This is a genomic window from Acerihabitans sp. TG2, assembly GCF_035013185.1.
Lineage (GTDB): Bacteria > Pseudomonadota > Gammaproteobacteria > Enterobacterales > Enterobacteriaceae > Acerihabitans.
Map to the genome: position 1 here is coordinate 57,672 of NZ_JAYGJO010000015.1, position 57,349 is coordinate 115,020.

General features: G+C 52.0%; 56 protein-coding genes, 1 other RNA gene and 2 pseudogenes (2 of these 59 only partly in view). 34 read left to right on the plus strand and 25 right to left on the minus strand.

All coding sequences use genetic code 11. From position 1 onward, the window contains the following. Both SJI19_RS14355 and metK read right to left on the minus strand, forming a co-directional pair. Nucleotides 1-211: the 5' end (the start) of a sugar porter family MFS transporter gene (locus SJI19_RS14355; protein WP_416347550.1), read on the minus strand. The gene continues 1,202 nt to the left of window position 1, outside the view; only the first 211 of its 1,413 coding nucleotides appear in the window; it begins with the start codon at nucleotides 209-211; its stop codon lies off the left edge, out of view. Nucleotides 212-601: 390 nt separating this feature from the next. Further along, a complete protein-coding gene (gene metK, locus SJI19_RS14360; RefSeq protein ID WP_323478946.1) occupies nucleotides 602-1,756 on the minus strand; it encodes a methionine adenosyltransferase in 1,155 nt (384 codons plus the stop codon). Nucleotides 1,757-2,177: 421 nt separating this feature from the next. Between metK and SJI19_RS14365 the strand changes: the two genes are divergently transcribed. The 10 genes from SJI19_RS14365 to SJI19_RS14410 all read left to right on the plus strand — a co-directional run bounded on the left by SJI19_RS14365 (nucleotide 2,178) and on the right by SJI19_RS14410 (nucleotide 14,222). Continuing rightward, nucleotides 2,178-2,408: a hypothetical protein gene (locus tag SJI19_RS14365; protein WP_323478947.1), complete on the plus strand. Its 231-nt coding sequence runs from the start codon at nucleotides 2,178-2,180 to the stop codon at nucleotides 2,406-2,408. A 74-nt stretch (nucleotides 2,409-2,482) separates the two neighbouring features. Continuing rightward, a complete protein-coding gene (locus SJI19_RS14370) occupies nucleotides 2,483-2,659 on the plus strand; it encodes a hypothetical protein (RefSeq protein WP_323478948.1) in 177 nt (58 codons plus the stop codon). Beyond that, nucleotides 2,652-4,628, plus strand: a complete 1,977-nt coding sequence (speA, locus tag SJI19_RS14375; RefSeq protein WP_323478949.1) for a biosynthetic arginine decarboxylase — start codon at nucleotides 2,652-2,654, stop codon at nucleotides 4,626-4,628. The genes SJI19_RS14370 and speA overlap by 8 nt, the downstream gene beginning before the upstream one ends. Nucleotides 4,629-4,641: 13 nt before the next feature. After that, nucleotides 4,642-5,562 (plus strand): agmatinase, encoded by a 921-nt coding sequence (speB, locus tag SJI19_RS14380; RefSeq protein WP_323478950.1) that lies wholly within the window; start codon nucleotides 4,642-4,644, stop codon nucleotides 5,560-5,562. Nucleotides 5,563-6,122: 560 nt separating this feature from the next. After that, nucleotides 6,123-8,117 (plus strand): transketolase, encoded by a 1,995-nt coding sequence (tkt, locus tag SJI19_RS14385; protein WP_323478951.1) that lies wholly within the window; start codon nucleotides 6,123-6,125, stop codon nucleotides 8,115-8,117. A 758-nt stretch (nucleotides 8,118-8,875) separates the two neighbouring features. Continuing rightward, on the plus strand, nucleotides 8,876-10,039 hold the full coding sequence (gene pgk, locus SJI19_RS14390; protein WP_323478952.1) for a phosphoglycerate kinase: 1,164 nt from the start codon (nucleotides 8,876-8,878) through the stop codon (nucleotides 10,037-10,039). Nucleotides 10,040-10,156: 117 nt separating this feature from the next. Then, nucleotides 10,157-11,233: a class II fructose-bisphosphate aldolase gene (gene fbaA / locus SJI19_RS14395; protein ID WP_323478953.1), complete on the plus strand. Its 1,077-nt coding sequence runs from the start codon at nucleotides 10,157-10,159 to the stop codon at nucleotides 11,231-11,233. Between the two features lie 225 nt (nucleotides 11,234-11,458). After that, a complete protein-coding gene (gene mscS / locus SJI19_RS14400) occupies nucleotides 11,459-12,367 on the plus strand; it encodes a small-conductance mechanosensitive channel MscS (RefSeq protein ID WP_323478954.1) in 909 nt (302 codons plus the stop codon). 190 nt (nucleotides 12,368-12,557) lie between these two features. Continuing rightward, the gene (locus SJI19_RS14405; RefSeq protein ID WP_416347551.1) at nucleotides 12,558-13,190 is read left to right on the plus strand and encodes a LysE family transporter; all 633 of its coding nucleotides are present in this window, start codon (nucleotides 12,558-12,560) and stop codon (nucleotides 13,188-13,190) included. Nucleotides 13,191-13,496: 306 nt separating this feature from the next. Further along, entirely contained in the window at nucleotides 13,497-14,222 is a 726-nt protein-coding gene (locus SJI19_RS14410; RefSeq protein WP_323479011.1) for an oxidative stress defense protein, read from the plus strand. A gap of 606 nt (nucleotides 14,223-14,828) precedes the next feature. Here the strand turns inward: SJI19_RS14410 and SJI19_RS14415 are convergent. Beyond that, entirely contained in the window at nucleotides 14,829-15,200 is a 372-nt protein-coding gene (locus SJI19_RS14415; RefSeq protein ID WP_323478956.1) for a hypothetical protein, read from the minus strand. 202 nt (nucleotides 15,201-15,402) lie between these two features. On the opposite strand from SJI19_RS14415, the pseudogene SJI19_RS14420 reads away from it, so the two are divergent. The 4 genes and pseudogenes from SJI19_RS14420 to SJI19_RS14435 form a co-directional block, all read left to right on the plus strand. Then, nucleotides 15,403-15,573: pseudogene (locus tag SJI19_RS14420) on the plus strand (helix-turn-helix domain-containing protein); the annotation flags it as partial. 85 nt (nucleotides 15,574-15,658) lie between these two features. Then, nucleotides 15,659-16,123, plus strand: coding sequence for an STM2901 family protein (locus SJI19_RS14425; RefSeq protein WP_323478957.1), 465 nt, complete (start codon nucleotides 15,659-15,661; stop codon nucleotides 16,121-16,123). Continuing rightward, nucleotides 16,117-16,443 (plus strand): DUF1493 family protein, encoded by a 327-nt coding sequence (locus SJI19_RS14430; RefSeq protein WP_323478958.1) that lies wholly within the window; start codon nucleotides 16,117-16,119, stop codon nucleotides 16,441-16,443. The genes SJI19_RS14425 and SJI19_RS14430 overlap by 7 nt, the downstream gene beginning before the upstream one ends. A 21-nt stretch (nucleotides 16,444-16,464) precedes the next feature. Beyond that, nucleotides 16,465-16,950, plus strand: coding sequence for an Hcp family type VI secretion system effector (locus tag SJI19_RS14435; protein WP_323478959.1), 486 nt, complete (start codon nucleotides 16,465-16,467; stop codon nucleotides 16,948-16,950). 44 nt (nucleotides 16,951-16,994) lie between these two features. Here the strand turns inward: SJI19_RS14435 and SJI19_RS14440 are convergent, their stop codons facing one another. From SJI19_RS14440 to SJI19_RS14460, 5 genes are all read right to left on the minus strand, one after another. Next, the gene (locus SJI19_RS14440; protein ID WP_323478960.1) at nucleotides 16,995-17,279 is read right to left on the minus strand and encodes a type II toxin-antitoxin system RelE/ParE family toxin; all 285 of its coding nucleotides are present in this window, start codon (nucleotides 17,277-17,279) and stop codon (nucleotides 16,995-16,997) included. Further along, nucleotides 17,272-17,520, minus strand: a complete 249-nt coding sequence (locus SJI19_RS14445) for a type II toxin-antitoxin system ParD family antitoxin (RefSeq protein WP_323478961.1) — start codon at nucleotides 17,518-17,520, stop codon at nucleotides 17,272-17,274. The genes SJI19_RS14440 and SJI19_RS14445 overlap by 8 nt, the downstream gene beginning before the upstream one ends. Before the next feature lie 293 nt (nucleotides 17,521-17,813). Next, a complete protein-coding gene (locus SJI19_RS14450; protein ID WP_323478962.1) occupies nucleotides 17,814-18,128 on the minus strand; it encodes a helix-turn-helix domain-containing protein in 315 nt (104 codons plus the stop codon). After that, complete coding sequence (locus SJI19_RS14455; RefSeq protein WP_323478963.1) at nucleotides 18,125-18,466, minus strand: toxin; 342 nt, start codon at nucleotides 18,464-18,466, stop codon at nucleotides 18,125-18,127. Before SJI19_RS14455 ends, SJI19_RS14450 begins: the two co-directional genes overlap by 4 nt. A 74-nt stretch (nucleotides 18,467-18,540) precedes the next feature. After that, nucleotides 18,541-19,434, minus strand: coding sequence for a LysR family transcriptional regulator ArgP (locus SJI19_RS14460; protein ID WP_323478964.1), 894 nt, complete (start codon nucleotides 19,432-19,434; stop codon nucleotides 18,541-18,543). Between the two features lie 236 nt (nucleotides 19,435-19,670). On the opposite strand from SJI19_RS14460, the gene rpiA reads away from it, so the two are divergent. Both rpiA and serA read left to right on the plus strand, forming a co-directional pair. Then, nucleotides 19,671-20,327 (plus strand): ribose-5-phosphate isomerase RpiA, encoded by a 657-nt coding sequence (rpiA, locus tag SJI19_RS14465; protein WP_323478965.1) that lies wholly within the window; start codon nucleotides 19,671-19,673, stop codon nucleotides 20,325-20,327. 305 nt (nucleotides 20,328-20,632) lie between these two features. Next, entirely contained in the window at nucleotides 20,633-21,865 is a 1,233-nt protein-coding gene (gene serA, locus SJI19_RS14470; RefSeq protein ID WP_323478966.1) for a phosphoglycerate dehydrogenase, read from the plus strand. Between the two features lie 105 nt (nucleotides 21,866-21,970). Here serA and SJI19_RS14475 read toward each other — a convergent pair whose 3' ends face one another. The 3 genes from SJI19_RS14475 to zapA form a co-directional block, all read right to left on the minus strand. Continuing rightward, complete coding sequence (locus SJI19_RS14475) at nucleotides 21,971-22,570, minus strand: 5-formyltetrahydrofolate cyclo-ligase (protein WP_323478967.1); 600 nt, start codon at nucleotides 22,568-22,570, stop codon at nucleotides 21,971-21,973. Between the two features lie 114 nt (nucleotides 22,571-22,684). Then, nucleotides 22,685-22,868, minus strand: a non-coding RNA gene (gene ssrS, locus SJI19_RS14480) — 6S RNA. Nucleotides 22,869-22,928: 60 nt separating this feature from the next. Further along, complete coding sequence (zapA, locus tag SJI19_RS14485) at nucleotides 22,929-23,258, minus strand: cell division protein ZapA (RefSeq protein WP_323478968.1); 330 nt, start codon at nucleotides 23,256-23,258, stop codon at nucleotides 22,929-22,931. A 143-nt stretch (nucleotides 23,259-23,401) separates the two neighbouring features. Between zapA and SJI19_RS14490 the strand changes: the two genes are divergently transcribed. The 8 genes from SJI19_RS14490 to eptB all read left to right on the plus strand — a co-directional run bounded on the left by SJI19_RS14490 (nucleotide 23,402) and on the right by eptB (nucleotide 34,471). Beyond that, the gene (locus SJI19_RS14490; protein WP_323478969.1) at nucleotides 23,402-23,983 is read left to right on the plus strand and encodes a YecA family protein; all 582 of its coding nucleotides are present in this window, start codon (nucleotides 23,402-23,404) and stop codon (nucleotides 23,981-23,983) included. A 47-nt stretch (nucleotides 23,984-24,030) separates the two neighbouring features. Next, a complete protein-coding gene (gene pepP / locus SJI19_RS14495; RefSeq protein WP_323478970.1) occupies nucleotides 24,031-25,344 on the plus strand; it encodes a Xaa-Pro aminopeptidase in 1,314 nt (437 codons plus the stop codon). Nucleotides 25,345-25,346: 2 nt separating this feature from the next. Further along, a complete protein-coding gene (gene ubiH, locus SJI19_RS14500; RefSeq protein WP_323478971.1) occupies nucleotides 25,347-26,525 on the plus strand; it encodes a 2-octaprenyl-6-methoxyphenyl hydroxylase in 1,179 nt (392 codons plus the stop codon). 30 nt (nucleotides 26,526-26,555) lie between these two features. Beyond that, a complete protein-coding gene (gene ubiI, locus SJI19_RS14505) occupies nucleotides 26,556-27,758 on the plus strand; it encodes an FAD-dependent 2-octaprenylphenol hydroxylase (protein WP_323478972.1) in 1,203 nt (400 codons plus the stop codon). Between the two features lie 367 nt (nucleotides 27,759-28,125). Beyond that, nucleotides 28,126-29,223, plus strand: a complete 1,098-nt coding sequence (gene gcvT, locus SJI19_RS14510; protein WP_323478973.1) for a glycine cleavage system aminomethyltransferase GcvT — start codon at nucleotides 28,126-28,128, stop codon at nucleotides 29,221-29,223. A gap of 26 nt (nucleotides 29,224-29,249) precedes the next feature. Next, nucleotides 29,250-29,642: a glycine cleavage system protein GcvH gene (gene gcvH, locus SJI19_RS14515; protein ID WP_323478974.1), complete on the plus strand. Its 393-nt coding sequence runs from the start codon at nucleotides 29,250-29,252 to the stop codon at nucleotides 29,640-29,642. A gap of 78 nt (nucleotides 29,643-29,720) precedes the next feature. Then, nucleotides 29,721-32,585 carry an aminomethyl-transferring glycine dehydrogenase gene (gene gcvP / locus SJI19_RS14520; protein WP_323478975.1) on the plus strand — a complete coding sequence of 955 codons (2,865 nt, stop codon included), beginning with the start codon at nucleotides 29,721-29,723 and terminating at the stop codon, nucleotides 32,583-32,585. A 233-nt stretch (nucleotides 32,586-32,818) separates the two neighbouring features. Beyond that, nucleotides 32,819-34,471, plus strand: coding sequence for a kdo(2)-lipid A phosphoethanolamine 7''-transferase (eptB, locus tag SJI19_RS14525; protein ID WP_323478976.1), 1,653 nt, complete (start codon nucleotides 32,819-32,821; stop codon nucleotides 34,469-34,471). A 55-nt stretch (nucleotides 34,472-34,526) separates the two neighbouring features. Here the strand turns inward: eptB and SJI19_RS14530 are convergent, their stop codons facing one another. Beyond that, nucleotides 34,527-35,579, minus strand: a complete 1,053-nt coding sequence (locus tag SJI19_RS14530) for a LacI family DNA-binding transcriptional regulator (RefSeq protein ID WP_323478977.1) — start codon at nucleotides 35,577-35,579, stop codon at nucleotides 34,527-34,529. A 277-nt stretch (nucleotides 35,580-35,856) separates the two neighbouring features. On the opposite strand from SJI19_RS14530, the gene SJI19_RS14535 reads away from it, so the two are divergent. Both SJI19_RS14535 and SJI19_RS14540 read left to right on the plus strand, forming a co-directional pair. Continuing rightward, complete coding sequence (locus SJI19_RS14535) at nucleotides 35,857-37,896, plus strand: glycoside hydrolase family 31 protein (RefSeq protein ID WP_323478978.1); 2,040 nt, start codon at nucleotides 35,857-35,859, stop codon at nucleotides 37,894-37,896. Nucleotides 37,897-37,953: 57 nt separating this feature from the next. Then, nucleotides 37,954-39,333 carry an MFS transporter gene (locus SJI19_RS14540; RefSeq protein WP_323478979.1) on the plus strand — a complete coding sequence of 460 codons (1,380 nt, stop codon included), beginning with the start codon at nucleotides 37,954-37,956 and terminating at the stop codon, nucleotides 39,331-39,333. A 32-nt stretch (nucleotides 39,334-39,365) separates the two neighbouring features. Here the strand turns inward: SJI19_RS14540 and SJI19_RS14545 are convergent, their stop codons facing one another. Genes SJI19_RS14545 through SJI19_RS14560 form a run of 4 tightly spaced genes read right to left on the minus strand, consistent with a single transcriptional unit; the run spans nucleotide 39,366 to nucleotide 42,860 of the window. Further along, nucleotides 39,366-40,208 carry a metal ABC transporter permease gene (locus SJI19_RS14545; protein WP_323478980.1) on the minus strand — a complete coding sequence of 281 codons (843 nt, stop codon included), beginning with the start codon at nucleotides 40,206-40,208 and terminating at the stop codon, nucleotides 39,366-39,368. Continuing rightward, entirely contained in the window at nucleotides 40,208-41,065 is an 858-nt protein-coding gene (locus SJI19_RS14550) for a metal ABC transporter permease (protein WP_323478981.1), read from the minus strand. The genes SJI19_RS14545 and SJI19_RS14550 overlap by 1 nt, the downstream gene beginning before the upstream one ends. Further along, the gene (locus SJI19_RS14555; RefSeq protein ID WP_323478982.1) at nucleotides 41,065-41,940 is read right to left on the minus strand and encodes a metal ABC transporter ATP-binding protein; all 876 of its coding nucleotides are present in this window, start codon (nucleotides 41,938-41,940) and stop codon (nucleotides 41,065-41,067) included. The genes SJI19_RS14550 and SJI19_RS14555 overlap by 1 nt, the downstream gene beginning before the upstream one ends. Continuing rightward, nucleotides 41,937-42,860, minus strand: coding sequence for a metal ABC transporter substrate-binding protein (locus SJI19_RS14560; RefSeq protein ID WP_323478983.1), 924 nt, complete (start codon nucleotides 42,858-42,860; stop codon nucleotides 41,937-41,939). Before SJI19_RS14560 ends, SJI19_RS14555 begins: the two co-directional genes overlap by 4 nt. Nucleotides 42,861-43,116: 256 nt before the next feature. Between SJI19_RS14560 and mntR the strand changes: the two genes are divergently transcribed. Both mntR and SJI19_RS14570 read left to right on the plus strand, forming a co-directional pair. After that, the gene (mntR, locus tag SJI19_RS14565; protein ID WP_323478984.1) at nucleotides 43,117-43,587 is read left to right on the plus strand and encodes a manganese-binding transcriptional regulator MntR; all 471 of its coding nucleotides are present in this window, start codon (nucleotides 43,117-43,119) and stop codon (nucleotides 43,585-43,587) included. A 75-nt stretch (nucleotides 43,588-43,662) separates the two neighbouring features. Further along, nucleotides 43,663-45,813, plus strand: a pseudogene (locus SJI19_RS14570) (YgiQ family radical SAM protein); the annotation flags it as partial. A 326-nt stretch (nucleotides 45,814-46,139) separates the two neighbouring features. Here the strand turns inward: SJI19_RS14570 and SJI19_RS14575 are convergent. Further along, nucleotides 46,140-46,748 (minus strand): HD domain-containing protein, encoded by a 609-nt coding sequence (locus SJI19_RS14575; protein WP_323478985.1) that lies wholly within the window; start codon nucleotides 46,746-46,748, stop codon nucleotides 46,140-46,142. 174 nt (nucleotides 46,749-46,922) lie between these two features. On the opposite strand from SJI19_RS14575, the gene trhA reads away from it, so the two are divergent. Beyond that, nucleotides 46,923-47,570 (plus strand): PAQR family membrane homeostasis protein TrhA, encoded by a 648-nt coding sequence (gene trhA, locus SJI19_RS14580; protein ID WP_323478986.1) that lies wholly within the window; start codon nucleotides 46,923-46,925, stop codon nucleotides 47,568-47,570. 30 nt (nucleotides 47,571-47,600) lie between these two features. Here the strand turns inward: trhA and ygfZ are convergent, their stop codons facing one another. Then, entirely contained in the window at nucleotides 47,601-48,590 is a 990-nt protein-coding gene (gene ygfZ, locus SJI19_RS14585; RefSeq protein ID WP_323478987.1) for a tRNA-modifying protein YgfZ, read from the minus strand. A gap of 339 nt (nucleotides 48,591-48,929) precedes the next feature. Here ygfZ and sdhE point away from each other — a divergent pair, with 339 nt between their 5' ends. Next, a complete protein-coding gene (sdhE, locus tag SJI19_RS14590) occupies nucleotides 48,930-49,196 on the plus strand; it encodes an FAD assembly factor SdhE (protein ID WP_323478988.1) in 267 nt (88 codons plus the stop codon). Further along, a complete protein-coding gene (locus SJI19_RS14595) occupies nucleotides 49,177-49,599 on the plus strand; it encodes a protein YgfX (RefSeq protein WP_323478989.1) in 423 nt (140 codons plus the stop codon). Before sdhE ends, SJI19_RS14595 begins: the two co-directional genes overlap by 20 nt. Before the next feature lie 175 nt (nucleotides 49,600-49,774). Here the strand turns inward: SJI19_RS14595 and SJI19_RS14600 are convergent, their stop codons facing one another. The 7 genes from SJI19_RS14600 to fldB all read right to left on the minus strand — a co-directional run bounded on the left by SJI19_RS14600 (nucleotide 49,775) and on the right by fldB (nucleotide 54,389). After that, complete coding sequence (locus tag SJI19_RS14600) at nucleotides 49,775-50,203, minus strand: hypothetical protein (RefSeq protein WP_323478990.1); 429 nt, start codon at nucleotides 50,201-50,203, stop codon at nucleotides 49,775-49,777. Next, nucleotides 50,203-50,856, minus strand: a complete 654-nt coding sequence (locus SJI19_RS14605) for a hypothetical protein (RefSeq protein WP_323478991.1) — start codon at nucleotides 50,854-50,856, stop codon at nucleotides 50,203-50,205. Before SJI19_RS14605 ends, SJI19_RS14600 begins: the two co-directional genes overlap by 1 nt. Before the next feature lie 25 nt (nucleotides 50,857-50,881). Further along, the gene (locus tag SJI19_RS14610; RefSeq protein WP_323478992.1) at nucleotides 50,882-51,325 is read right to left on the minus strand and encodes a hypothetical protein; all 444 of its coding nucleotides are present in this window, start codon (nucleotides 51,323-51,325) and stop codon (nucleotides 50,882-50,884) included. Between the two features lie 66 nt (nucleotides 51,326-51,391). Continuing rightward, entirely contained in the window at nucleotides 51,392-51,832 is a 441-nt protein-coding gene (locus tag SJI19_RS14615) for a hypothetical protein (protein WP_323478993.1), read from the minus strand. Further along, a complete protein-coding gene (locus SJI19_RS14620) occupies nucleotides 51,832-53,124 on the minus strand; it encodes a PAAR domain-containing protein (RefSeq protein WP_323478994.1) in 1,293 nt (430 codons plus the stop codon). The genes SJI19_RS14615 and SJI19_RS14620 overlap by 1 nt, the downstream gene beginning before the upstream one ends. After that, a complete protein-coding gene (locus tag SJI19_RS14625) occupies nucleotides 53,124-53,306 on the minus strand; it encodes a hypothetical protein (RefSeq protein WP_323478995.1) in 183 nt (60 codons plus the stop codon). Before SJI19_RS14625 ends, SJI19_RS14620 begins: the two co-directional genes overlap by 1 nt. Nucleotides 53,307-53,870: 564 nt before the next feature. Next, nucleotides 53,871-54,389 (minus strand): flavodoxin FldB, encoded by a 519-nt coding sequence (fldB, locus tag SJI19_RS14630; protein WP_323478996.1) that lies wholly within the window; start codon nucleotides 54,387-54,389, stop codon nucleotides 53,871-53,873. Nucleotides 54,390-54,492: 103 nt separating this feature from the next. On the opposite strand from fldB, the gene xerD reads away from it, so the two are divergent. The 3 genes from xerD to recJ form a co-directional block, all read left to right on the plus strand. Beyond that, entirely contained in the window at nucleotides 54,493-55,392 is a 900-nt protein-coding gene (xerD, locus tag SJI19_RS14635; RefSeq protein ID WP_323478997.1) for a site-specific tyrosine recombinase XerD, read from the plus strand. Nucleotides 55,393-55,468: 76 nt separating this feature from the next. Next, nucleotides 55,469-56,185: a bifunctional protein-disulfide isomerase/oxidoreductase DsbC gene (dsbC, locus tag SJI19_RS14640; RefSeq protein ID WP_323478998.1), complete on the plus strand. Its 717-nt coding sequence runs from the start codon at nucleotides 55,469-55,471 to the stop codon at nucleotides 56,183-56,185. A 7-nt stretch (nucleotides 56,186-56,192) separates the two neighbouring features. Beyond that, nucleotides 56,193-57,349, plus strand: partial view of a single-stranded-DNA-specific exonuclease RecJ gene (gene recJ / locus SJI19_RS14645; protein WP_323478999.1) — the 5' portion only. It continues 580 nt past the right edge of the window; the window shows 1,157 of its 1,737 coding nt (coding positions 1-1,157); its start codon is at nucleotides 56,193-56,195; its stop codon lies off the right edge, out of view.

Sequence of the window (57,349 nt, forward strand, 5' to 3'; positions counted from 1 at the left end):
CGCCAAACATCATGGAACTGACCACCCATTCTTGCTGATGAGCGGTGATTTGAAAATCATCAGCTAGAAACGGCAGCGCCCCCGCGATGACACCAATATCCAAGCCAAACAGCAGACCGGCAAGCGCGGCCATAAAACAAACAAAAAAGGTGATACGCGCATTGGAATGACGTGACCTTGGTTGGCTTGTACTCACATTGGCAGTACTCATAGTACCTCTCTAAAAACCCGTAATTATTACGTAATTATTAATTGTGTATGTTATGTAAACGCATAGGGGCAAAATGTGCTCCAGATCACATCTGTGTAATCGCTTACACAGACTTATGCCAATTTTTCAGAATTAATGACCGCGTGAATGTGCATTGTTAAGCTAAAACGGTGTTTTAGATTAAATGTACGTGACACTGAAGAGGTCTATATAACATACGACTGAAAACGAAACGTTATGAGGTTTCTCTTCAATAAATGACACTCTCTAAATGTATGATATTTAATGATATATTTACATGTAATCGTTTTCAATATAGCTAAAAAAAGCGGTGATCATAATGATCACCGCTAATATAGTGTAGACGAACTATTAAGTTTGGTAGTGGTGTTATTTTAAACCGGCGGCGTCGCGCAGCAGTTCGGCTTTATCGGTTTTTTCCCACGGGAAATGCTCACGACCGAAATGGCCATAAGCTGCAGTTTGCAGATAAATGGGCTGCAGTAGATCCAACATGGTGATCAGGCCATAGGGGCGCAGGTCGAAAAACTCACGTACCAGTTGGGCCAGCTTGTCTGTGGACACGTTGCCGGTACCGAAGGTTTCGATGCTGATGGATGTGGGTTCCGCGATACCAATGGCATAAGATACCTGGATTTCACAGCGATCGGCCAATCCTGCGGCAACGATGTTTTTAGCAACGTACCGCGCGGCATAAGCAGCGGAGCGATCCACTTTAGACGGATCCTTGCCAGAAAATGCACCGCCGCCGTGACGGGCCATACCGCCGTAGGTGTCGACGATAATCTTACGTCCGGTCAGACCGCAGTCGCCCATCGGCCCGCCGATGACAAACCGGCCGGTTGGGTTGATAAAATACTTGGTGGACGCGGTGAGCCACTCTGCGGGCAGGACCGGTTTGATGATTTCGTCCATGACCGCTTCTTGCAGATCGCGCTGCGACACATCCTCTGAATGCTGAGTGGATAATACCACCGCGTCGATGCCGACAATTTTGTTATCGTCGTAAGCAAAGGTGACCTGGCTTTTCGCGTCAGGGCGTAGCCAGGGCAGGGTGCCGTTTTTACGTACCTGCGACTGCCGCGCCACCAGGCGATGGGCGTAAGTGATCGGTGCGGGCATCAATACTTCGGTCTCGTTGGTGGCATAACCGAACATCAGGCCCTGATCACCGGCACCCTGCTCAAGCGGGTCACTGCGATCCACGCCCTGGTTGATGTCGGGCGACTGTTTACCGATGGCGCTGAGTACGGCGCACGAGTTGGCGTCGAACCCCATATCTGAATTGATATAACCAATATCGCGGATAGTGCGACGCGTTAATTCTTCAATATCTACCCAGGCGGTGGTGGTGATTTCGCCGCCAACCAAGACCATTCCGGTTTTTACAAATGTTTCACAGGCCACGCGTGCTTTGGGATCCTGTATCAGGATCGCATCAAGTACAGCATCGGAGATCTGATCCGCAATTTTATCAGGATGCCCTTCTGAAACGGATTCGGATGTAAATAGGTGTTTAGCCATCGGTCTCTTTACCTTAAAATACGGGTTAGAAATGACTGCGTAGCGGTGATTCCAGCCACCAGGGAAAGCGATTTCCTGATAATGGCGTTACGCGTCCTGCAGTCCCGCGGATATGCCGCTGGTGAGCAGTAAATAAATTCATTAGGCCATCCGATTTAGATGGATTAACTTCTGGATGGCTATTCTAGGACACCCCCTTGTGGAATTACCAGTAATTTTTTGGCTTAGCCACTGAACATGCTCACGCGAGCGGGGGGAAATCGGTCAAAGTGAAATTATTTTTTGCTTTTTATCGGGGTTGGCGGTATAAATTCGCGCGCATGAACAACGTAATGTAAATGTCTTTCATTTACATTTGGTAACTTTTTTCCGGACTAACATGTCCGTCAAGGCCGGTTGGTATTGGGAGGTGGCACCGTTAATGATGTGTAATTCTCCGATCGTCGTCGATCGCCTCTCTATCTTTGCCATTCTCCGGGCTACCGCCAGCGGGTCCTTAGTGAATCACGATTCGGCACGTCCAACAGACGCTATTCTCGCTGCGCACTCTTCACTGTCATGGCGGTTTTACCAGCAATATCATCGATATTGCCATCGGCACCAGGGCATGACCCAAGATTCCAGGGCCGGCGAACCCTCTCCCAGGAATTAATCCAGGGCCATCAGGCCATTCACACGACCCATTTCAGTGGGTAACTACCATCCCGTCTCACGGAGTTCATCAAGGTGTTTTACAATTACTGTACTGATGTACCGGATGCCCAGTACGCCCGGCGGCGTTTGTTACCGTCGGCGAGCGGCTCGCACAAGTATAACCACGCAATCAACGGTGGTTTCCACGCGGTAAAATCGGTGAACGGGATCGGCAACGAACACCGTAAGGGAGAAGCAGGCCATGTCTGATGATCAAAAGCAACAGGGTTCGTATCTGATGGGGCCACATGAAAATTTGCGTTCGATGCAGGAGGTCGCTATGAATGACAGCGACGCCAGCAGGATGATGCGGACATATAATGTCGCCTATTGGGGAAATAACTACTTTGACGTTAATGAATTAGGCCATATCAGCGTTTGCCCGGATCCTGATTTCCCCGAGGCACGGGTCGATCTGGCTGAACTGGTTAAAGAGCGGCAAAAGGACGGTCAGCGGCTGCCTGCACTGTTTTGCTTTCCGCAAATCCTGCAGCACCGACTGCGTTCCATCAACGGTGCCTTTAAGCGCGCCCGGGAATCGTTTGGTTATCAGGGCGACTATTTTCTGGTTTATCCCATCAAGGTTAACCAGCACCGGCGAGTGATCGAGTCGTTAATTAACTCAGGTGAACCCCTGGGACTGGAAGCCGGTTCCAAGGCCGAGCTTATGGCGGTACTGGCCCATGCCGGCATGACCCGCACCGTCATCGTCTGCAATGGCTATAAGGATCGTGAATACATTCGCCTGGCGCTGATCGGCGAGAAGTTGGGGCACAAAGTGTACCTGGTGATTGAGAAACTCACCGAAATCAAACTGGTACTGGAAGAAGCCGAGCGTTTAAATGTCGTACCTCGGTTGGGTGTCCGTGCGCGTCTGGCGTCCCAAGGTTCCGGTAAGTGGCAGTCCAGCGGCGGTGAGAAGTCCAAATTCGGCCTGGCGGCGATACAAGTGCTGCAACTGGTGGAACTGTTGCGCAGCAAAGGTCGTCTCGAGAGTCTGCAACTGCTGCATTTCCATTTAGGCTCCCAGTTGTCCAATATTCGTGACATCGCCTCCGGCGTGCGCGAATCGGCACGTTTCTATGTCGAACTACACCGTCTGGGCGTGAATATTGAATGCTTTGACGTTGGTGGCGGTTTGGGTGTGGATTACGAGGGTACCCGCTCGCAGTCCGACTGCTCCGCCAACTATGGCCTGAATGAATACGCTAACAACGTGATTTGGGGCATTGGTGATGCGTGCAATGAGCACGGATTGCCTCATCCCACCGTGATTACCGAATCGGGCCGCGCCGTCACCGCCCACCATACGGTGCTGGTCTCCAACGTCATCGGCGTAGAACGCAATGAGTTCTGCGAACCGCTGGCGCCAGACGAGGATGCTCCGCGTGCGTTAGAAAGCATGTGGCAGACCTGGCAGGAGATGCAGGAACCGAAAAACCGCCGTTCGCTGCGCGAGTGGCTGCATGATAGCCAGATGGACTTGCATGATGTTCATACCCAGTATACCCATGGCATACTCGATCTGACCCAGCGCGCCTGGGCTGAGCAGCTTTATCTGAATATCTGCCGTATGATCCAGACCCAGTTGGACCCGAGCAACCGCGCACACCGGCCGATTATCGATGAACTGCAAGAGCGCATGGCGGATAAGCTCTACGTCAATTTTTCACTGTTCCAATCCATGCCGGACGCCTGGGGTATCGATCAGCTATTTCCGGTGCTGCCGCTCGAAGGGCTGGATAAACCGCCGGAAGGTCGCGCAGTACTGTTGGATATCACCTGTGATTCCGACGGTACCATCGACCATTACATCGACGGCGACGGTATCGCTACCACCATGCCGATGCCGCCTTACGATGTAGATAACCCGCCGCTGTTGGGCTTTTTCATGGTTGGGGCTTACCAGGAAATCCTGGGTAATATGCACAATTTGTTCGGTGATACCGCCGCCGTAGACGTGTTTGTCTTCAAAGACGGCAGCGTAGAGCTCAATGAATCCGACGAAGGCGATTCGGTGGCCGACATGCTGCAATACGTGCAACTGGATCCGGCGGTATTACTCACCCGTTTCCGCGATCAAGTGAAAGAGACCGATCTTGACAGCAGCCTGCAAGCTGAATTCCTCGAAGAGTTTGAAGCGGGTCTGTACGGTTACACTTACCTTGAAGATGAATAAGAAAGGAAAGACTATGAGCACCCTGGGCCATCAATATGACAACTCCCTGGTGTCAAACGCCTTTGGCTTTTTGCGTTTGCCCTTGGAATTCAACCCCTACGACAGCGACGCCGATTGGGTCATCACCGGCATTCCATTTGATATGGCGACATCCGGTCGCTCCGGCAGCCGTCACGGGCCGGGGGCCATCCGCCAGGTTTCCACCAACCTGGCCTGGGAAGGCTGCCGCTGGCCGTGGGATTTTGATGTACGCGAGCGTTTAAATATCGTCGACTGCGGCGACGTGGTTTTTGATTTCGGCGATGCGCAGGACCTGAGCGACAAGTTGCAGTCCCATGCCGAACGGCTACTGGCGGCAGGTAAACGCCTGCTCTGCTTCGGCGGCGATCACTACGTCACTCTGCCGCTGTTGCGCGCCCATGCCAAACATTTTGGCAAAATGGCGCTGGTGCATTTCGATGCCCATACCGATACTTACAGCAATGGCAGCAAGTTCGATCACGGCACCATGTTTTATCATGCACCAAAAGAAGGCTTGATCGACCCGACTCGTTCGGTGCAGATCGGCATTCGTACCGAACACGATAAAAATAACGGCTTTACCGTGTTGGATGCGGCGCAGGTAAACGATCGTGGCGTAGATGACATCCTGGCCCAGATCACACAGATCGTCGGCGACATGCCGGTTTATCTGACCTTTGATATTGATTGCCTCGATCCCGCCAGCGCACCGGGTACCGGCACGCCAGTGATCGGCGGACTCACCACCGATCGCGCACTCAAACTCGTGCGTGGTTTGCAATCGCTTAATATCGTCGGTATGGATCTGGTCGAAGTTGCTCCGGCCTACGATCAGGCGCAAATCACCGCGCTGGCGGCGGCTACCTTGGCGCTGGAGATGCTGTATATCCAGGCGGCGAAAAAAGCCGAGTGAGTAGGGGGCGGGTGCTCCCCCTAGGGGCACCCGTCATCTTTCACGCCGCAGGTGCGTTGGCTGCATTCATTCACCCGAATCACTTACTTATGTAAGCTCATCGGGTTCTTTTGTTTGCCGTCTGCCTGCGGCGCGAAATCTCTAGGGTGGCACCCGTCATCTTTCACGCCGCAGGTGCGTTGGCTGCATTCATTCACCCGAATCACTTACTTATGTAAGCTCATCGGGTTCTTTTGTTTGCCGTCTGCCTGCGGCGCGAAATCTCTAGGGTGGCACCCGTCATCTTTCACGCCGCAGAAACTGACGTTTTTTTTGAAATTTTAAATATTTTGTGATGGACTTAACACACTTTATATTTTGAGATTGATTGTGCTACCCGCCTATCGCTTGTCCAAGCAAAGACAGGGAATTATCACCTATTTATCGCTCGTTCCTGCATATACAATTAGCCCTAATTTAAGGTACATTTAGCGATATTCACCACAGTCTCTAAAGTTAAGTGATTGATTTTATAATGGCTTGGTCAACGAGACAATATTCAATCCGCAACGGAGCAATTCATGACATCCCGAAAAGTACTGGCGAACGCCATCCGCGCCTTAAGCATGGACGCGGTCCAGCAGGCTAAATCTGGCCATCCCGGTGCCCCCATGGGCATGGCGGATATCGCCGAAGTCCTCTGGCGTGATTACCTTAACCACAACCCGGCCAACCCAAAATGGGCTGACCGCGACCGTTTTATCCTCTCCAACGGTCATGGTTCAATGTTGCTATACAGCTTGTTGCACCTCACCGGTTACAACCTACCGATGTCCGAGCTGAAAAACTTCCGCCAACTGCACTCCAAAACGCCGGGCCATCCGGAGTACGGTTATACCGACGGTGTGGAAACCACCACGGGTCCGCTGGGTCAGGGCGTTGCCAACGCTGTGGGCATGGCGATTGCCGAACGCACCCTGGCGGCGCAGTTTAACCGTCCAGGCCATGACATCGTTGATCACCGCACTTACGTATTTCTGGGCGATGGCTGCATGATGGAAGGCATCTCCCACGAGGTCTGCTCCCTGGCCGGCACCATGAAACTCGGCAAGCTGACGGCGTTTTATGACGACAACGGTATCTCCATCGACGGCCATGTTGACGGCTGGTTCACTGACGACACCGCCAAACGGTTTGAAGCCTATGGCTGGCACGTGGTGCGCGGCGTAGACGGCCATGACAGCGCCGCGATTCAGGCCGCCATTGAAGAGTCCCACAAGGTGACTGACCGACCGTCGCTGCTGATGTGCAAAACGGTGATAGGATTCGGTTCGCCGAACAAGGCCGGCTCCCATGAAGCCCACGGTGCTCCGCTGGGCGAGGCCGAAGTGGCTGCCACCCGCAAAGCGCTGGGCTGGACCGAAGCACCCTTTGTTATTCCACAGGATATTTACCAGGCCTGGGATGCCAAAGCGGCCGGCGCGGCACGCGAAGCCACGTGGAACGACAAGTTCACCGCGTATGCGCACGCGTTCCCTGAACTGGCGGCTGAATTCACCCGCCGCACCGAAGGCCAACTGCCCGCCGATTGGGCGACGTCGAGCCACGCTTATATTGAACACCTGCAGGCTAATCCAGCCAATATTGCCAGCCGCAAAGCGTCACAAAACGCCCTGGACGCCTTTGGCCCGGTTCTGCCGGAACTGCTGGGTGGCTCTGCCGACCTGGCGCCGAGCAACCTGACCATATGGAAACAGTCGGTATCCCTCGGGGACAACCTGGCAGGTAACTATATCCATTATGGCGTGCGCGAATTCGGCATGACCGCCATTGCCAACGGACTCGCGGTACACGGCGGTTTTGTGCCTTATACCGCCACGTTCCTTATGTTCGTAGAATACGCCCGCAACGCGGTGCGCATGGCGGCGCTGATGAAAATCCGCTCCATCTACGTCTATACCCACGATTCCATTGGCCTTGGCGAAGATGGCCCAACGCACCAGCCGGTAGAACAACTGGCCAGCCTGCGACTCACGCCAAACATGCGTACCTGGCGCCCATGCGATCAGGTGGAATCGGCAGTGGCCTGGCAGCAGGCTATCGAGCATGCTACCGGTCCTAGCACCCTGGTATTCTCACGCCAGAACCTGGTGCAGCAGGCGCGCACACCACTGCAACTGGCCAACGTAGCCCGCGGCGGTTATGTGCTCAAAGACAGCGACGGCAAACCTGAACTGATCATCATCGCCACCGGTTCGGAAGTGTCGCTGGCAGTGGCGGCCTGGGAACAGCTAAGCGGTGAAGGTCGTCGGGTCCGGGTGGTGTCAATGCCATCGCCGGAAGTGTTCGACCTGCAGGACGCGGCCTACCGTGACGCAGTACTGCCCAAAGACGTCAGTGCACGACTGGCCATCGAGGCGGGCATCGCCGACTACTGGTACAAATATGTCGGCCTCAACGGCGCCATCGTCGGCATGACCACCTTTGGCGAATCGGCACCCGCGGAGCAACTGTTTGAACTGTTTGGGTTTACCTCCAGCAACGTACTGGACAAAGCGCATTCTTTGCTAGGCTAAATCCAGACCTGCGCGCCCAGAACCTACCGCAGACAGTGTAAAAGGGAGAGCGTACCAAGTGGGGTGAATTGGCCGTGGTTATCTCGGCCAAACGAAACCGCCTGGTGCGCTCAGCCCGTGATCACCGAACCCTGCCACCGACTCGGTCAACGGGCCAACATTCAACGGTGTGCATTACCCGATCGCCTACACCCATATTCCGCAAATTATTTGATAAAATGTGCAAAAAAACATCAATCCATACCGTTTAAATGGACTTACATCACAAAATCAGCAAAATTATTCCGCTAATGATATTTTTTGATTATTCTAGCTGAACCGTTTCAGTTGGGTTTTTAGCGGATGCTCCACCCGGTTAATCCAGCACAATAAAATCCTACCACCGTCGTGTCATCGGCCTGCAATGCAGCAATCGAGATGGCCATTAATCACGACGGCAACGGCCACTATGCTCGCTGGCGCTTATCGCAAAAAGCAGCATAGAATGCATTTCGTGATATAGTTGACTGTATAGAATGAACATAAGTTAGCAGTGGATTGTATCTACCACATACTGCCCAAAATGGATGGCGGCGCGGCGCAGACCCGTATAGCACGGTGGGCAACGCCCCGCAGCGGTGGATATGTTAGCAATACACCTCGCCCATCGCTGGCGATCCTTCACGATGGCGTGGGTCTATACGGCTTCTAGGCCGGCGGGTGCAAACGCGTCTCCCGCCGTTCAGGCAATTTTACGAGAATCAATAAGAGGGTTCACCATGGCTGTAATTAAGATGACCGATCTGGATCTGGCGGGTAAACGTGTCCTTATCCGTTCCGATCTGAACGTTCCGGTTAAAGACGGTAAAGTGACGTCCGATGCACGCATCCGTGCTTCCTTGCCCACCATTGAAGCCGCGCTAAAGCAAGGCGCACGCGTTATGGTGACGTCCCATCTTGGTCGTCCGACCGAAGGTGAGTACAACGAAGAGTTCTCCCTGCTGCCGGTAGTCAATTACCTGAAAGAACACTTGTCCTCGCCGGTACGTCTGGAAAAAGACTACCTGGATGGTCTGGACATCGCGCCAGGTGAACTGGTGGTGCTGGAAAACGTTCGCTTTAATAAAGGCGAAAAGAAAGACGATGAAACCCTGGCTAAACGTTATGCCGCCTTATGCGACATCTATGTCATGGATGCTTTTGGTACCGCCCACCGTGCTCAGGCGTCCACTCACGGCGTAGGAAAGTTTGCTCCCATCGCTTGTGCCGGTCCGTTGCTGTTTAACGAACTTGACGCGCTGGGTAAAGCCCTGGGTAATCCGGCGCGGCCGATGGTTGCCATCGTCGGCGGCTCCAAGGTCTCCACCAAACTGACCGTACTGGACTCGTTGTCCAAAATTGCCGACCAGCTGATTGTCGGTGGCGGCATCGCCAATACCTTCATCGCGGCCCAAGGTCACAATGTCGGCAAATCGCTCTACGAAGCCGACCTTATCCCAGAAGCAAAACGTCTGCTGCAAACCTGTCACATCCCGGTTCCTACTGATGTGCGGGTGGCAACCGAGTTTTCTGAAACCGCAACTGCCACGCTCAAATCAGCCAGCGAGATCCAAGATAACGAACAGGTTTTAGATTTGGGCGACGTATCAGCCCAGCAACTGGCCGATATTTTGTTAAAAGCCAAGACCATTTTGTGGAATGGTCCGGTAGGGGTGTTCGAATTCCCTAACTTCCGTAAAGGCACCGAAATTGTCGCTAATGCTATCGCTAATAGCGAAGCCTTCTCCATTGCCGGCGGCGGCGATACGTTGGCGGCGATCGATCTGTTTGGCATTGCCGATAAAATTTCTTATATTTCCACTGGTGGCGGCGCTTTCCTGGAGTTTGTGGAAGGCAAAAAATTGCCGGCCGTGGTGATGCTTGAAGAGCGCGCCAAACAGTAATTAATCTGCGAGCCGGGCGTGAGGTACTGACGCCCGCAACGTCCGTTGTCCATGAAGGCTAGGTCGACGGACGTTGCTTACACTCCATCAATGGCCTACAAAACAGGACAAAGCAATATGTCTAAGATTTTCGATTTTGTAAAACCAGGTGTTATCACCGGTGACGACGTACAAAAAGTATTTGCCGTGGCGAAAGAAAACCACTTTGCTCTGCCTGCCGCAAACTGTGTAGGTACTGACTCCATTAATGCCGTAATGGAAGCTGCCGCGAAAATGCGTGCGCCGGTTATCGTTCAGTTCTCCAATGGCGGTGCAGCGTTTATTGCCGGTAAAGGCCTTAAGGCTGAAGGCCAGACTGCGTCGATCCTGGGCGCCATCTCCGGTGCGCTGCATGTGCATCATATGGCTGAACATTACGGCGTGCCGGTTATCCTGCATACCGACCATTGCGCGAAAAAATTACTTCCTTGGCTTGACGGTCTATTGGACGCAGGTGAAAAACATTTCGCCGCGACCGGCAAACCGTTGTTCTCTTCGCATATGATTGACTTGTCTGAGCAATCCCTGGAAGAAAACATCGAAATTTGCAGCAAATATCTGACCCGTATGGCCAAACTCAACATGACCCTGGAAATCGAACTGGGTTGCACCGGCGGTGAAGAAGATGGCGTGGACAATAGCCATCTGGATAACTCATCCTTGTATACCCAGCCGGAAGATGTGGCCTACGCGTACGAAAAATTGCACGCCATCAGCCCGCGTTTCACCATTGCCGCCGCGTTTGGTAATGTGCATGGTGTTTACAAGCCAGGTAACGTTAAACTCACACCTAAAATTCTGGACAACTCCCAGAAATATGTTTCAGAAAAATTCGGTCTGCCGGCCAATTCCCTTGATCTGGTGTTCCATGGCGGTTCGGGCTCCACTGCTGAGGAAATCAAAGAAGCAGTCGGTTACGGTGTGGTAAAAATGAATATTGATACCGATACCCAATGGGCTACATGGGAAGGTATCCTCAAGTATTACCACAAAAACGCCGGTTATCTGGAAAGCCAGTTGGGCAATCCGGACGGCGATGACAAACCCAACAAGAAATTTTATGACCCGCGTGCCTGGTTACGCGCTGGACAGGCTTCCATGGCTGAGCGTCTTGAATTAGCATTCAAGGAATTGAATGCGGTAGACGTGCTGTAACGGCCCTGCCACCTCCCTGAATCCTGCTGAGCTAAACAGATTCAGTCTCCTAAAGGCCTCCAATGCGGAGGCCTTTTACATAAAAAAATGCCGCATTTTCCTTACGCCGATCGTTTATTCTCGTTGGCATGAAAAACAATTATTGATTACTCTTAACGGGCTTCGTTATTGCCGGCGACTCTGCTCGGCTGTTTTTTTGCAATACACCAGAGTGGGAATCTCTAAATGGACGATCTTAACGTAGTCGATAAAATTAACGATGTCGGCAGTTGGCTGGTGAACAATGAGAAACTGTTGTTCAGCTACGCGGTGAATATTGTTGCTGCCATTGTTATCCTGGTGGCGGGTATGATCATCGCCCGGGTGGTTTCGGGCACAGTCAATAAAATTATGAAAGCTCGCCATATTGATATCACTGTGGCGGATTTTATTTCGGCAATTATCCGCTATGCGGTGATCATCTTTACCATCATTGCCGCATTGGGGCGCATTGGTGTACAAACTGCATCGCTGATTGCGGTGATCGGTGCCGCCGGCCTGGCGGTGGGTCTGGCCTTGCAGGGCTCATTGTCCAATTTTGCTGCCGGGGTGCTGCTGGTCACGTTTCGTCATTTTCGCGCTGGTGAATATGTGGATTTTTCTGGCACCGCCGGTACGGTATTGGTGGTGCAGATTTTTTCCACAACCCTACGTACCTTCGATGGCAAAATGGTGGTGGTGCCCAACAGTAAGATCCTGTCGGACAATATCACCAATTTTTCCCGCGAACCCGATCGGCTGATCGATTTGATCGTAGGTGTGAGCTACGATGCTGATATCGAACAGGTGAAAACCATCATCACCGATATCATCGTGGCCGATAGCCGTGTACTGCAGGATAAAGGCATTACCGTTCGACTGAAAAATCTGGGCGCCTCGTCCCTGGATTTTATGGTGCGTGCTTGGGTGCCGCGTGAAGTGCTACTCATCGCGACCTTTGACCTGCTGGAAAACGTTAAACGCGCGTTGGATCTGCACGGGATCGGCATTCCTTATCCGCAAATGGACGTTCATCTGTATCGGACGGCCAAACAGCAGCCCGTACCGGTGCAAATCACACCCGCACCGACGGAGTCACCTCACGAGCCTTCCTGATGCTGGCTAATGGATGATATTAACCTGTCCATGCGGTGGCTTTTTTAGCCGACTCATAGGCAATATCTACTACTGCATTAGTACGTCTAATGGAAGATTAGTTTATTGAATTTCAACGGGTACCGGTTTGTGATTACACTCGTTGCATGCGCTAACAAACGAGTAGGTATCCGGTGTGTGGTTGATTTTAATGCAGGGGTTTGCGTTGGGTATGGCAACCATCGTGCCGATTGGGCCGCAAAATGTATTGGTCATGAATCAGGGCATCCAGCGACAGTATCCTTTACTGATTGCCACGTTATGCCTGCTGAGCGACATGGTACTGATCGCCGTCGGCATGTTTGGCGGTGGGGCACTGTTATCGGCCTCGCCGGTGCTACTGCGGGTGATCACTGTGGGCGGTGTCGCTTTTTTGACGATGTATGGGTTTAGCGCGTTAAGGCTTGCCTGGCGTGGTGGTATGCTGAACACCAAGGTTGACGCGGGTGATAAGTGCGCTAAGTCTCAGTCGCGTTGGCGCGTGGTGATCACCATGCTGGCGGTGACGTGGCTTAATCCGCACGTTTATCTGGATACGCTGGTGGTGTTGGGCAGTATTGGCGGGCAACTGGAGTGGGTCTCCAGGCGTTGGTTTGCTGTGGGCGCGATGCTGGCGTCTCTGGTGTGGTTTTACGGCTTGGCCATACTGTCGGCGCGTCTGGCGCCCTGGCTTAACCAGGAGCGGATACAGCGGGGAATTCAACTGTTCGTTGGTGTGGTGATGTGGCTGGTGGCGGCGCAGTTAGCTCGGCAGGCATGGGATCTTTTCATTCCGGGTGTTTGACCACTGGTTTTAGCGTTACCACTGTCGGTTTGCATCACAATGTGATCTGTGGTGTAGGCATGTTGATGGCGCAGTAGCAGAATGGGCATTTTTCCTATAGGTTAACTCACCGGCAACGCTTATCCTAGCAACCAGGTTAACCCTCATCTTACCCGTTGCGGGTACGTTGGCGGCAATTCAAACGTCATTGGGTGTTAATGCATGACGCATAACGATAACCAAGCGCCAACAGCATTATTTTCAGCGAAAATTCCACCAGGATATACGCTGGTGTTACGCACGACCATTCGCCGTATAGGAGACGCCATGAAGGCCACTGCATTATTATTTACCACCGTTATGGGATTGGGAATATTCAGCACCCAGACGCTGGCCGCCGAGCTGCCCAATGGGCCGCATGTGATCACTTCCGGTACCGCCAGTGTTGAAGCCACGCCGGATATTGCCACGTTGATCATTGAAGTATCGATTTCGTCGAAGAATGCGGCTGACGCCAAAAAACAAGTGGACGCACGAGTCGCGCAATACTTTGATTTTTTAAATAAAAACGGTATCAAAAACCAAGATATCGACGCCGCTAATTTACGTACTCAACCTGAATACGATTTTCTGAAAACCGGTGAGTCAGTATTAAAAGGGTATAAAGCCGTACGCCAGGTGCAGGTCACGCTGCGCCAGCTCGATAAACTGAATGGGCTGTTGGATGGTGCGCTTAAATCAGGCCTGAATGAAATCAGGTCGGTAGAGTTAGGGGTGGCAGACCCGGCTACCTATCGCGATCGGGCACGTACTCAGGCCATAAACAATGCCACATCTCAGGCCCGTTCGCTGGCCCAGGGGTTTAACGCCACATTAGGGCCAATTTATAGCATCCGTTATCATATGGCCAACTACCAGCCAATGCCGGTGGCGCGCATGTTTAAGGCCAATGAAGCCATGTCGCAAACTGACGCCGCTCAAACCTATGTGCAGCAGGCTATCCACTTTGACGACCAGGTGGATGTGGTGTTTGAGCTGCAGCATCAGCCGTAGGAGGGCGTAGAATAAAAGCCTAACGGCGCCATCTGCGCCGTTAGGGCGGATTATTCTTTGATCTGTTGAATCCAGCACTCCTTTTTCTCTCAAATTTTCCCTCGTTGTTTTTATTTTTTTTACGATGGCTATTTGTTCTTTATCATAAACGATATCGATCGCCATAAATAATTTTGATGGAATTCTCAACCTTGTAATGATTGTTGTAAATGTATTGCCACTGATATTCAGTTGAATCAATATTTTTTTATAAAAAAACTGACTAACAAGATAAAAATCATTCTTAGGTATAAGAGAAAATACTTTTTACGAACGTCACCAAAAGGAACTGTGTCTTCCAAACTATCATCAATATAAAAGTTAGACACATCACTGGCAAACTTCATCTTTTTATTTACCAGATCAATTTCTTCTGTTATTCGTTGTTTTGCCGAAACAACTGATACTTCGCTGTGCCTTTTTATAAAATAGCTGAACGCTGTAATTATCTTGTCATTAATGTAACGATATCTGAAGTATAAATAACAGTGTAAATAAAATATCCCCTGCCAATTAGAATATTGCTTAAGCGTTAAACGCTGTATTGTGTTTTACGATAGTTGCATATTAATTAATATTCCCTTGTGAAATACCAAGTGATTTTATTATCTCTTTTACTTCATAATAAATATCACCAATAGAATTATGGGTACATAGCTCTCTGTCTATCTCTGACGGTGAAAAATTTTTTGCACTCGCACTATACCCTCGAATTTCATTTAGTTTCCCATCATCATGTAACACTGAATTAATTTCTTTCGTAGTAAAATCAGTTATCTTATTTGAAAGGATATTTATAATACGGTGCCTTTCTGCATTCAATGCTTCAGAAATCAAATCCTGATCAATGCTGTAACAGGGCAAGCCAATTCTGTTTTGTCCAAGGAACGCCAGTAGTTCATCAAAGATATATTTATGGTGCATACATATAGTTGCCACATATTTTAATCTTATTATTAACTCATTTTTCAGTTATGGCATTAATAGCCTGAAGCTAAGAATTGAAAGCATACTGCTAGTTAATCGTGATTTTGTCCTTTTCGTAATATTTAAACTGATCTCATGGTTGATTTTTGGGTAGTAATGTTGAATGATATGCTTAATGTTATTTTTATAGTTTTGCTCTGTAAGTTCAGGAATAGGTATCCGGTTTGGCCGCAGGCGCACGGTGGACAGCGAACCTGTACTGGCACTATATCAGGAAGGCACCGGCGCAACGGAAATTGCCCGGAGGCTCAGTATTGCCCGCTCAACGGTCTATAAAATTATCGGAGAAGCCAGTATTCGCAGTGTAGGACCAAATTTGGGTTAAGAATAGCATCTGACGCTGGTCTTGCCCAAATAACGCACGTGACGTTATTATCGGCTCAACATAAGCTCAAAAAATAGGGAAATCAATGGATACCGTCGAAGAACTAAATGGAACATACTTCTATGCGGGAAAATCAAATATAACCGCCGCTGAGCTTCTATTCATGATTTTTTGTGAGAATACAGCAAGTCAATTTGGTATCGGTGTAGCTGATTTTGGTGTTGTTGTCGCCATTGTCTCAGGGAGAAACAACTTAGGCACAAGAGGCAAATTCGCTAATGCCACCAAAGGCACGTCTTACGCTTCTAAAGGAGCAAGGGCTGTATTCGGGAAAACAAAATTTCCCTTTGGTGTCTCGTTACCTACCTGGCTTGGCGGCTACACACCGTGGACGGCACGCCGTGTCATGGTTCGCAACATTGCGCCGTTTGTTGGTCGCTCAATCCCCTTGATCGGCGTGATTATTCTTGCTTCTGATGTAACACAAATTACCTATCGCACCATACGCGACTACAACACCATAGCACGAAGCAACGATAAGTTATGGTAGACAGTATCGAGCAGAGAGTTTATGAGCTTGTCCGGCCTTATGCGGGCACCTATCTGTTAAACATAAAGAAGGTGGCGTTAACGCCTGAAACTGACCTGGATACTGATCTGGGCATTGATGAGCTTGAAGTTGAAGATCTGATGAATGACTTCTTCGAAAAATTCAATGTTGGACGGGGTAATTTCAAGATTGAAACTTACTATCCTGCCGAACCTTTCTCATGGAATCCCTTCAAAAAATTCCCGCCCATATCTGTACCTGATTTCACTATCAATATGCTGATCGAATCAGCAAAAGCCGGGCGCTGGTTATACGACTAAACACAAGCAAGGAGCTTTTAAATGGCTGTACCTGTTCACTTATTTTTGACCGATGACGGCGGCGCAGTGATCCGTGGTTCTTCCGATGTACAAGACCGTGAAGGAAGCGTGGAGCTTAGAGGATTGCACCATAGCTTAACGATCCCAACAGACCCTATGACAGGGAATGTTACGGGAACTCGTCAACATTCACCTTTCCAGTTCACCAAAGAACTTGATAGTTCGTCTCCGTATCTCTTTAAGGCTGCGGCGACAGGCCAGACGCTCAAATCCGCTGAATTTCGCTTCTACCAGATCAGCGATGCCGGGCAGGAAGTGGAGTATTACCGGATCACGCTGGAAAATGTGAAAGTGATTTCTGTCAGTCCGGTAATGCACGACACGCGGGGCTGTCCGGGTACTGGCCACATGGAAGAAGTCGCACTGAACTACGAGAAAATAACTCACCTGTATAAAGACGGCAATTTGCTCGCGCATGACGCATGGAATGAGCGCCCCACCGCGTAGAAAAAAAGCCCTCCGGGGCTTTTTTTGGTTCAGCCCGTTGGCCTCTATAGGCATTGGCCGGGGTGGTTCATCTGTGGGTGCAGAATCCGCGCTATCAGTATGTCAGTATCACGGATGGTATAAAAAATGGTGTGCTGCTGAAATTCAATGCGCATTACACCTGTCACCACGGGATAATCCCGACCTATATCTGGCATCTCGGCCAGTGTTTCAAAAAATGCTTCCAGCGCGTCTGTATAAAGATCTGCCTGAGTTTCGCCAAAGTTGAGGTGCGTATAGTCATAAATGCCGGCGAAATCGTCCGCAGCGCGTTCTGTGAGCTTATACACGGTGTCTCAACGTTAACTTTCTTTGCGCTGCAATATCCCGCAGTGATAACGCGCTTTCACCACTTTCCAGGCCGGCAATAACGGCCTGGCGGGCAGCTTCATCATGGGTTTCCTGTTGCTCCAGCAACCGCAATGCAGACCGCATAACTTCACTTGTAGAACCGTAACGGCCACTGTCAATGAGTCGACTGATAAAAACATCAAGTTGTTCGCCAATTGTCACACTGGTTGTTCTTGCCATAACGCCCCCTGTGTTAATTATAAACACAATAATAAAACAATTATCCCTGGAGTCAATGAGAGACAGGAGCAAGTGGCTCCTCGGTATGACCGACACCGAGAACCAGCTTGTTAGCGGGCGTGGCGCGTGGCACCACCGGGCGTTTATCTTCGACAACCTGGCCTTCATCATCGCGCCAACGACGCAATGTCCGCGTGAGGAACCGAGGAGATAAGCGGCCTTGTAACGAGAAGCACCTTGCCTCACGGTACCGCTTAACGTGAGTTTTCGTTCCATTGAGCGTCAAGCCCCAGTTACAGCGCGGCCAGTGTCGCCAGCGTCGCGGGGTGTTGTTCGACCATTCTGATCAACAGCACCGCCTGCGGATTGGGTTTTGCTCTTCCCTGTTCCCAATTTTGGTAGGTGGTTAACGCAGTATGCAGATACAGGGCAAAAACGGCTTGAGATAAGTGTAGCTTTTCCCGCACGGCTCTGAGCTCCACAGGAGATAAAAGAGCGTTTTTTTTCAGTGCGACCCGATGGGTTTTAAGTGTGGTTTTACCGGCGTTTAGGTCACTCCATGCCGACATTCCCTCGACCAGTTCATCAAAAATATGACGCTCGCTCATAGCGTTCCGCCTCCTTTGAGGATATTGAGCATCGCCCGCAGCATAGTGCGTTGCTGTGGCGAGAGATCGGCTGCTTCATTTTTATCGTATAAGGTAAACAGCAGAAAGTGGGCGTGTTCCGTCCACCAATAATAAATCACCCGAATCCCACCACGTTTACCTTTGCCGCGTCGGGCATCGGCAAAGCGAACCTTTCTTAACCCACCGGTGTGCTGGATCACATCCCCACAGGCCGGGTTAGCCAACAACAATTGCTGGAGTTGACTAAATTCTTCATCGGTTAAATACTCCGCGCGATGATTTTGAAAGGGTGGAAGTTCTATAAAAACAGCATCCATTGTCGCTATTCACATCATCCGTCCTGAATAGCCGTCATTCTATCCCCAAGTTGAGTATAGTTCAACGTTAATTCTCAGGCCTGGCGCAATACCTGCCGGCCATAGGAGAGCAGGGCATCGGTGACTTTGCGCATCATGCGGCTCTCTGGGGCGAAACGATGCCAGAACAGCATCCGGCGCTGGTAAAGTCCCGGGGTCAGGTCAATGAGTTCACCTGCCGCCAGCTCGGGTTCGATTTGCAAATGCGGGATCATGCAACAGGTAGTACCCTGGCGCGCCAACTGCACAAATGCCTCAGACGAGTTGACGATGTGGCAAGGGACGCTGCCGGGCGTTAAATCAAAATTTTGCTGCAAAAATGCCTGATGCATATCATCAAGATGATCGAATGCCACTGCCGGGGCTTTTAGCAATGCACTGCGGGTTACGCCGTTGGGAAAATAACGTTCGGCAAACGGTTTGGATGCGACGAACAGATAATCCAGGGCGCCTAACTGATCCACCAAGCAGCTGGGCAACGGCTGGGGATGAATACTGACCGCACCGACGACTTCCCCGCGCCGCAGTCGTTCCTGGGTGCGGGTTTCATCCTCAACCTGGAGGTTTAAGCGGATAGGCGAGTCGGTCAATACCGGTTTTAACGCCGGCAGCAGCCAGGTGGCCAGGCTATCGGCGTTGACCGCCAGCGACAGCAGTAGCGGCGCATCACTGCCGCTATCGGTGCCCAACCACTCATCTTCCAGCAGTTCTACCTGATGCAGTAGCGCCAGCAGCTTTTGGCCTTGCTCTGTGGGCCGTGGTGGAATGGTGCGCACCAATAAAGGTTGTCCAAACAGGTTCTCCAACTGTTTTATGCGCTGTGATACCGCCGATTGCGTTATACATAATTTTTGCGCGGCACGTTCAAAACCTCGTTCACGTATCACGGCGTCGAGCGCCTGCAGCGTTCGATAGTCCGGGCGTTTCATTTGTTATCCTCTGCGTGGTTGGTTTTTGCATGCCGTTAGCGTGTTGTTTTACGCTGTTTGCCACTGTGTCCCACTATGCCATAGTTATCTCATCATAAGCTGCCCTTTTTGGGGCGTGAAATTTAAGCACCGAATGCGCCGAGGCTTTTTTGCCGCCGGCTGTGGCGCAAATCGCGCCAATTGGCCGGTTCTGCTTTATAATGTGACCAACTCTCTTCTAAAAGGTTAAACCTAACATGACACAGGATGAACTGAAAAAGGCGGTTGGCTGGTCGGCACTGCAGTATGTTAAACCTGGCATGGTTGTCGGGGTGGGTACCGGCTCCACGGCAGCGCATTTTATTGATGCACTGGGCAGCATCAAGCAGCAAATCGTCGGGGCGGTGTCCAGCTCCGACGCGTCGTCGGCAAAATTACAGGCGCTGGGTATTCCACTGCTGGATCTCAACAATATTGATGTGCTGGATATTTACGTCGATGGCGCTGATGAAATCAATGCGCATATGCAGATGATCAAAGGTGGCGGTGCCGCGCTGACCCGCGAAAAAATCATCGCTGCGGTGGCGCGTAAATTTATTTGTATTGTCGATGCCTCCAAACAGGTGGACGTGCTGGGGAATTTTCCGTTGCCGGTGGAGGTGATCCCGATGGCGCGCTCCTTTGTTGCCCGTGAACTGGTGAAATTGGGCGGGGCGCCTGAATATCGCCAGGGCGTACTGACGGATAACGGTAATATCATCCTCGACGTGCGCAACCTGCGCATCATTGACGCCATCGCGCTGGAAGATAAAATCAACAGCCTGCCCGGTGTGGTAACCGTTGGATTATTTGCCCGGCGCGGGGCCAATGTCGCGCTGATTGGCACTGCCGAGGGAGTCAAGATTATTGAGTAGCACACCGTTTACAGCATTGTCGCCGGTCCGTCGTTTTATCGGCGGCGGATGTTAATTTTTTTTACATAGCATTTTTTATTTCACTTATTAAAATTCAGTGATAAATATCACATTTTAGTCTTTTGCCTACTGTATATATGACACCTTGGACGCTGGCTAGAGGATTTATCCATATCAATCGCTTATGTCTGCGTCTTATGCTGTTGTGCAGTGCTTTGGTCGTATTGCCGTGACGGCAATATTTGTTATTTTGTCTGGGTGCTGTGTATTGCAGCCGCATCTGATGTTTCATAAAGGGTCGGGAAATGGCAAAAGTATCGCTGGAAAAAGACAAAATCAAGTTTCTGCTGGTTGAAGGTGTCCACCCGTCTGCGCTGGATAACCTCAAACGCGCCGGTTATACCAATATTGAGTATCATAAAGGCGCAATGGATATCGATACACTCAAGGCATCCATCCGCGATGCACATTTTGTCGGTATTCGATCCCGTACCAGTCTTACCGAAGAGGTGTTTGCCGCTGCAGAGAAATTGGTTGCCGTCGGCTGTTTCTGTATCGGTACCAACCAGGTCGATCTTAACGCCGCAATGAAACGGGGTATCCCGGTATTTAATGCGCCTTTTTCCAATACCCGTTCCGTGGCTGAAATGGTGCTGGGCGAAATGTTATTGATGATCCGCGGCATTCCTGAGGCCAACGCTAAAGCTCACCGTGGACAATGGAACAAGCTGGCGGCGGGAAGTTACGAAGCCCGCGGTAAAAAATTAGGCATCATCGGCTACGGCCATATCGGTACTCAATTGGGGATACTGGCTGAAGGCCTGGGAATGCAGGTATTTTTCTATGACATTGAGAGCAAGCTGCCACTGGGTAACGCCCAACAGGTGAACTCCATGCAAGAACTGCTTAATCTCAGCGATGTGGTGACGCTGCATGTGCCCGATAACCAGTCCACCCGCAATATGATGGGCGAAGCCGAATTTTCCCAGATGAAACCCGGTGCGCTGTTTATCAATGCCGCGCGCGGTACGGTGGTGGATATTCCGGCATTATGCGCGGCTCTGGCCAGCAAACATCTGGCCGGTGCCGGTGTGGATGTTTTCCCGCAAGAACCTGCGTCCAATAGCGATCCGTTTAATTCACCGTTGTGTGAATTCGACAATGTGATCTTGACGCCGCACATTGGCGGATCAACCCAGGAAGCCCAGGAAAACATCGGGGTAGAGGTGGCCGGAAAATTAGCCAAATATTCTGATAACGGTTCCACACTTTCTGCGGTTAACTTCCCTGAAGTGTCACTGCCGGAGCATGGCGAACGTGTGAGTCGGTTGCTGCACATCCATGAAAATCGCCCGGGCATCCTGACCCGTATCAATCAGATTTTCGCCGAGCAAAGCATCAATATTGCCGCCCAGTATCTGCAAACCACCGCGGAGATTGGTTATGTGGTGATTGATGTTGAAACCGATGCTGAAAATGCTGCACTGCAGTTATTAAAGGCAATTCCCGGCACTATCCGCGCCCGCTTGCTGTACTGATATTCCGCACCACGTCCCAAACATCGGGGCGTGGTGTTTCCCCCGCGACCCCACCATGAACCCTGCCCGACCTTGTCATATCCCTGGGTGCTTGCCACCCGTGAACTACCAGCGCCAGTGTCGCGACGGTGTGACGATTTCCGGCAGCGGAACGTCCCAAGGTTCGTCGGGTACGGCCGCGACCTGCTGGCAGTCATGGGCCAGTCCGATAGGGTAGAATCCGGCATCGCGGCGCCAATGGCGCAATGTACGATCGTAAAATCCGCCGCCCATCCCCAGTCGCTGTCCTCGTTCATCAAATGCCACCAGTGGGGTAAACAGGATCTGCAACCGGGCGACGGGCAACAACTGGGTGACATCGAGTTTGGGTTCGTCGATACGCAGCCGGTTTTTAAGCAGTGGTGTGTTGGCATCGTAGCGCTGGAACAATAAATGTCCCGGGCAAAACGGGTGGAGCACCGGCAGATAGACCTGCTTGCCAAGCTGCCAAAATACCTCGATCAGCGGGCGGGTATCGAGCTCGCCGTCAAACGATAAAAACAGGGCCAGATGGCTGGCGGCGGCGATACGGGCATCGGCCAGCAGCCGGTTCATCAATGACGATGCCGCCTGGGTTTGCTGCAATGCGGTTAATTGCCGTCGTTGGGTGCGGATATGGTTGCGGATTGACTGGCGCTGGAGTGAGAGTGGTGTTGATGGGATCATGGGAGTTCTGCGTATGGCTAGTGTAGGTTATAAGTACCAGGTAATAAGTAACTCACAATGAACACCAAGCAATAAAAGCCAAGTAATAAACGCTAGGTAAAGAACCCGAGGAAAGGGATCTCCGAGATGCCGCCGTAGGCTGTAACCCTTGAACCCATGGTTCAAGTTGAACACAGCGTTACAACCTTAAGGCTTCTCGGACGAACCGAGCTTGCGCACCAGTCATAGATCGCCACATTCTTGTGGTAAAAATTATCGGCTCAGGGGACGGGCCCACTGGCAAACATCTCAGAGAAATTCAATAAGAGATACTATACATTATTTCTTCATCATTCGCGAGTCTCGCTCAGCGATGATGTTATTCGAACTGGGTGCCCGGACGTTCGGAAATCCGACCTTGTTCCACCAGCGCTTGTTCGATCGTCTGCTGTAATAGGCGGATCCGTTGCTCCATGTTGGCGGCGTAATCACGGGTCTTTACCCTTTCTTGCGTTAACTCGTGGCAAATGTTTAACGCCGCGATGAAAACGAGCTGTTCTGTATTGGTGACTCTAGTGCGTACTTTAAGATCTTGCAACCGTTGATTGAGATCTTCTGCCGCCTGGTTCAACGCATCTTGCTGCTCTGGCGGGCAATTCACCCTTAGGGTACGGCCAAAAATCTGAATATCTACTGGTTGTGCGGACATACCACCTTCCTGCTTTGTTACCGCGCCTGCGCTGGCAAATCCCGCTTCATCATCACGGGAACACCGAGCGGACGCCACTATACCCTATCTGACCTTGGTGGTAGCATAACACGAACTTATCCTGCCAACGATGATGATAGCGCATGTCTATACAAAATACCTTTCCGAACTACGAGAAGCTCGACCAAATGCTCAATCAACAAGCGGTAGCGCTGACAGCAGCCGAGATGCATGGACTGATAAGCGGCCTGCTGTGCGGCGGCAATGAGGACCACAGCTGGCAGACCATGGTGCATGAGCTGACCAACGAAGGACTTGCCTTTTCGCAAACCCTGGCCGATCCACTGCGTCAGTTGCATGAGGCTACCGCGCACTCCCTCGCTGACGGGGAATTCATGTTCCAGATGTTGTTGCCGGATGACGACAACGCGACGGTATTTGCCCGGGTTGATGCCCTGGCGGGTTGGGTAAACCATTTTTTGCTGGGGCTGGGAATGGTCCAACCCAAGTTGGATAAGGTCAAGGGCGAATTAAAAGAAGCCATTGACGACCTACGGAATATTGGCCGCTTGGGCTACGATGAGGATGAGGATCAAGAAGAACTGGCCCAGTCATTGGAAGAAGTCGGCGAATACGTCCGTATGGCGGCCATCCTTTGCCATAACAGTTTTACCCATCCCGAGCAGACTGATGTGCCGGACAATTCCCGACCGACGCTACACTAAGCGCTATCTATACCTGTAAATTTTTCCTTACCGTAAGAGAGAGAGTGATGACACAACAAGAATATTTACGCCGTCGTCAGGCATTGTTGGCAAAAATGGCCCCGGCCAGCGCGGCCGTTATTTTTGCTGCCCCGGTGGCGACGCGTAATGCCGACAGTGAATATCCTTATCGTCAAAACAGCGATTTTTGGTATTTTACCGGCTTCAATGAGCCGGAAGCGGCCTTGATACTGATAAAAAGCGACGAAAGTCATCACCATAGCGTGCTGTTTAATCGGGTGCGCGATCTCAGCGCCGAAACCTGGTTTGGCCGCCGGTTGGGGCAGGAGGCGGCCCCAGCCGCATTGGGCGTGGATCGCTCACTGCCATGGGCGGAGATGGCTCAACAGTTGCACCTGCTGCTCAACGGGCTGGATGTGGTTTATCACGCGCAAGGCGAATACGACTTTGCCGATACGCTGGTGTTTAACGCGCTCGATACCCTGCGCAGCGGTTACCGTCAGCAGCTGAGTGCACCCGCCGCGATGATTGACTGGCGCCCTTGGGTACATGAACTGCGGTTGTTTAAGTCTGACGAGGAACTGGCTATCATGCGCCGTGCCGGCGAAATTAGCGCGCTGGGACATACCCGGGCCATGCAATATTGCCTACCTGGCCAGTATGAATATCAGTTGGAAGGGGAGATCTTGCATGAGTTCACTCGGCATGGCGCGCGTTTTCCCTCATACAACACGATTGTCGGTAGCGGCGAAAACGGCTGTATTCTGCATTACACGGAAAATGAGACACCAATGCGCGACGGTGATCTGGTGTTGATTGACGCCGGGTGTGAACTTGAAGGTTATGCCGGCGACATTACGCGAACCTTCCCGGTAAATGGCAAATTCACCGTCGCTCAGCGGGCGATTTATACGCTTGTGCTGGCGATGCTGGAACATTCACTGCAACAGTTCAGGCCTGGCGTCAGTATTCGCGAGGTGAACGAACAGGCGGTCCGTATCATGGTGAGCGGACTGGTGAAACTGGGTGTCATGCAAGGTGAGGTCGACGCGCTGATCGCCGCCCAGGCACACCGGCAATTTTTCATGCACGGTTTAAGCCACTGGCTGGGGTTGGATGTTCATGATGTGGGGGATTACGGCACTCCTGAACGGGGGCGGATCCTGGCACCCGGCATGGTGCTGACCATTGAGCCGGGTATCTACATCCCGCTCAATGCCGATGTGCCCGAGCAATATCGTGGTATCGGCATCCGCATCGAAGACAATATTGTCATTACAGAACAAGGCAATAGTAATTTGACGGATTCAGTGGTGAAAGACCCTGACGCGATTGAAGCGTTGATGGCAGCGGCGCGCTAACGATGTCGGTAATCATTATTGGTGGTGGCATGACCGGCGCCACGTTGGCGTTAGCCTTATCCCATATGACCGGCGGCAGGCTGGCCATTGATCTGGTGGAAGCCGCTGCGCCGGAAAGCCGGGCGCATCCGGGTTTTGACTCCCGCGCTATCGCGTTGGCCCAAGGAACCTGCCAGCAGCTTACCGACATCGGCGTGTGGCCATCGTTGCAATCCTGCGCCACGCCCATTACCCAGGTGCAGGTGACCGATCGCGGCCATCTTGGCCAGGTACAGTTGTCGGCGCAAGATTATCGTCTGCCGGCCTTGGGTTATGTGGTGGAATTGCACGATGTGGGACAGCGGCTGTTTGCGCTGTTACGCCAGGCGCCAGGGGTCAGATTGCATTGTCCTGCCCTCCTGACGGGCATTGACCGGCAGCGGGACCGGTTGTTGGCAACGCTCAATACCGGTGAGCAACTTACCGGACAATTGCTGGTCGCGGCAGACGGTTCCCACTCTGTGGCGGCGCGCATCTGCAATATGCAATGGCAGCAACGTGACTACCAGCAAATGGCGATCATCGCCAATGTCAGTACTGCACAGCCTCATGCGGGCCGGGCGTTTGAACGTTTTACCGAGCACGGGCCGCTGGCTTTGCTGCCCATGTCTGGCGGACGCAGTTCGCTGGTCTGGTGCCTTCCCATATCCAGGCACGAAGAAGTTGATGCCTGGAGCGACGCGCATTTTATCGAGCTGCTGCAACGCGAGTTTGGCTGGCGCTTGGGGCGCATTACCGCCGTTGGGACACGACAGTGTTATCCGTTGCAATTGCGCAGCGCCATCCGACACATTGGCCACCGTCTGGCACTGGTGGGCAATGCCGCTCAAACACTGCATCCGATTGCCGGACAAGGTTTTAATTTGGGCATGCGTGATGTGATGACGCTGGCACAAACATTGGCTGCCGCGACCTACCAGGGGGAGGATCTCGGCGATTACCGGACGTTGCAACGCTATCAGCAACGTCGGTTACCCGATCAGACTGCCACGGTAGGGGTTACTGATGGTTTGATTCGCTTGTTTGCCAACCGGTATTTTCCGTTGGTCATCGCGCGTAACCTTGGCCTGATATCCATGGCCTCTTCATCCACCCTGCGCGACGCGCTGGCGCGGCAAACATTAGGCTGGGTTGCGCGTTAACCCCAGTTCGCTGATAAGGATTTTCCGAGTATGCAAGCATTTGACGTGGTAATTAACGGCGGCGGCATGGTTGGGCTGGCGCTGGCCTGTGGGCTACAGGGCAGCGGGATGCGGGTGGCTGTGGTGGAACGGCAAGTGCCACAAGCGATTCCCCCGGCGCATAGCCCAGCACTGCGGGTCTCGGCCATCAACGCCGCCAGCCAGCGCCTGCTCGAACATGTGCAGGTTTGGGACGACATCGTCGCCCAACGCGCCGCGCCTTATGTCGGCATGGAGGTCTGGGATAACAACAGCTTTGGTAAAATTGCCTTTGATGGTGGCGCACTGGGGTATGCCCAACTGGGCCATATCGTCGAAAATCCGATCATTCATCAGGCGTTATGGCAGCGGGCCGACCGGTCGGCCGAGGTGAGCGTGTTTTGTCCTGCGGCGTTGCAGCAGGTGGCTTGGGGCGAAAACGAGGCGTTTATTACGCTTGATGACGGTCGGATGCTTACCGCACGGCTGGTGGTGGGTGCGGACGGTGCCCATTCGTGGCTGCGCAACTATGCCAACATTCCCCTGACCTTCCGCGATTATCAGCATCATGCCTTGGTCGCCACGATTCGCACCGCCCGCCCACACGGCGGCATTGCCCGTCAAGCGTTCCACGGTGACGGCATCCTGGCTTTCCTGCCGCTGAGTCAGCCGGATCTGTGCTCTATCGTCTGGTCGTTACCGCCGGCGGATGCCGCGCGTTTGTTGGTCATGCCGGCGGCTGAATTTAACGCGCAGTTGGCGCGGCATTTTGATTTGAGGTTGGGATTGTGCGAACTGCGCAGTGAACGCCTGACGTTCCCGCTTACCGCCCGCTATGCGCGCGATTTTGCCGCCCATCGCCTCGTATTGGTCGGCGATGCGGCCCACACGGTGCATCCTTTGGCCGGGCAGGGGGTTAACCTGGGATTCATGGATGTTGCCGAGCTCTTGTCCCAGTTGCGCCGCCTGCAACAAGCAGGTAAAGATATCGGACATTATCCCTACCTGCGCCGTTATGAACGCCGTCGCAAACACAGTGCCGCCTTAATGCTGGGCAGTATGGAAGGCTTCCGCCAACTGTTCGACGGCAACCATCCGTTGAAAAAATGGGCGCGGGATGCGGGGTTGCGCCTAGCCGATACGCTGCCGGGTGTTAAACCGCGCTTAATCCGCCAAGCGATGGGCCTTAACGACCTGCCGGGGTGGTTGCAATAGGGTATCATTGACTGAAATAATCTAATTTAACCTCAATATTTGCCTTACATTTTCTAATGTCAGACGGGTTTCACTGCCTTTTCCCGACGCTGTATGCAGCAATTATTGTTATCATATTTGGCGTTACAGCGCTCGGTGTTATGGTTTGTGCGTCGCAATAACTATTTTACTAGCATAATATCCTGATAAGACCACTTCATCCCCCTGCGGTCCCTGATGCCACTACCCTAATTTAATTTATGGTTTCCCTGATGATTAGGTGGTAACTTCTGGCCAAAGGTATCGTTTGCGCACGCCCGGTTTATGACCAAGGCGTAGCGACACATCGCGTTTTAATGCGCCTGAATCGAAGATTAAAGAGGAACAGATGGCCCAGCTGACATCGTTATATGAACAGCACGTTGCGTGCGGCGCAAAAATGGTGGATTTCCATGGGTGGATGATGCCGCTGCACTATGGTTCACAGCTGGAAGAACATCACCAGGTGCGGCGCGACGCCGGCATGTTTGATGTGTCCCATATGACCATTATCGACTTGCACGGTCCCCGTACCCGCGATTTCCTGCGTTATCTACTGGCCAACGACGTTGCCAAACTTACCGTGCCGGGCAAAGCGCTTTATAGCGGCATGCTTAACGCCTCCGGTGGCGTGATTGATGATCTGATCGTCTATTTCCTCAGCCCAACCGACTACCGTCTGGTGGTGAACTCCGCCACGCGTGAAAAAGACGTGGCCTGGGTGAGCGATCACGCACAACCCTTTAACGTCGAGGTCAAGGTTCGTGATGATTTGGCGCTCATTGCCGTCCAAGGACCGCAGGCTCAGTCAAAGTCCCGCACCTTGTTTGACCCTGAGCAGCAGGCGGCGGTGGCCGGGATGAAGCCATTTTTTGGCGTTCAATCAGGTGATCTGTTTATTGCCACCACCGGCTATACCGGCGAAGCCGGATTTGAAATCGCCTTACCGAAGACGGATGCGGCGGCGTTCTGGCAGCGACTGCTGACGGCGGGCGTCAAACCTTGCGGATTAGGCGCGCGTGATACGCTGCGCCTGGAAGCAGGCATGAATCTCTACGGACAGGAGATGAACGAACGCATTTCGCCGCTGGCCGCCAATATGGGTTGGACCATTGCGTGGCTGCCGGAAGATCGTGATTTTATCGGCCGATCGGCGCTGGAAACGCAGCGGATCGACGGTACCGAACAACTGGTCGGTCTGGTCATGACCGAAAAAGGGGTATTGCGCAACGACCTTACCGTGCACTTTACCGACGCTGCCGGTAATATGAAAACCGGCGTGATCACCAGCGGTTCTTTCTCGCCAACCTTAGGCTTTAGTATCGCTCTGGCCCGTGTACCCGCCGGTATTGGCGAGCAGGCTATTGTATTAATCCGTAACCGCGAAATGCCGGTTAAGGTCACCAAACCTGGTTTTGTCCGCGCGGGTAAACCGGTCGTTCAATAATCAACTTTGCAATAGAGAGGAAGGCAATGAGCAATGTGCCGAAAGATCTAAAATATACCACCTCCCACGAGTGGGTGCGTTATGAAGGCGAAGGCATTTATTCCGTTGGCATTACCGAACATGCCCAAGAGTTGCTCGGTGATATGGTGTTTATCGATTTGCCGGAAGTGGGCACCGATTTCGCTGCCAGCGATGATTGCGCGGTAGCCGAATCAGTCAAAGCGGCATCGGACATTTATGCGCCTATCGCCGGTGAAATCGTCGAGGTGAACGACGAGCTTGAAGCGTCGCCGGAACTGGTTAATAGCGCACCTTATACCGACGGCTGGTTATTCCGTATCAAAGCCAGCGACGAAAGTGAAGTTGATGCGTTACTCGATGCCGAGGCCTACGAGGCCACCATTGAGGATGAAGACTAACCCGCGCGCCCCGGCTCTGTGCCGGGGCAGTGATTCATATAATTCCCCGTTCCATGCCCGATGCAGGAAGTGTTGTTTATGACCCAAACTCTCAGCCAGCTAGAACATAATGGTGCCTTTATCGAGCGCCATATTGGCCCTGGCGCACAGCAACAGGCGCAAATGTTGGCGGCTATTGGCGCCGATACGCTTGATGCCTTAATCAAACAAATCGTTCCGGCTGATATTCAACTTTCAGCCCCTCCCGCGGTAGGGGATGCGGCAACGGAAGCACAGGCGCTAGCGGAGTTAAAGGCCATAGCCGGCCTTAATCAACGTTACAAAACCTACATTGGCATGGGATACAGTGCGGTGATCACCCCGCCGGTGATCCTGCGTAATATGCTGGAAAATCCGGGCTGGTATACCGCCTATACCCCTTATCAGCCTGAAGTGTCCCAGGGGCGTCTGGAAGCACTGCTTAATTTTCAGCAGTTGACCCTCGACCTGACCGGCCTGGATATTGCTTCAGCGTCGCTATTAGATGAAGCCACCGCCGCTGCTGAAGCCATGGCGCTGGCCAAACGTGCCAGCAAGCTTAAAGCCGCGAATGTTTTTTTCGTGGCCGATGACGTACACCCGCAAACCCTGGATGTGGTGCGCACCCGTGCGACGACCTTCGGTTTTGATATTGTGGTCGGTAAACCGGCCGACGCCTTAGCGCTAAACGGCGTATTTGGCGTGTTGCTGCAGCAGATCGGTACCACCGGGGAGTTGCATGATTACCGCACCCTGTTGGCCGAACTGAAAACCGGCAAAATCATCAGTTGCGTGGCCGCTGATATGATGACGTTGGTATGGTTGGCCGCACCAGGTGCCCAAGGGGCCGACGTGGTGTTTGGTTCGTCCCAGCGCTTTGGTGTGCCTATGGGTTACGGCGGGCCGCACGCGGCATTTTTTGCCGCCCGCGATGAAGTGAAACGATCCATGCCGGGACGGATTATCGGCGTGTCCCGCGACGCTGCCGGCGGCATTGCGCTGCGCATGGCGATGCAGACTCGCGAGCAACATATCCGTCGCGAAAAGGCCAATTCCAATATTTGTACCTCTCAGGTGTTACTGGCCAATATTGCCGGCCTGTATGCGGTATACCACGGACCAGACGGTCTCAAACGCATTGCCGGGCGTATTCACCGCTTGACCTCTATCCTGGCCGCTGGTCTGACGGCAGCGGGTCTGAAACCGCGGTTTGCCTGCTGGTTCGATACGCTGACCGTGGATGTGGCCGATAAAGTTGCGGTGATACAGCGTGCACTGGCGCGCGGGGTTAACCTGCGTAGCGATTTGGCCGGCGCGGTGGGTATCACCCTGGATGAAACCACCTGTCGTGAAGATATTGTTTCGCTCTTTAACGTGTTGACCGGTGATGATCGGCCGTTAGATATAAGCGCACTGGACGCCGCCGTGGATGAGGTGATCCCTGCGCCATTGCTGCGCACCACGCCTATCCTCACGCATCCGGTGTTTAATCGCTACCATAGCGAAACCGAAATGATGCGTTATATGCATCGGTTGGAACGCAAAGATCTGGCGCTTAATCAAGCGATGATCCCGTTAGGTTCCTGCACCATGAAACTTAACGCTGCCGCCGAGATGATTCCCATCACCTGGCCCGAATTCGCCGAGTTGCACCCGTTTTGTCCCACCGAGCAAGCTGAAGGCTATCAGCAGATGATCGCCCAACTGTCGCGTTGGCTGGTACAGCTGACGGGCTATGATGCGCTGTGCATGCAGCCCAACTCCGGCGCTCAAGGGGAATACTCCGGCATGCTGGCGATCCGTCGTTACCACGAAAGCCGCAACGACGGCGCCCGCAAGATTTGCCTGATCCCCAGCTCCGCCCACGGTACCAATCCGGCATCGGCGCAAATGGCCGGCATGTCGGTGACGGTAGTGGCCTGCGATAAACACGGTAATATTGATTTGCATGATTTACGGCAAAAGGCTGAACAGGCTGGCGATCGGCTGTCGTGTATCATGGTGACCTATCCTTCCACCCATGGGGTATATGAGGAAACCATTCGCGAAGTGTGCCAAATCGTTCATCAATACGGCGGCCAGGTCTATCTGGACGGCGCAAACATGAACGCCCAGGTCGGCATCACGTCGCCGGGATTTATCGGCGCTGACGTTTCCCATCTGAATTTGCATAAAACCTTTTGTATACCCCACGGCGGCGGTGGGCCAGGCATGGGGCCCATCGGGGTTAAAGCGCATTTGGCGCCGTTTGTCCCTGGACATTCAGTGGTGCGCATCGACGGCGTGTTGACTCAACAGGGTGCGGTCAGCGCGGCCCCCTTCGGCAGTGCCTCCATTTTGCCGATCAGCTGGATGTATATCCGTATGATGGGTGCCGAGGGGCTCAAGCAGGCCAGTCAGGTCGCTATCCTTAATGCCAACTATATCGCCAGCCGTTTGCAGTCGGCTTACCCGGTGCTGTATACCGGCCGGGGCGGACGGGTGGCCCATGAATGTATTCTGGATATCCGGGCGATAAAGGAACACAGCGGTATCAGTGAAATGGATATTGCCAAACGCCTGATTGACTATGGTTTCCACGCGCCAACCATGTCTTTCCCGGTCGCGGGCACGCTGATGGTGGAACCGACTGAATCGGAAAGCCAGGTGGAGCTGGATCGTTTTATAAACGCCATGTTGGCGATTCGTGGCGAAATCGAACGGGTAGCCAGCGGCGAGTGGCCGTTGGCGGATAACCCGTTGGTGAATGCGCCGCACATTGAGCGCGAGCTGGCAGGGGAGTGGTCACATCCCTACAGCCGGGAGACGGCGGCATTTCCGAGCGGTTATAGCGATAAATACTGGCCAAGTGTAAAACGCCTGGATGATGTTTATGGCGATCGGAACCTGTTCTGCTCTTGTGTGCCGATAGACGCTTATCAATAAATTTTTTTGACGATAGTGTCTTCCCCTTCCCGGCCCTGATCCGCCACGGTAAAGCACCGCGGCGGATCAGGGTCGATTATTTTTCCGCGTATTCGTAAGAAAACATGTACTGTTACATCATAATGCTCTTCGCAAGCTGACCCAAGGGAACCTAGTGGGGCATTTGTTTGTCCGACAATCACCATAATAAGACGGCAGATTATTCATAAGCCAAATAGAGAATAAAGTATTTAATGAGAACACTTATACAATGGACCCAACTCAAAATTTCCCTATTTGTTGCCTTATATATCGGGGTTGGACTTAACATACCCATCCTGATTCGCCGCTACCAACACCTGCAATATGATCATGTATTATCGATTTCTATCGAGATTCTGGCGTTGTTTTCGTTGGTGTTTCTGCTGGGATTGCTACTGTCACTGTTTGGTAAAATCTGCTATCGGGTCTTGATGACCCTGCTGGTGCTCAGTTCGGTGGCCGCCAGCTATTACATGGTGTTATTTAACGTTGATATCGGCTATGGCATTTTGGCTGCGGTGATGACCACTGACGTGGATCTTTCCAAAGAATCGGTGGGTTATCATTTTGCCCTATGGATGGTGCTGGTCAGTTTGGTACCGCTGGTGCTGATTTGGCTTTCACCGATGACGGAAGCGGCGTTCAGCAAAACCAACCCGCGCAAGATGGTCAAAAAAGCACTGTTGATCCTGACTGCCGCTGCTTGCTGCTGGGTGCCGCTAAAACTGATGGGCAAGGTGCAAGATCAACACGATCGGCTCAATAACCGTACCATGGCCAGCTATGGTGGCGTGGTGGCCGGCACCTATTCTCCCTCAAACTGGCTGTCGGCCTTGGGTTTGTTGATCTACAGCTCTTATAGCCAGTCCGAGGACAGTCGCAACCTATTTGATCCTGCCGCGCATTTTACCTATGTCGCGCCCAAGGATATCAACGACATGTATGTGGTGTTTATCATCGGCGAAAGCGCGCGCCGTGATCATCTGGGGGTATACGGCTACCAGCGCGACACCACCCCTAATCTGGCTAAAGAACCCAATCTGGCCTTATTGCAGGGATACTCCTGCGATACCTCAACCAAGCTTTCCTTGCGCTGCATGTTTGTGCGCGAGGGTGGGGCGTCCGAAGCGCCGCAGCGCACGTTAAAAGAGATGAACGTATTTTCGGTGCTCAAAAAACAAGGATTCAGCTCGGAGCTGTTTTCCATGCAAAGTGAGGCGTGGTTTTACAATAAGGTAATGGCAGATAATTATGCCCTGCGCGAAACTATCCAGGCGGAAAAACGCAATGCCGGTAAACCGGTGGACGATATGGCGTTGGTGAGCGAATTACACGATTCCGTGGCGCGTCATCCTCAGGGGAAGCATTTGATTATCCTGCATACCAAGGGTTCACATTATCTGTATACGGAACGCTATCCGCGTGAGTTTGCCCGCTACCAGCCTGAATGCCAGGGCATTGATGATCAGTGCTCTACCGAGGAACTGATTAATTCCTACGACAATAGCCTGCTGTATACCGATTATTTTCTTGAACAGGTGTTTAACCAACTGCGCGATCGCAATGCGATTGTGTTTTACGCCTCGGATCATGGTGAATCGATTTCGAAGAATATGCATTTTCACGGAACGCCGCGGGATCGGGCGCCGATAGAACAGCGCAGTATTCCCATTATGGTCTGGGCGTCAAACCGCTTTCTCAAAGAGCCCGATCACCAGGCGGCCTTTGCGCAGTTGCGCACCCTGGCGGCGGCTAAAACACCGGTATTTCACGAAAAACTGTTTGACAGCATTTTGGGCTGCATCGGTTATACCTCGCCGGACGGTGGCATCGTCGCACAGCGTAACTGGTGCCAGAAACAGTAAACCGTTATGGCTTTGCACATACCAAGCATTACGTGGCGCCAAATATTGGCGTTGCTTAACGCTTGGGGTAATCAGTTGACTGCGGCATAGCCATTACCGGCTCGTGGCTTAACGTATCGTTCCTTGTGAGTGACACCAGCGTTTGCATTGGTGGTTCACAACACTTTATGGCATGAAGAACGGAATGCGCCAATACCTCACCCAGTTCAGCGTGGTTGACGACAAACCCTGTTGGTGCCGGTGTCAGAAACGATGAAACATCACTACTCACCACACCACAATTCATGGCGATATCGCGTTCGGGGTCAAGACCTTGGCAACGCAGACGGTGGTAAGCGCCAACTATCTGTATATCATTGATAAAAATGACATAATCCGGTCTTTCGGATAACGATAAAAAATGATCCATGGACAAATAACCGGTCTGCTCGCCAATATCCCCCTGGAAAATAATGTCTTCGCGCACCGGCAGACCGTGGCGTTGCAGACACTGGCGGTAGCTGTCGACAAAGCATTTACCTTGCATGCTGTCTCGCCCCAGGGTCACCAGTGCAATATGACGATAACCTTTGGCTATTGCTTGCGTGGTCGCGGTGTCAGCCATCTGGGAAAAATCCATATCCACCCAATTAAATGCTCCCGCTAAGGTTTCGCTGCGACCAAGCGTCACGAACGGAAAATGATGTTGCTGCAAAAAAGAAATTCTACTGTCATGTACCAAGGTGTCGGTAAGGATCACGGCGTCAGCTTTACGTTGGCTGATAACCTTAGTCAGCCAAACCTGTTCTTCCCTCACATCCTGCGCCATGTGTAGCACCATATCCATGGAATGCTCCAGTAGAACCTGCTGCAGTCGCCTGGAAATCTTCATAAAGAACGAGGCAGTGTAGAAATTATCCTGGTTATCACTTGGCAATAGCAGGGCGATGGTCTCCGCTTTACCTTTACGCAAGTTTCGTCCTGCCGCATTGGCTGAATAACCCAACCGCTGTGCTTCCTCTAACACTTTGCGCCGGGTAGCGGTACTGACTTCGGTGGAATTGTTTAGCGCTCGGGAAACGGTGGCTATGGATAAATTTAAATGACGAGAAAATTCTTTGATATTCATTTCATGATCCTACATAAATTACTGACTTATTATATGCATAAATTTGCTATTTAATAGTAGATATTTGCTTTAATACCCGTTTTGGCAGAATGGGCATGAAATGAAATGATTTACTACCCGTGACTTTATTACATTGATCACAAAACGAGAATAAATACATTTTTACGTAAACGTTTCCGTTGACTGATTCTAACATTGAAATCATAGTCGTAAACGTTTCCGCTTTAATTATAACCACCCTCTTTAATATTTAAATTACCCTTATAGGGATAAATGAATGAATACATTACGGATCGAAGGCAATACGCTGACATGGTCATACAACGGCCAATCATTAACTATTATTGCCTGGGGTGACGATAGCCTGCGAGTGCGTGCTTCCCTAACAGGTGAATGCCGTGGGGACGACCTTTGGGCGCTGTTGCCCGCGGCTGATATTATCCCCACGTTTGTACAAAACGAACATAGCATCACCATGATTAATGGCAAGATACATGTAACCGTTGATCAGCAAGGCCGGGTTCAATTTCATAATCAAGAGGGGCGTCTATTATTAGCGGAGATGTGGCGGCAAAGGGATAATGGTGAAAAATTTTGGGACGATGGATTTAATAAGACTATCAGCGCGCTGAAAATATCCGGCAGGGAGTTTAAACCACTAGCTGGGGATGCTTATCGTATCTCGGTTCGCTTTGAGCCACATTGCGAGGAAAAACTGTATGGCATGGGGCAATATCAGCAGTCATTTCTGGATTTAAAAGGCAGCATTCTTGAACTGGCACAGCGAAATTCACAGGCTAGCGTGCCTTTTGTCGTATCGAATCAGGGATATGGCTTCTTATGGAATAACCCCGCAGTGGGTGAAGCCTGCTTTGCTAAAAACGGTACTCGCTGGACCGCCGAAGCAGCGCGCCAGATTGATTACTGGATCACTGCCGGCGATACACCGGCAGCGATTGTTAAAAACTATGTCGCTGCTAGCGGAAAACCGCCGTTAATGCCTGATTATGCTCTGGGACTTTGGCAGTCAAAACTGCGCTACCGCACCCAGGATGAATTGTTGTCAGTGGCGCGTGAATACCAACGGCGCGGGATCCCGCTGGCGGTGATTGTCGCGGACTTTTTCCATTGGCCCATACAGGGTGATTGGCGATTTGATGCGCGCGAATGGCCGGACCCGCAAAGTATGATTGACGAGTTAAAGGCTATGGGCACCGAACTGATGGTGTCCGTTTGGCCGACGGTGGATGTTCGCTCAGAGAATTACGCCGAAATGAATGAAAAGGGGTATTTGGTCAATAGCAATAAAGGTCTGAATATCAATTTTGATTTCCTTGGCAACACGCGGTTTATCGATGCCACACACCCGGGCGCTCGGCAATTTCTATGGCAAGCGCTGAAACGAAACTATTTTGATCAGGGTGTGCGTTTGTTTTGGCTGGATGAGGCTGAGCCAGAATATGGCATCTATGACTTTGATAATTATCGTTATCACATAGGTAATACCTTAGAAATCGGCAATATTTATCCGTTGTGTTACACCCAAGCGGTGTTTGACGGGCAGAAAGCCGCAGGGGTAGAGGCACCGGTCAGTCTGGTGCGTTGCGCCTGGGCCGGCAGTCAGCGTTACGGCGCCTTGGTCTGGTCTGGTGACATCCAGTCGTCATTTGCCTCCATGCGTAACCAGCTATGCGCTGGACTCAATATGGGCATGGCAGGTATTTCCTGGTGGACCACCGATATCGGTGGTTTTCATGGCGGTAATGTCACTGATCCACAATTCCATGAATTATTGATCCGTTGGTTCCAGTGGGCGGTTTTTTGTCCGGTGCTGCGCATGCATGGTCATCGGGAACCGATAACCGAGCCATCAATTCCTTGGCGCGACGGTATCGCACAGTGCAATACCGGTGCCGGCAACGAACTTTGGAGCTTTGGCGAGGCAACCTACACGATTTTGCAGCGCTATGCGACATTGCGTGAAACGCTAAGACCGTATTTAACGATGCTGATGAACGAGGCCCATGAAACCGGCGCACCGCTGATGCGGCCGATGTTTTATGAATTTCCGGCACAGCCAGAAAGTTGGCAGTGCGAGGATCAGTATATGTTCGGCGCCGATATGTTAGTGGCTCCGATACTGAACGCCGGCCAAACACATCGGCGGGTTTTTCTGCCTGACGGCGCTGACTGGATTGATGCCTGGACCGGGCAGCAACAGCCCGGCGGCGTCACTATCACCACCGACGCGCCACTCGACGTTATTCCTTTGTTTATCAAAGCCGGTGCCAACGCACTAACGCTGTTCAATTTCTGATCATGTCAGTCCGCACAGACGGGCACTACCCTCACCCTACATATATCGGAGCACAGCATGACAAGTAGAATCGTAACACAGACCGGTGTGCAACAGCCCACCGTGCCCAGCAGTATGACGTTACTCGAAAAAATCGGTTATGGTTTTGGCGATGCGGGCGGCACGGTAATTACTGGGCTTATCAGTAATTTTTTGACATTTTTTTACACTGATGTATTTGGCTTGACGCCAGCGCTGGTCGGGACATTGTTTGTGGTTTTACGGGTGCTTGATGCGGTGTCCGACCCGATGATTGGTATTGTGGCTGACCGAACGTTCACCCGCTGGGGGCAGTTCCGGCCCTATTTGCTGTGGACGGCAGTACCTCTTGGTTTGATCGGTTTTCTGACCTTTGTTGTGCCAGATATTGCCTATCATTGGAAGGTCGTCTACGCCATTGTCACCTATTTCCTGTTGTCATTACTTTATTCACTGAACAATGTGCCCTACTGCGCGCTGATATCCAAGATCACTAATAACCCGCGTGAGGTCGTTTCCTGCCAATCCTTCCGTTTTGCCATATCGGGTGGTGCGGGTTTTGCCGTGGCGGTGGGGTTACCGTTCATGGTCACGCATCTTGGCGGTACCAACGTTGCGCGCGGCTATGCATTGGGAGTGGGTATTCTCTGTTCTCTGGCAGTGCTGATGTCACTGTTTTGCTTTTTTAGTGTGCGTGAGCGTAATCACAATGAACCAGGCCATAAGTTTGTTATTCGGGAAAATCTAGCCAACATTAGGAAAAACGATCAGTTGATACTGACTTTTTTCATGTCGCTGCTGCTGATTGGTATTTTTAATACCAAAGGTGGGGCGGCAATGTACTTTATTACCTATGTGCTGCATGGCAACGCTGGCTACACCTCGTTATTTTTTGGGTTGGCGACGTTTGGCGGTATTCTCGGCTCGATTTTCGTGCAATTTTTTACCCGTCGTTTCGAAGTGAAAAATATTTATTTTGCGGTGAATATGCTGCTGGCAGTGAGTCATTTTGCGGTTTATTTTGTTCCAGGAGCCTATACCACCTGTTGGCTAGTGCTGGTATTTATCTGCTGTGTAACACTGGGCTTCACCTTGCCATTACACTTCACCATGGTCGCTTTCGCGGATGATTATGGCGAATGGAAATCTGGGGTGCGCTCATCGGGCATGAACTTTGCCTTCAACCTGTTTTTCGTCAAACTTGCGTGGGCGCTGGCGGGTTCCATTATTAGCATTACCCTGGTGATTATTGCTTATCGGGCCGGGGTAGAAAATCAAACGCCCACGTCACTACAGGGAATTACGTTATTGTCTACGGTCATTCCCGGGGTGTTGCATCTGTTGCTCGCGTTGACGGTGAGACGGTTTAAAATCGACAAACGTATGCTGAAGCAGATGGCTGTGGATTTGAAAAAATAACGTTGCTTGTCGAAAGGTGAGGGTTGTGCAGTTTATCCCGGCGTCGCCGGATGCAGGTTTCGGTTGGCCAGGCGGCACAGTTGCGTCAGGAAAAACACCGCGACCTGCATCAACACGATGCAAGGGCCGGTGGCGCCGTCGATATAAAAACTGATTAACGTACCGCTAATACATGAGAATACCGACACCAACGTCGCCACCAGCAGCATGTGGTCAAAACGACGGCAAATCAGCACGGCGGTAGCGCCGGGTGCAATCAACATGGCGATGGCCATGATGACGCCCACCGCCTGCAATGCAGCGACAATGGTTAATGCCAGTAGACACAGCAGGCCGTAGTGCAGTCGTTTCACCGACATTCCCACCGCTTTGGCCTGGGACGGGTCGAAGCAATACAACAACACATCATGGCGTTTAACCAGCACGATCAGTGACACCACCGCGGCGATTACCAGCATTTGCCACAGTTCGCTGGTGGTGATGCCCAGCATGTTGCCAAACAATATATGGGTTAAATGTTGGTCGGTGTCGATACGGGAAAACAGTACCAGTCCCAAAGCGAACATGCCGGAGAAGACAATCCCCATTACGCTGTCCTCCTTGACCCGGCAACGATCCTTAATAAAACCAATAGCCAGGGCGCAAAAGAGCCCGGATCCAAAGGCGCCCACCACGATCGGCACACCAGCGATTATTGCCACTACCATGCCCGGAAGAACGGCATGGGAAATGGCGTCACCCATTAACGACCAGCCCTTGAGTACCAGAAAACACGACAGGATAGCGCATACCACGCCGGTGGCGATGGCGGCGATGATACCCCGTTGCATAAAGCCAAAGCCCAGCGGGGTTGTCAACCATTCCAACCACACCATTAACGCTCACCTCGCGCCAGTGTGCGGCGTCGGCCGGCGGCCAAAAGTCCATATTTGGGTGCCAACAGAAACGCCAACAAAAATACCAGGGTTTGCAACGTGACGATGACACCGCCGGTGGTGCCATCGATAAAATAACTCAACCAGGCACCACCGGCGCTGGTCAAGATACCCATGCTGATGGCGATGCCAACCAACCGCGAAAAACGGTCTGTCAGCAGGTACGCCGTCGCGCCAGGGGTGATCATCATGGCAATCACCAGGATGGCACCGACGGTTTGCAACGCCGCCACGGTGCAGGCGCTAAGCAGGGTAAAAAAAATGATTTTCAGCCGCAACGGCGAAAGCCCAATAGAAACGGCGTGGCGCTCGTCAAAAAATACCGCCAGTAAATCCCGCCAGATGACGCACAGTACGACCAAAGAGACTCCGCTGATGCTCCCCACCTGCAACACATCCTGGTCGGCAATGCCCAGAATATTGCCGAAAATGATCGACTGCACGTTGACTGATGTGGGGTTCAAGGAAATAATCAGCAAACCGGCGGCAAAAAAAGCGGTAAACACCATGCCGATAATCGCGTCTTCGCGCAGCCGGCTATAATGGCGTGCCAGCGCCATCACCAGCGCGGCCAGCATACCGCTGATAAACGCCCCGGCCACCACCGGCAAACCCAGCGCGTAGGCTCCTGCCACCCCGGGCACGACTGAATGGGAAAGCGCATCACCCATCAACGACCAGCCCTTGAGCATCAGGTAGGCGGAAAGGAAGGCGCAGACCGCACCGACAGTCGCGCTTACCCAAATGGCCTTGAGCATATAATCATAGTGAAAGGGTTCCGCCAACAGCGCTAGCATTACAACACCCGCCGGCAGGTGTTCGGTGCCTCTGACGCGCGGACGTCGTGCTCCGTGGTGGCGCGAGAGGTTGCCGGCGTTTCGGCCCTCGGTGATCTTGGTTTGGTGGGCAACAGCGACTGCGCCGGATTCAGGTAGCGCAGGTCGCCGCCAAACGCCCGTTGCAAATTTTCCTGGGTAAAGGTGCTGTCGGTGGGGCCGGCCGCCAGCACCGTGCGGTTAATCAGTACCACCCGATCGCAAAATTCTGGTATAGCCGCCAGATTATGGGTGGATATCAATATCAGTTGGCCCTCTTCGCGCAAGGTGATCAACAGGTCGATAATGGCGCTTTCGGTGTGCACATCAATTCCGGTAAAAGGCTCATCGAGCAGCATCACGCGACCTTGTTGCGCCAGGGCGCGGGCCAGGAACACCCGTTTCCTCTGCCCGCCGGACAGCTCGCCGATTTGGCGCTTGGCAAGCGCCGTCATGCCGACGCGCGCCAACGCCAGTGCGACCTGGCGTCGGTCTTCGGTGCTAGGGATGCGCAGGAATGACATTTTGCCGTAGCGGCCCATCATCACAACGTCCGATACCTGCACCGGGAAATGCCAATCCACCTGATCGGTTTGCGGCACATAAGCGACCAGGTTGTTACGCAACGCCCAGGCCATGGGGTGATTATCCAGCGTCACCGTGCCTGTCGACGGGCGCACCATGCCCATAATGCTGTTGAATAAGGTGGACTTGCCACTGCCATTGATCCCCACCAGGGCACAAAGGGTACCACCGGTCAGTTCAAAGCTGGCGTTGTGCAGGGCGGTATGCCCATTGTTATAGGTGACGGTAATCTTGTCGACCCGCAAATGCGGCCGGTGATCGGGGGCGTTCATTGGTTAAATCCCTTGGCGATAGTATCAATGGTCACGTTCAGCAGACTGAGGTAGTCGGGTACCGGTCCGTCGGCGGCGGAGAGGGAGTCCACATAAAGCACGCCGCCGTAGTGCGCGCCGGTTTCTTTTGCCACCTGTCTGGCGGGTTTATCGGAAACCGTGCTCTCGCTAAATACCACCGGAATATGGTGCTGACGCACCCGGTCGATCACCTGGCTCACTTGCCGGGGTGTGCCTTGTTCGTCGGCATTAACCGGCCACAAATAGGCTTCTTGCAGGGCGAAGTCCCGCGCCAGATAACTGAATGCGCCCTCGCTGGTGACCAGCCAGCGCTGTCCTGCGGGTATATTGGCCAACCTGGCGCGCAGCGGCGCATCCATCGCAGCGATAGTGGCCGCATAAAGGGCGGCGTTGCGGTTATAGGTCGTGGCATTGGCCGGATCGTGGCGCACCAAAGCCTGACGAATATTTTCCACGTAGACCCGTGCGTTGGTGGGTGACATCCAGGCATGAGGATTGGGATTGTTGCTATACGGACCGGCGCGAATGGGCAGTGGCGTAATACCCTCGCTGACGACGGCTGAGGGCACATGGTGGATATTATCGAAAAACCGCGTGAACCAGCGCTCCAGATTCAGACCATTCCACAGGATTAAATCCGCTGATTGGGCTTTGACGATATCCTTCGGGGTCGGCTGATAATCATGGATCTCCGCACCGGGCTTGATAATCGATACCACTATTGCGGCGTCACCGGCCACGTTCTGCGCCAGATCCTGAATCACGGTAAAGGTGGTGACAACCGTGAATTTTTTCTCCGCCAAGGCTGAACCACAAACCAGGACGAGCCCGATGGCTAGTGCAACCAAAGGGTGCCAGGCCAGAGACCGTGAAGATAATGGCAGTGTTGTTATTGGCATTACGCTGAGCTCCGTACAGCATGTCGGACCTTGCGCATGAGGTGTTCACGTCAGCGCGGTGAGATCGACAGGATGCTTATTTATTGCTCATATATAGCATAGGCTATACTGTATAGCAAAGGCAAAGTTTCATCACCCTTGGTTGAACAATGACAACCAAGGGCAATTTGTAGTCCAACGTGTTTAACAACAATGGTATGCTTTGCTGCACCATCGACGGCTGATGGTGTGTTAGCGTAACCCATGAGGAAAAAGTATGACCCACCCTGAACCAGACGATTTGCCGAACCGTACCACGCAACTGGTGGATGTGGAGGAACATGTACAAGGTTTTCTTCAGGTTAGGGCCGCCCATCGCTCGGAATTGATGGATGATTATGTCGAACTGATCGCCGACCTGATCAATGATTATGGCGAAGTGCGCCAAGTGGAGCTGGCCGCCCGTTTCGGCGTTTCTCAGCCTACGGTGGCGAAGATGCTTAAACGCCTTGCCGTAGCCGGGTTGATCCGCCAGCAGCCCTATCGGGGTGTGTTTCTGACCCCAGAGGGGGAAGCCATGGCGCTACGCAGCCGCGAGCGTCACCAGACGGTGGAGTCGTTTCTCCTGGCGCTCGGCGTCAGCCCGGAAACCGCACGCCGCGATGCCGAAGGGCTTGAGCACCACGTCAGCGAAGAAACCCTGGACGTGTTCCGGCGGTTTACCGAACAGGCCGACCCATCGTCCTGATAAAGATCCCTACTTATTTTAGTCAGTGAGGGTATAATCACCGCCCGGCGAAATAACCTGTCTAAGAGTGTGAGTATGGGATCCCCCAGCTTGATCCAACCCGAACGCGGCCTGTTTTCTTATCCACCCTATTGGGCGGAATGCTTTGGCGTTGCGCCGTTTTTGCCGATGTCTCGCGCCGAAATGGATCAACTGGAATGGGATAGCTGCGATATCATTATTGTCTGCGGTGATGCCTATGTCGATCACCCGAGTTTTGGCATGGCCATCGTTGGACGTATGCTGGAGTCACAGGGATTTCGCGTCGGCATCATTGCCCAGCCTGATTGGACCAGCAAACAAGACTTTATGCGTTTGGGCCAACCGAATCTGTTTTTCGGCGTGACCGCCGGCAATATGGATTCCATGATCAATCGTTATACCGCCGATCGTAAATTGCGCCACGACGATGCCTACACACCGGGCAATGTTGCCGGCAAACGACCGGATCGCGCCACCCTGGCCTACACCCAACGTTGCAAAGAAGCTTACAAAGACGTGCCGGTGATTTTGGGTGGCATTGAAGCCAGCTTGCGGCGGATTGCCCATTATGATTACTGGTCTGATACGGTACGGCGATCGGTGCTGGTGGATTCCAAAGCCGATATGTTGATCTACGGCAACGGCGAGCGACCACTGGTGGAGTTGGCTCATCGATTGGCCGCGGGAGAAGCGGTGGGGGATATTCACGACGTGCGCAACACGGCCGTGATGCGCAAAGACGCGCTGCCTGGGTGGAGCGGGGTGGATTCAACCCGTCTGGATCAACCCGGCCGCATTGAGCCCATCCTTAATCCTTATGGCGACGATTTGCCCTGCGCCGATGGCAAAACGCCCCTGCCCGAGGCCAAATCGGTCACGGTGCGCGCGGCTAAACCCAAGCCCTGGGAGCGGACCTATGTCCTGCTCCCCTCCTATGAAAAGGTCAAAGCCGACAAAGTGATGTATGCTCACGCCTCGCGGATTTTGCATCATGAGACCAACCCCGGCTGCGCGCGGGCGCTGATGCAAAAGCACGGCGATCGTTTTGTCTGGATCAATCCGCCGGCCATCCCGCTGACTACACCGGAGATGGACCAGGTGTTTGCGCTGCCGTTCCAGCGGGTTCCTCATCCGGCCTATGGTAACGCCGCCATTCCGGCCTATGAGATGATTCACTCTTCGATCAATATTATGCGTGGCTGCTTCGGCGGCTGTTCGTTCTGTTCGATTACCGAGCATGAAGGCCGCATTATTCAAAGCCGTTCAGAGGCGTCAATCGTGCGGGAAATCGAAGAGATCCGCGATAAGGTTCCGGCGTTTACCGGCGTTATCTCCGATTTGGGCGGTCCGACCGCCAATATGTACATGTTGCGCTGCAAATCCCCACGCGCCGAACAAACCTGTCGCCGCGCCTCCTGTGTTTACCCGGAAATCTGTCCTCATATGGACACCGATCATGAGCCGACCATCAAACTCTATCGCCGTGCCCGCGCCATTAAGGGGATCAAAAAAGTGCTGATCGCCTCCGGGGTACGCTACGATCTGGCGGTGGAGGATCCGCGTTATGTCAAGGAACTGGCGCTCCATCATGTGGGCGGATACCTGAAAATCGCCCCGGAACATACCGAGTCGGGGCCGCTGGCGAAAATGATGAAACCGGGTATGGGCAGTTATCATCGGTTCAAAGAGTTGTTTGATCGCTACTCCGCCGAAGCCGGTAAAAAACAGTATTTAATTCCCTACTTTATTTCGGCCCATCCGGGAACCCGGGATCTTGATATGGTCAACTTGGCGCTGTGGCTGAAGAAAAACCGTTTTCGCCTCGATCAGGTACAAAATTTCTATCCATCGCCAATGGCTAACGCCACTACCATGTATTACACCGGCAAGAACCCGTTGGCCAAAGTGGATTATAAAAGCGAAGATGTGGTGGTGCCCAAGGGCGATCGCCAGCGGCGGTTACATAAAGCCCTGTTGCGCTATCATGATCCGGCCAATGCGGCGGTGATCCGCTCCGCGCTGGAGGATATGGGGCTGAAAAAGCTGATTGGCGGTGGGGTAGAATGCCTGGTGCCGGCAGCCGGAGCGGATGAGCAACACGCACCACGTCATGCTCGTCCCGCGCTCACCCGACATACCAATATCGTGGGTCAACGCACGCCGGGGCAGAAAAAGCCACCCAAGTCAGGGCAAACGACGTCGCCCACGTCGGGGCAGAAAACGTCACCCAAGTTGGGGCAGAAAACACCACCCAAATCGGGGCAAACGACATCGCCCACGTCGGGGCAGAAAACGTCACCCAAGCCGGGGCAGAAAACACCACCCAAGTCAGGGCAAACTACGTCGCCCACGTCGGGGCAGAAAACGTTACCCAAGTTGGGGCAGACAACGCCGCTCAAGCCGGGGCAGAAAATGTCACCCAAGCCGGCGCAAAACACACCGCCCAACGCGGGGCGCAACCGTAAGCCGTAATGAAGATAGCCTATGGCTGGCCTGGATCGCGCTGGCGGTTGCAGACCCGTCCGGCGGGGTTATTTTAACCAGCCGTTTTGCTGGGCCTGGTTCAAATGCTGGCTGAGATGATCCCATAGGGCAGGGTAAACATCGGCAATAAAAGCATTACGCGTTAAGACCTGCTCCAGCCGAATGCCGTTTTCCACCCAGCTTTGACCGCGGTTATGCAGATTCATCAGCACTGGCATTAAACGATCGATCATCAAGGCAAACCGCGCGTTGGCGGTTTCGCCCGCCTCATATTCCAGCCACAGCTGGTGGAAATGTTCACGCTGCGGATCTGGCAGCAGGCCGAATAAGCGCGTGGCGGCGGCGTGTTCCTGATCCTGTACTGCCAACCGGGCCGCCAGGTCGTAGACCAGCACATCACCCGCGTCGATCTCAACAATATCGTGTACCAACGCCATTTGAATCACCCGGTTGATATCGACGTCGTTGCCGGCATAGGGTGCGAGGGCCATAACACCCACGGCAAAATGCCAGCTGTGTTCGGCGGTATTTTCCTGGCGCTGCGTACCCAACACCTTGGTACGGCGCTGTATGCTTTTAAGTTTGTCAATTTCCATCAAAAAAGCGACCACTTCGGTCAATTCACCGAAGGCTAACTCAGGTAATACCTTAGACATACTTACCCCAATAACACGTGCGTAAGGCGCAGCATTGTATGCCAAAAGCCCGCAACTTGAAATCCATTGGCGAGGCCTCTTTTTCAGCTTACACGTGTACACTGGAATGGTTCTCGGTTAAGCTATGTCCCGTAGCTGACATCATCACCAAATTAAGATCGAGGTTTTTATAGTATGGCTAATAAATTATTAGCTCATGGATATTCTGTAGCGGAGGAAATCGCCAACAGTATTAGTCATGGTATTGGTTTACTCTTCGGCATTATTGGCTTGGTACTGTTATTGGTTCAGGCGGATGAGGCCGGGGCCAATATCACGGCAATTACCAGCTACAGCTTGTATGGCGGCAGTATGATTCTGCTGTTCCTGGCCTCCACGTTGTATCATGCCATCCCCCATCCACCGGCCAAACGGTGGCTACAAAAAATGGACCATTGCGCCATTTATCTGCTGATCGCCGGTACCTACACGCCGTTTCTTATGGTGGGGCTGGCATCGCCGCTGGCCAAAGGCTTGATGATGGTGATCTGGGGTATGGCGCTGGTGGGGGTGATGTTCAAACTGGTGTTTGCGCATCGTTTTGAAGTGATCTCGCTGATTACCTACCTGACCATGGGATGGTTATCACTGGTGGTCATTTATCAACTCGCACAGCGTTTGCCATTGGGCGGCATGGTATTGCTGGCGGTGGGTGGGGTGATCTATTCCATCGGGGTGATTTTTTATGCCTGCCATCGCATTCCGTATAACCATGCCATCTGGCATGGTTTTGTCCTAGGCGGCTGCGTGTGTCATTTTCTGGCGATCTATTTATATATCTAACCGCCAGGTCGTTGCTGATTTCAGGGCGGTTTATTCCGATTCTAACGAGTAGGGCAACGGTTGTATCGCCAGTGCCCCGGAGGTATCGTCCTTTACTCGCAGTTGGCTGTCCGGTGCCAAATCATGGTTTAATACCGCCTGCACCCAGACCGTGCCGTCCTCAAGCTGACAAGCCGCCATTACCGTGCCGGTACGACGCCAATTGTCACCCATTTGCAATTCAAGTTCGTCCCCGGCGGCAGGAACGTGGCTGGCTTTGCCCGCGAGCCAATACAACGCACGTTTATTGGCACCGCGGTATTTTGCCCGGGCCACCATCTCCTGTCCGGCATAACAGCCCTTGCTAAAGCTGATCCCGCCCAGGGCCTGTAAATTAGTGGCTTGCGGAATAAATTGTTCGCTATTGGCGCTATCGATCAGGGGAAGACCCGCCTCGATATTGAGCGCCAGCCATTGCTGGCTATCGTTAAGTTGCGCCTGGCCCGCCAGGTTATCCAGCAGAGTGTCCGCTACCGTCTCGGTGGTGACCAGTAAAAAGCGCTCCAATGGTTGGCTGAAATGCAACAACGTGGTTTCACCGTCCTGCACCACAGCGTGATCGGCATCGGGCAGGTCAGCGAATAACCCGCTTAAGGCGGCACGCGCCTGGAAACCGGCTACGCCGATAAGCCTGACATCATCATCCGCCGTCATCGTCACTTTGGAAAACACCGCATATTTTTTTAACTCGGCGAGCTGATGGTCGCGTACGCTACGCCGTTCGATATAGGCCATGCCATTCTGGCGATGAAACAAACGCAGATCGCTGTACATTTTGCCCTTTGCATCACAATGTGCACCCAGGATATGCTGATCCGTCGCCATGGCTGCCACATCGGTAGTGACCTGTCCCTGCAAATATTTTAGTGCATCCGGCCCGGTTAGGCTGACCAGCGCCCAATCTTCCAGCGAGATAAACGTCAATGGCAAACGGCTCGATGGTGAAGGTAAACGTGGTGGAAAAGGAACTTTAACTGACATGAAACACTCCTATCCTGTTGTACCCTTTATCTTTCATGTTGCAGGAGCCTTGGTTATGCGTGTTCACCCGAATCCCCTGCCAAGGCAAGCTCCAGACTCACTCGCTTGCCGCCCGCCTGCAACTCGAAATCTACTGGGTGTGCTGCTAAACAATCTGCCCATGGTAAAAGAGCTGGGCTGCTTTGCAAACGCTTATTTCGGGGCAGGGTTACCGATACGTGCGGTCTGCTTCGCTAAATATTCACCGAATATGTCGGAATGTGTCGTTTTGTGTAATGCTTGTTCGCAAAACGGGGTAAACTACGCCAGGCTAGATCGAAAATGAGGTAAAAAGTCATTATGGATATCGACAATAGAGCACGCGTTCACTGGGCTTGCCGTCGCGGCATGCGTGAACTGGACATTTCGATTATGCCGTTTTTTGAATATGATTATGACCAGCTTAGCGAAGAAGACAAAAAATTGTTCGTGCGTCTTTTAGAATGCGACGATCCTGATCTTTTTAACTGGCTGATGAATCATGGTGAACCTCTGGATAGCGGACTAAAAAAAATGATCACAATGATACAACAACGAAATAAAGCCCGTGGTCCTCTGGCGATGTGACGTCAGGGTCTCCTGGCGCACGCAATTTTTTTCCCTGATGGTCCATGGGATACTGGCCCTGCTTATCCTGCTCTCGCCATGGCCGGAGAATTACGGCTTGGTGTGGATCACGCTAATCACCCTGGTGGTGTTTGAATGCATCCGCAGCCAGAAAAACATCATGGCCTGCCGTGGCGAGCTGGTGCTCGAAGGCGACCAGCATGTGCGCTGGCATCAGAAAGACTACCTGATCAGCGGAAAACCCTGGATGATCAAAGGCGGTATACTGCTGTCCCTGCGACTGGTGGGGGGAAAACAAAAACGCAAGCTGTGGCTGGCGGCTGACAGCATGGGGCAACGGGAGTGGCGCGCTTTGCGTCAGACGTTGCTCAGTGGGGGGGCGTCGCAGCAGACCCAAGACTGATACCCGTCATCTTTCGAACCGCAGGTGCGTTGGCCGCGCTCTTTCACACGAATCACTTACTGGAGTAAGCTCATCGTGTTCTCTCCCTTGCCGCCTTCCTGCGATTCGAAAGCTATAGGGTATCCCGTCACCACACTTAGAAATTATCATCGATGTCGTGCTGAGTAAAAGGATCTCAAGGATCCTTTTTCAAGCACAGTGCTTCGTTAGTCGCATATTTAGTTGCCATTCCTGGCATCCAGCCTGATGGAATACCTCTGCACTGAATATAGCCTTTAGATTCTATTTTATTTACATAAATAAAAGAGAAGGCAATAGGGATCACCAATGATGCAACAAAAAAAACAAGGATCAGTTTATAAACACTCTTTGCTTTTCCTATAGGGATAGGCACACCATAAAAAATAACATAAGCAGGATATATGGAAATAAGAAAAAAAACAAAAGAAGATAATAAAACGCAACAATCCATCCATGAATATATTATCACATCGTAAAACTTAAAATAATCAATCAGTGATTGAAGAGAAATATAAAATGCCACCATTCCAATCATCAAAAAAAGGAAAAACGCTGCAATGGCCTTAAGTCTTATTACCACCATCAATATATCCTCGGAATGACATTATCGAGAGTATCCCTTAAATACCGCTTAATTTCAGATTCGATAATTTTCTTACCTTTATCAAGCATGAGATCAGCATACATCGCTCCCAAGTCCCAAAATTCCAGTTCCATCTCTCGCGCTTTCGCTATGAACTCTTGCTGTGCGGCCTCAATATAGGCAACGACTTTATCCGTCATCCCAAATTTACTATCAAGTTTATTTAACCCCCACGCAGCAAAAAAACCGAAACTTACAACAACCACTAATGGGCCAGAAATGAAAGGAATACAAGCAACGGCAGCGGCTCCTACACCCCAACCAATAGCGGAGGAAATACCTATTTTCACAATATCCGTTGCCAGGGAACCAATAAACTCAGCCAGCGACGTTTCATCATTTAATATAAAATCAAGCGTCCGGTAAGCCGCTGCCACATAAAACGTAACCCGTGCGCCACTGATAATAGAGTTTTTAAGCCCATATTTACCGATACCCAGATCAACCACCTTCGGATTTTTTAATGCAAACACCGGTGCATTTACTATTTTTCTGATCCCAGGATACCCCGTCAATTTAATTAACTCAGTCCCTTTATGGTTAATGTAAACCGTCGCTCGGATACCAAAACTGCCCAGCTTCGAAATTATCATCGATGCAGTGCTGATGAAAAGGATCTCAAAGATCCTTTTTCAAGCACAGTGCTTCGTTAGTCGCATATTTAGTCGCCATTCCTGGCATCCAGCCTAATGGAATACCTCGACAAGCTATATATCCTCTCTTTTCAAATTCACTTATAAAATAAAACTTGAATCCCATCTGAAATAGGATGGAAAAAAAGAAACAAAATACAATAAAATTAGAAATGGTTTTTTGAACTGAACATGAAACCTGTCGTCCTAAAAAAATAGGGTAAGTTGAAATAAAAACAAGAGGAAAAATAATTAGAAAAAAAGTAAAACCATATATAATAAAAGATGAAAAAACAAAAACATCAGGAAAAGATAAATAAACGTCTATCCCATCTAAAGCTAGGTATAAACCACCAAGCCCTAAAGGTATAAACAAAAACAAAATACCAAAGAACATGGTTATTCTTATTTTTAATGTAAGATTATACATTAGTACCACCTAAGACTAAAGTTACTCAATGTTGCCTGGGCCAGTCCCTCGCTGGCAATCTGGCGTTCAGGGATCCTTTTTTTTACAAAGATGCTCATCTATTGCGTATTTATTAGCCATAACAGGCATCCAACCTGATGGTGTACCATTGCATTTAATATATCCTTTGTTACTCATCAAACTTAGATAAAATAAATTAAATACTAGCGATGATAAAAAAATAAAAAGTAGTCCTAATTTAATTAATTTTGCTATTTTTATCTGAAGGTTGATGTTCGCCTGAATCCCCCTAAAAATAGGACTAAATGATAAAATCAAGATAGGAGTTGATATCATAAAAAACAAAACAGAAAAAACAGAAAAAATAGAAAAAACAAAAAAATCAGGGTACGAAAAATAAACAATAATACGCTTAATCCCGAAGTAAAATGAAATCACTGTAATCACAATCAGTATTAGATCAAAAAAAACAAACCAAACGCGGTTAGTGAAAGAAAATTTACTCATCAAAAATACCTCGGAATGATATCTTTCAATGATTGTCTAATGTAACGTCTAACCTCATATTCAATAACGTCCTTACCTTTATCAAGCATCCGATCAGCATACATAGATCCTAAGTCCCAGAGTCCCTGCTCCATCTCTCGCGCTTTCTCTACAAACTCTTGCTGCGCAGCCTCTATGTACACAACAACCTTATCAGTAACTCCAAATTTATCATCTAACTCATTAAGAATTATCGCTGTAGCAAGACCGATCGCAACAACAGCGACCAAAGGAACAGAAACTACGGCGGTGAAAGCAGCAATAGCACTAACAGCTCCCCAACTAATAGCTGAAGCAAGCCCGATCTTCACCACATCCGTTGCCAGGGAACCAATAAACTCAGACAGCGACGTTTCATCATTTAATATAAAATCAAGCGTCCGGTAAGCCGCTGCTACATAAAACGTAACCCGTGCGCCACTGATAATAGAGTTTTTAAGCCCATATTTACCGATACCCAGATCAACCACCTTCGGATTTTTTAATGCAAACACCGGTGCATTTACTATTTTTCTGATCCCAGGATACCCCGTCAGCTTAATTAACTCAGTCCCTTTATGGTTAATGTAAACTGTCGCTCGGATACCAAAACTGCCCAGCTTTGAAATTATCATCGATGTCGTCACAACGTCCTTTCCGTTCACACCATAGTTCACCAGAACCTTGCCCACACCTGACTGTGTGGTTTCCACCCAGGCTGTTTTTGTCTCATTCCAGCCCCACGACTGGAGTACCTCAAAAGCTTCTGAAAGAGTGATGAACATCACATCATTATTATTTTGTGACAGCATGTCCCGCAGATGTTCATCCGGAAAATCGTGCGTGTTACGTAATGCCGGATAATCAGGCACAAATCCCGATTCGGATTTTTCTCCAGTGAGGTAGGAAGGCGGGGACATTTTTTTGGCTGCCTGAGCATATTGCTCCGGCTCAGCTGTAGTCGCGGCTACTGCTCTTTGAGACTCCGGATAAAGGCCATGTGACATAAAGGTCTGGGATGGAATAAATAAAGCCTTACACGGACAGGTCGAACGACTGTACAACGTGCTGGCAGCATAGCTGCCATGAATGATATCGCCGGGATGCCCCCCAGCCACGCTGTAGGTTCCCGGATGTTTCCCACAGGAAACCGGGCTACCATTCACGGCGGTATAGCTGTGATTTTTTCCCAGTTTTTTTTCGGGACGCCCGTTCAGAACGGTGCCGCCGCAGGTGGTTTTATCCCCTTTGACTATCCAGTATCCGGTGGCCATTACTCCACCTCCGGACGGCATGCCTGAACAGGCACCAGAAAATCATCCGCCATCTGCCCGTTATCGAGCGCGATTTTGTACCCTTCCTCTGTCATCTCCGCCACGTGTTCCGCCGTAAACGGAGATATATCCATGCCGGCTAACATCGCCGACGTAAGTTCATTGGTGTGCTGCGCATCCATGCTGTTTCCCTGTCCTTTAACGGCTTAATATCACACCATAATATCCTAATCTGACTTAACCAAAATCAACAACACCACTACAGGCTGGATTAATATAAAAAGTGCAACAGGTGAGTGATTTGGCAGGGGGATCAACTGTGGTACATTTCACCGTTACGACACCATGAAATAGTTGCCTGAAATGAGTACACAAAATAAGCATTACCATCAGTTGACCCAGGGCTAACGATACCCGCTTCAGGCCCTCCACCGCAATGACGGTGCCCAGCGGAACTCTTGATTCCATGAGGTCCGCCTCAATGAGGCACCTCACATGATGAGACACAACAACACCACGCTAAGGACTGATGATGATTGTTGTATTGAGTGGAGAAGGGCCGTCAGATTTTGGCTGTTGTACAAACGGGCAGGGGGAGTGTCAGATACCCGATTTCAGGTACGGCCCGATGACGTATTTTATCGACACAGAAATTAAGCCATTGATTGGGTATTTAGCAAAGCTCCAACACTGTGGCCAATTTTATTTGACCATTTCGAGCCGCAGGTGCGTTGGCTGCAAAGGGGTTAAAGCAGGGGAGCCATTTCTTCCAGGATCTGTTCACACCATTGTTGTAACCGTGTCTCGCTGAGATCGTACTGGTTGACCTCGTCGAGGGCCAGTCCAACAAAATGCTTGCCATCGGTGGTCAGCGCCTTGGGACTGGTGAATTCGTAGCCCTCGGTCGGCCAATAACCGATAAAGCTGGCACCACAGGGGGCCAGAACATCATGCAGGTAGCCAAGGGCATCGAGAAACCATTCACCATAACCCAGCTGATCGCCCATACCGTACAAGGCGATCGGCTTGCCGGATAAGTTCAGACCGGCCAACTGCGACCAGACGGCATCCCAATCTTCTTGGATCTCGCCGAAGTCCCAGGTAGGGATGCCGAGGATCAGTACATCATACTGTTCCATCAGCAGCGGCGGCGCGTCTTTGATATTATGTAAATCCACCAGATCCTCGCCGAGGATATCGCGGATTTTCTCCGCCGCCATTTCGGTATAGCAGGTACTGGAGCCATAAAACAAACCGACTTTCATCTTTACTCATACTCTTACTTAACAGCTAATGTCATCAAGTGTACCAGATTAGCGGCTTAATCAGGCATAATGCAGGCATGAAAAAAACCACAGGGGAGAGCGGATGCAACGGCAGGATAACCCACTAATCGAGCAATTCCTCGATGCGCTCTGGCTGGAACGCAACCTGGCGGATAACACCTTGGCGGCTTACCGTCTCGATCTCACCTGCCTGGCAGACTGGCTGGCTCACCACCAACGCGATTTGATTGCCGCCGGGGCGGAAGATTTACAATCATTTCTGGCGGATCGGTTGGAGCATGGCTATAAAGCCACCAGCTCCGCCCGTTTGCTGAGTGCCATCCGGCGCTTTTTCCAATACTTATACCGGGAAAAGCAACGTGACGATGACCCCAGCGCGGCGCTGGCGGCACCGAAACTGCCGCAACGGCTGCCCAAAGGTCTCAGCGAAGCTCAAGTCGGTGCGTTGCTCAATGCGCCGGTGCTTGATCAGCCCATCGAGGTGCGTGACAAAGCCATGCTGGAAGTGCTGTACGCCACCGGCCTGCGCGTGTCCGAACTGGTGGGGCTGACCATCAGCGATGTCAGCCTGCGCCAGGGTGTGGTGCGGGTGATTGGCAAAGGTGACAAGGAGCGCTTGGTGCCGTTGGGAGAAGAGGCGGTGTACTGGGTGGAATATTATCTGGAGCATGGGCGCCCCTGGTTGATGAACGGGCAGAGCGGCGACGTGCTGTTTCCCAGTAAACGCAGCCAGCAAATGACCCGACAGACCTTCTGGCATCGCATCAAGCATTATGCGATCCTGTCGGGTATCGACAGCGCTCGGCTTTCGCCCCATGTGCTGCGTCACGCCTTTGCCACCCATTTGCTCAATCACGGTGCGGATTTGCGCGTCGTGCAGTTACTGCTGGGGCATAGCGATCTTTCCACTACTCAAATTTACACGCATGTTGCGACTGAACGTTTAAAGCAGATTCATCAGCAGCACCATCCCCGCGCGTGAGTGGGGTGAGGTTTTGCCTGCCACCGGTGTGGAACGTAACCACGGCTATTTAGAATAAAGAGATAAGGAATTACCAATGAAAAAAAGCCTGCTAATGCTTTCTTTCGCGGCGCTGGCACTTTCCCGCCTGGCCTATGCCGACGATGCTGCCATCACGCATTCCCTGGCGCGCCTGGGGGTGCATAATGCCGACATTCAGCCCGCGCCGGTGGCAGGTTTGAAAACCGTGCTGACGGAAAGCGGCGTGCTGTACGTCTCGGACGACGGTAAACACGTTATCCAGGGGCCAATGTATGACGTCAGTGGCAATGCACCGCTCAATGTGACCAATCAGTTATTGACCAAACGGCTGAACGCGCTGCAAGACCAAATGATTGTCTATAAAGCACCGCAACAAAAACATGTCATCACCGTCTTCACCGATATCACCTGCGGGTATTGCCACAAACTGCATGAGCAAATGAAAGACTACAATGCGCTGGGCATTACCGTGCGTTATCTGGCCTTTCCGCGTCAGGGCATCAATTCACCGGCGGAAAAAGACATGGTCTCGATCTGGTGTAGCGCCAATCCCGCTGACGCCTTTGATAAAGCCATGAAAGGCGATGCCGTGTCGCCGGCAACCTGCCCCATCGATTTGAGCAAACACTACCAACTGGGTGTGCAATATGGCATTCAGGGCACGCCGGCAATTGTGTTGGAAAACGGCACCATGATCCCCGGTTACCAAAGTCCGAAAGAAATGGTGGAGATGCTGGATCAACAAAAAGCAGGCGTAGCGGTGGGCGGTTGAACAATCAGTGAAAATTAAAACCGAATTACGGCGCCGTCCTCTGACGCGCGCCGAAGGTTTAACCAACGCCGAACTCTCGCCACTGCTCCTGCGGTTGTATGCCCAGCGTGGTGTCAAATCTAGCGCCGAACTGGAACGTGGTGTGCGCGGGTTGCTGCCTTATGGGCAACTGGACGGCATCGATCAGGCCGTGGATATGCTGGCGCGCGCATTGGCGGATAACCGCCGCCTGATGGTGGTTGGTGATTTTGATGCCGACGGTGCCACCAGCACCGCCCTGGTAGTGCTGGCAATGCGGCAAATGGGCGCAGAACAGATTGAATTTCTGGTGCCGAACCGTTTTGAGGACGGTTATGGTCTGAGTCCGGAAGTGGTGGAACAGGCCAGGACGCGTGGCGCTGAGATGATTGTCACCGTGGATAACGGTATCTCCTCGCATGCCGGCGTTGAATTGGCCCATCAGCATGGTATCCCGGTGTTGATAACCGATCACCATCTGCCCGGCGAAACCCTGCCGGCGGCGGATGCCATTGTCAATCCCAACCTCACCGGCTGCGACTTCGCCTCCAAATCCCTGGCCGGGGTTGGCGTGGCGTTTTACCTGATGCTGGCGCTGCGCGCCCGTTTGCAAGCCGATGGCTGGTTTGGGGTGAAACATCTGCAGATGCCGAAACTGGCGGAACTGCTGGACCTGGTGGCGTTAGGTACCGTGGCCGACGTGGTCCCTTTGGATACCAACAATCGCATCCTGGTGTACCAAGGGATCAGTCGTATCCGCGCCGGCCGTTGTCGCCCCGGCATTATTGCCTTGGCCGAAGTCGCCAATCGCGAGACGTCAAAATTGTGCGCCAGCGATCTGGGTTTTGCCCTGGGACCGCGCTTAAATGCCGCCGGTCGATTGGATGACATGTCGGTGGGGGTGGCGCTACTGCTGACCGACGATCTGGCTCAAGCACGAATGCTGGCCAGCGAGCTTGATGCCCTCAACCATACCCGGCGCGAAATTGAGCAGGGTATGGAAGTGGAGGCGCTGGAGCTGTGCCGTCAGATGGAGCTCAACCAACAGGAAATGCCCTTCGGTCTGGCCATCTACCACCAAGAATGGCATCAGGGCGTGGTGGGGATCCTGGCGTCGCGTATCAAAGAACGCTTTCATCGGCCGGT

Bases quoted from the DNA above. Each gene is read 5' to 3' on its own strand.
- metK (WP_323478946.1), bottom strand. From the start codon at position 1,756: ATGGCTAAACACCTATTTACATCCGAATCCGTTTCAGAAGGGCATCCT.
- SJI19_RS14365 (WP_323478947.1), top strand. From the start codon at position 2,178: ATGATGTGTAATTCTCCGATCGTCGTCGATCGCCTCTCTATCTTTGCC.
- speA (WP_323478949.1), top strand. From the start codon at position 2,652: ATGTCTGATGATCAAAAGCAACAGGGTTCGTATCTGATGGGGCCACAT.
- speB (WP_323478950.1), top strand. From the start codon at position 4,642: ATGAGCACCCTGGGCCATCAATATGACAACTCCCTGGTGTCAAACGCC.
- tkt (WP_323478951.1), top strand. From the start codon at position 6,123: ATGACATCCCGAAAAGTACTGGCGAACGCCATCCGCGCCTTAAGCATG.
- pgk (WP_323478952.1), top strand. From the start codon at position 8,876: ATGGCTGTAATTAAGATGACCGATCTGGATCTGGCGGGTAAACGTGTC.
- fbaA (WP_323478953.1), top strand. From the start codon at position 10,157: ATGTCTAAGATTTTCGATTTTGTAAAACCAGGTGTTATCACCGGTGAC.
- mscS (WP_323478954.1), top strand. From the start codon at position 11,459: ATGGACGATCTTAACGTAGTCGATAAAATTAACGATGTCGGCAGTTGG.
- SJI19_RS14405 (WP_416347551.1), top strand. From the start codon at position 12,558: ATGCAGGGGTTTGCGTTGGGTATGGCAACCATCGTGCCGATTGGGCCG.
- SJI19_RS14410 (WP_323479011.1), top strand. From the start codon at position 13,497: ATGAAGGCCACTGCATTATTATTTACCACCGTTATGGGATTGGGAATA.
- SJI19_RS14425 (WP_323478957.1), top strand. From the start codon at position 15,659: ATGGATACCGTCGAAGAACTAAATGGAACATACTTCTATGCGGGAAAA.
- SJI19_RS14430 (WP_323478958.1), top strand. From the start codon at position 16,117: ATGGTAGACAGTATCGAGCAGAGAGTTTATGAGCTTGTCCGGCCTTAT.
- SJI19_RS14435 (WP_323478959.1), top strand. From the start codon at position 16,465: ATGGCTGTACCTGTTCACTTATTTTTGACCGATGACGGCGGCGCAGTG.
- SJI19_RS14445 (WP_323478961.1), bottom strand. From the start codon at position 17,520: ATGGCAAGAACAACCAGTGTGACAATTGGCGAACAACTTGATGTTTTT.
- SJI19_RS14450 (WP_323478962.1), bottom strand. From the start codon at position 18,128: ATGAGCGAGCGTCATATTTTTGATGAACTGGTCGAGGGAATGTCGGCA.
- SJI19_RS14455 (WP_323478963.1), bottom strand. From the start codon at position 18,466: ATGGATGCTGTTTTTATAGAACTTCCACCCTTTCAAAATCATCGCGCG.
- SJI19_RS14460 (WP_323478964.1), bottom strand. From the start codon at position 19,434: ATGAAACGCCCGGACTATCGAACGCTGCAGGCGCTCGACGCCGTGATA.
- rpiA (WP_323478965.1), top strand. From the start codon at position 19,671: ATGACACAGGATGAACTGAAAAAGGCGGTTGGCTGGTCGGCACTGCAG.
- serA (WP_323478966.1), top strand. From the start codon at position 20,633: ATGGCAAAAGTATCGCTGGAAAAAGACAAAATCAAGTTTCTGCTGGTT.
- SJI19_RS14475 (WP_323478967.1), bottom strand. From the start codon at position 22,570: ATGATCCCATCAACACCACTCTCACTCCAGCGCCAGTCAATCCGCAAC.
- zapA (WP_323478968.1), bottom strand. From the start codon at position 23,258: ATGTCCGCACAACCAGTAGATATTCAGATTTTTGGCCGTACCCTAAGG.
- SJI19_RS14490 (WP_323478969.1), top strand. From the start codon at position 23,402: ATGTCTATACAAAATACCTTTCCGAACTACGAGAAGCTCGACCAAATG.
- pepP (WP_323478970.1), top strand. From the start codon at position 24,031: ATGACACAACAAGAATATTTACGCCGTCGTCAGGCATTGTTGGCAAAA.
- ubiH (WP_323478971.1), top strand. From the start codon at position 25,347: ATGTCGGTAATCATTATTGGTGGTGGCATGACCGGCGCCACGTTGGCG.
- ubiI (WP_323478972.1), top strand. From the start codon at position 26,556: ATGCAAGCATTTGACGTGGTAATTAACGGCGGCGGCATGGTTGGGCTG.
- gcvT (WP_323478973.1), top strand. From the start codon at position 28,126: ATGGCCCAGCTGACATCGTTATATGAACAGCACGTTGCGTGCGGCGCA.
- gcvH (WP_323478974.1), top strand. From the start codon at position 29,250: ATGAGCAATGTGCCGAAAGATCTAAAATATACCACCTCCCACGAGTGG.
- gcvP (WP_323478975.1), top strand. From the start codon at position 29,721: ATGACCCAAACTCTCAGCCAGCTAGAACATAATGGTGCCTTTATCGAG.
- eptB (WP_323478976.1), top strand. From the start codon at position 32,819: ATGAGAACACTTATACAATGGACCCAACTCAAAATTTCCCTATTTGTT.
- SJI19_RS14530 (WP_323478977.1), bottom strand. From the start codon at position 35,579: ATGAATATCAAAGAATTTTCTCGTCATTTAAATTTATCCATAGCCACC.
- SJI19_RS14535 (WP_323478978.1), top strand. From the start codon at position 35,857: ATGAATACATTACGGATCGAAGGCAATACGCTGACATGGTCATACAAC.
- SJI19_RS14540 (WP_323478979.1), top strand. From the start codon at position 37,954: ATGACAAGTAGAATCGTAACACAGACCGGTGTGCAACAGCCCACCGTG.
- SJI19_RS14545 (WP_323478980.1), bottom strand. From the start codon at position 40,208: ATGGTGTGGTTGGAATGGTTGACAACCCCGCTGGGCTTTGGCTTTATG.
- SJI19_RS14550 (WP_323478981.1), bottom strand. From the start codon at position 41,065: ATGCTAGCGCTGTTGGCGGAACCCTTTCACTATGATTATATGCTCAAG.
- SJI19_RS14555 (WP_323478982.1), bottom strand. From the start codon at position 41,940: ATGAACGCCCCCGATCACCGGCCGCATTTGCGGGTCGACAAGATTACC.
- SJI19_RS14560 (WP_323478983.1), bottom strand. From the start codon at position 42,860: ATGCCAATAACAACACTGCCATTATCTTCACGGTCTCTGGCCTGGCAC.
- mntR (WP_323478984.1), top strand. From the start codon at position 43,117: ATGACCCACCCTGAACCAGACGATTTGCCGAACCGTACCACGCAACTG.
- SJI19_RS14575 (WP_323478985.1), bottom strand. From the start codon at position 46,748: ATGTCTAAGGTATTACCTGAGTTAGCCTTCGGTGAATTGACCGAAGTG.
- trhA (WP_323478986.1), top strand. From the start codon at position 46,923: ATGGCTAATAAATTATTAGCTCATGGATATTCTGTAGCGGAGGAAATC.
- ygfZ (WP_323478987.1), bottom strand. From the start codon at position 48,590: ATGTCAGTTAAAGTTCCTTTTCCACCACGTTTACCTTCACCATCGAGC.
- sdhE (WP_323478988.1), top strand. From the start codon at position 48,930: ATGGATATCGACAATAGAGCACGCGTTCACTGGGCTTGCCGTCGCGGC.
- SJI19_RS14600 (WP_323478990.1), bottom strand. From the start codon at position 50,203: ATGGTGGTAATAAGACTTAAGGCCATTGCAGCGTTTTTCCTTTTTTTG.
- SJI19_RS14605 (WP_323478991.1), bottom strand. From the start codon at position 50,856: ATGATAATTTCGAAGCTGGGCAGTTTTGGTATCCGAGCGACGGTTTAC.
- SJI19_RS14610 (WP_323478992.1), bottom strand. From the start codon at position 51,325: ATGTATAATCTTACATTAAAAATAAGAATAACCATGTTCTTTGGTATT.
- SJI19_RS14615 (WP_323478993.1), bottom strand. From the start codon at position 51,832: ATGAGTAAATTTTCTTTCACTAACCGCGTTTGGTTTGTTTTTTTTGAT.
- SJI19_RS14620 (WP_323478994.1), bottom strand. From the start codon at position 53,124: ATGGCCACCGGATACTGGATAGTCAAAGGGGATAAAACCACCTGCGGC.
- SJI19_RS14625 (WP_323478995.1), bottom strand. From the start codon at position 53,306: ATGGATGCGCAGCACACCAATGAACTTACGTCGGCGATGTTAGCCGGC.
- fldB (WP_323478996.1), bottom strand. From the start codon at position 54,389: ATGAAAGTCGGTTTGTTTTATGGCTCCAGTACCTGCTATACCGAAATG.
- xerD (WP_323478997.1), top strand. From the start codon at position 54,493: ATGCAACGGCAGGATAACCCACTAATCGAGCAATTCCTCGATGCGCTC.
- dsbC (WP_323478998.1), top strand. From the start codon at position 55,469: ATGAAAAAAAGCCTGCTAATGCTTTCTTTCGCGGCGCTGGCACTTTCC.